Source organism: Streptomyces sp. NPDC002206, assembly GCF_053593595.1.
Genome location: NZ_JBSFCW010000013.1, coordinates 99,698 through 155,935, shown reverse-complemented (window position 1 = coordinate 155,935; position 56,238 = coordinate 99,698). Strand labels below are relative to the sequence as shown.

Sequence of the window (56,238 nt, the reverse complement as noted above, 5' to 3'; positions counted from 1 at the left end):
CGAACCCGCTGAGCTGACTGCCCTGATCGGCGCCGGAGCCCGCGACCAGGTTGGCGACGACCTTGTCGAGGTGGCTGTTGCCGCCGCCCGACACGGCCAGCTCGGCGTCGCCCAGCCGCGCGCCGGAGCCGCGGACCAAGGTGTACGAGACGGAGGCCGGCGAACTTCCGCCGAGCACCAGGGTGCGCGGCTGGTCGCGGGTACTGCTCTCCTCCGCGACGAACGCGGGCACCTGCACCGGGTCCCGGCGCTCCAGCGGACCCGCGGCGCCGCCGATCATCCAGCCGACGGCGGCAAGCACGGGGGCCAGCACCGCGGCGACGGCGATCAGCGCGGCGACGGGCTGGCGCCAGCCGAAGCTCAGCTCCGCGACGCGCACCCGTGCGCCGTCCGCACCGACGAGCGCGGCGGCGATCAGCGCGATGCCGTAGACAAGGGTGGCGGGTCCGGCCCAGCCGGAGCCGTTGGTGAGTCCGGCGAAGACCAGGGCGACGAGCGCGACGGCCCAGGCGGCGCGGACCGCGAACTGCCGCTCCCCGCGCAGCAGAGCGGCCAGCGCCGCGAGCACGATGCCGAGCAGCAGCGCGCCACCCGCGGCATTCGGGCCACCGGGGCTGATCCCGAGCAGGTCGAGTGCGGAGGCCGAGCCCGTACCGAACTCCAGACCCGCTTCCTTCAGGAACGACGAGGGGTTGCCCAGCAGCGACAGCGACCACGGCGCGAGGACGAGCAGCGGGGTGCCGATGGTGGCGAGAAAGCGGAGTCCGTACGCGGCGACGTCGTGACGGCGCAGGGCGAGGACACCGACGCCGAGGACCACGGCCAGCGGCCAGACGACGGGCGTGAAGGCCATCGCCAGGGTGAGGAGCAGGGTGTACGCCCAGGTGGCGCGCCAGCTGCCGCGGGTGTCCCCGCTGCGGCGCATCCCGTACGCGGAGACGGCGGTGCGGGCGATGAGCGGCAGCAGGATCGCCAGTACGGCGGTGCCGAGGCGGCCGGTCGCGAGGGCGCCGGTCGCGGCGGGCAGGAAGGCGTACGCGATGCTCGCCCAGGCCCGCAGCAGCCGCGATTCGAGCAGCGGGCGGGAGACGAAGTACGCGGTGAGTCCGGCGAGCGGAACCGAACAGACCAGCAGCAGAGTGAGCGCGAAGCCGGTCGAGCCGAGGAACAGCGCGGACAGGGCGGAGATCACGGCGAGGTAGGGCGGTGCGGTCTGGGTGCCGCCGGTGCCGACCGGGTGCCAGCCGTCCGCGTACCGCCCCCACAGGTCGGAGACGTCCGCGGGCGCGGGCAGCAGCGCGCCGCCCGCCAGTGCCCCGCCGCCGAGGAGGTCGCGGCAGGCGACGAGCGAGACAAGGAGCAGGACGGCGAAGAGCACCGGGCCGGGCTTGCGGCCGATCCGCTTGAGCCGTGCGAACTGCTCGATCTCCAGGAAGTCGGCGTCGTCACCGCCCGGTCCGGACTCGACGGCGCCGTGCCGTGAGCCGCCCGAGTCGGCGTCGGACCCGCTGCCGAAGTTTCCGGCGACCTGTTCGAAGGTGGCGCGGACGGTCGCCCCGGGCGGCGGGAACAGCCCGCGCAGTTCGGCCGCGTCCACCACTCCCTTGCCGCGTCTGCGCCGGGCCGCGAAGATCCGGCCGGGTCGCAGCAGGGTGCCGAGGAGTCCGGCGACCTCGTCGAGTGCCTGGCCGGGGACCTTGCCGACGAGATAGGCGAGGGTACGTACCAGGGTGCCGAGGACGAGCCTGAGCAGCACCCACGGCAGCATCTTGCCGCGGGCGTTGACGAGCATCGCGTAGACGGCACCGGCCTTGTCGACGCGGTGCGGGGAGGCGACGAAGCGGCCCGCGCAGTCGATGGGCCGGCGTTCCCTGGCGGAGGCCTCGGCATGCCGCAGGATGGCGTCGGGGGCGACGAGCACCCGGTGCCCGGCGGTGTGCGCGCGCCAGCAGAGGTCGACGTCGTCACGCATCAGCGGGAGTCTGCGGTCGAACCCGCCGAGCTCCTCCCAGAGGTCACGGCGGATCAGCATGCCGGCGGAGGAAACGGACAGCACGGTACGGACCTGGTCGTGCTGACCCTGGTCCTGTTCGCGCCGGTCGAGTCCGGTCCAACGGCGCCCGCTGTTGGCGATGGAGACGCCGACTTCGAGGAGCTGCTTGCGGTCGTACCAGCCACGGAGCTTGGGGCCGACGATCGCGGCGTGCGGGTCGGTGTCGACGACGCGGAGCAGCTCGGCGAGCGCATCGGGCTCGGGTGCGCAGTCGTCGTGGAGCAACCACAGCCACTGCACCGGTTCGCCGTGCGGCAGTTCGGGCAGGTCGTACGCGTCGTCGCGCCAGCTTCTGGTGACCGGGTCCCAGCCGCTGGGGCGCTTCAGATACGGCAGGTCGTCTGGGGTGAGTTCACCGGCCGTGCGGACCGCCTCGTCGACGGCCGTGCCGAAGCTCGTACGGCGTGCGAGGTGCAGGACGCGCTCGGCACCGAGCGCGTCGGTGACCAGCCGCGCGGAGTCGTCGGCGCTGCCGGTGTCGGCGGCGACGACGTGCTGTACGGGGCGTTCCTGCCCGAGCAGCCCGGCGAGCACGTCGGGCAGCCAGCGTGCGCCGTCATGGGAGACGAGCACGGCGGTGACGACATGCCGGGGGAACTCTGGGGCGGCGGCGGCCGCGTACGGCGCCGTCGATTGGCTGTGCACGGACATCGAGGTACGGGCCCTCCGGCCGGGTCCGGGGGGCGTCCCCCCGGGGGCTGCATCGGTGTACACGCGCGCTCCGTCGGGGCGTTGGCGCGTCTCGGACGGAGCCCCACACTAACGGTACGGATAACCGGGGTGGCGCGGAGCGGTTGAACGAGGACGGCGGCGGACCGGCCGTACGACCGGTCCGCGGACATGGCAGTGGCCCGCCGCCTGCGGGCAGGGTGCAGGCGACGGGCCATGGCGGTCGGGGCCGCGGCGTGGTGCGGAGCGGTGTGGGGAGGGTGGTCCGGAGCGTGGTCGGTGGCGCTCCGGTGGCCGGGAGGCTCCGGCGGATCCGGTCCGGCGGCCGGTTGCACTGTGGGCTTCGTGGACGTCGCGGCTCAGCGGGCTCAGCGGTCTCGTCGGCTCCGCGGGCTTGTGCGCTTCGCGTCAGACCGCGGCCTTCTTCAGCCGTCGTCGTTCCCGCTCGGATAGACCGCCCCAGATACCGAAACGTTCATCATTTGAAAGGGCGTACTCAAGGCATTCGGACCGGACTTCACAGGCAAGGCATACCTTCTTCGCCTCGCGGGTCGATCCGCCCTTCTCGGGGAAGAAGGACTCGGGATCGGTCTGGGCGCACAGTGCGCGCTCCTGCCAGCCGAGTTCCTCGTCCGCGTCCTCGACCAGCAGTTGCTGGAACAGCTCGGTCATGTGCGCCCCTCGTCTGTCTCTTGCGTCCCCGTGATGCAGCCGTTATCGAATCGGCCGAACGACACGAGTGAAATTACAAGTGCGTGGATCCGGGCCAGTCAAGCGGAGATCTGCTATTGGGCCCGGTATTCACTCTGCGGAACCAAGCCTATGCAGAAAGTGTGCAAATCACCAAAATCCTGACATATGCCACAGGCTCCGCCGCGCCCCTGTCCGCCACAGAGTGAGACGTCCAAGAGGACGGTCATGTTTCGATTCGATCACCGAAGCGATCAAGATCACAGTCGGGTCACGAGGCCACTGCGACGTTTACGGACGCGGTTGTTGCGCCACATCTCCGTTACGACGACTGCACAAACCTTTCTCCGGTCGGAGTAACCGGATGAGGTGAAACATAGCCACCAAATCGGGCATTGAGTTGACAACGAGAGCTTTGCTCGGTTCTTCTTGATGCCATGCCAGCAAACTCAGCGATGCGCACCACCCACGTCCGTGGGTTCCGCACCGCTGTCCAGGCTCGCTGTTGTTGTTCCAGCTGTCTCAGCTGTTGATGCCGTCCCCGCTGTCGAAGCCCTCGCGCTCCAGCTAGTCACGGCCACCCCCGCACCCCGGCCTCTCCGGTTCCGCTCCGCCAAGCCCCTTCTCCGGCCCGGCGGCACGCCCGGTCCCCACGGCCTCCGGTCCACGCGACACCCCCGCATCTGCGTCCGCGCTTCTGCCCCGCACTCCCTGCCGAGGAACCACCGCACCCATGAACAGCGACAGCGACCTTCAGATCGCCGGCGACATCCTCGAGGTTCAGCACCTCCTCCAGCCCGCGCGCAAGCACCCCTCCACGGTGGCCGAGTTCGTCGGACTCGCCCGCACCATCGCCGCCGACCGCGAGCAGTGGGCGTCGCTCGTCCAGTACGACGCGACCACCCGCTGGTACCACCGGCTCCGCACCGTTCCCCAAGCTCTCGGCTCCGCTCGAGCAGGGGAGACCCCACTCGGCTACGAGGTGTGGCTGCTCAGCTGGGTCCCCGGTCAGGGCAGCGGGATGCACGACCACGGGCTGTCCTCCGGCGTACTGACCGTTCTGGACGGCGAGTTGACCGAGCGCACGGAGCGCGGCAGCCGGTCGCTGGACTCCGGCGCGCAGCGTGTCTTCGCGCCCGGATACGTCCACGAAGTGGTCAACGACTCCCTCGAACCGGCCGTCAGCCTGCACATCTACTACCCGGGTCTGACCGAGATGCCGATGCACGCGGCGCAGTGCGCCCTGACGGCCGCCGACGTCGTATCCGCCTGACAGCCCACCCGTCGCCCACCACCACCCCACCAACGATCAGGCTTCGCCCGACAGCCCACCCGTCGCCCACCACCCCACCAACGATCAGGCTTCGCCTGACAGACTGTTGTGCATGCGCATTGTGGTTCTGGCCGGTGGTATCGGTGGTGCTCGTTTTCTGCGTGGCCTCAAGCAGGCCGTGCCCGACGCGGACATCACGGTGATCGGCAATACCGGTGACGACATCCATTTGTTCGGGCTGAAGGTCTGCCCCGACCTCGACACCGTGATGTACACCCTCGGCGGTGGCATCAACGAGGAGCAGGGCTGGGGGCGTACCGACGAGAGCTTCCAGGTCAAGGAGGAACTCGCGGCATACGGCGTGGGACCCGAGTGGTTCGGGCTCGGCGACCGTGACTTCGCGACACACATCGTCCGTACGCAGATGCTGGGCGCGGGCTATCCGCTCAGCGCCGTCACCGAGGCACTCTGCGCGCGCTGGAAGCCGGGAGTCCGGCTGCTGCCGATGTCCGACGACCGGGTCGAGACGCATGTCGCGATCGAGGTGGACGGTGAGAGCCGGGCGATCCACTTCCAGGAGTACTGGGTGAAGCTGCGTGCCTCCGTGGAGGCCCGTGCGATCGTGCCGGTCGGCGCGGAGCAGGCCAAGCCGGCGCCCGGTGTGCTGGAAGCCATCGCCGAGGCCGACGTCATCCTCTTCCCGCCGTCCAACCCTGTCGTGTCGGTGGGGACCATCCTCGCCGTGCCCGGGATCCGGGAGGCCATCGCCGAGGCCGGGGTGCCGGTCGTCGGCCTCTCCCCCATCGTCGGGGACGCGCCGGTGCGGGGCATGGCGGACAAGGTGCTCGCCGCGGTGGGCGTCGAGTCGACGGCCGCGGCCGTCGCCCAGCACTACGGCTCCGGGCTACTCGACGGCTGGCTCGTCGACACGGTGGACGCCGGAGCGGTCGAGGACGTGGAGGCCGCGGGGATCCGCTGCCGCGCCGTGCCGCTGATGATGACGGATGTGGACGTGACCGCCGAGATGGCGCGTCAGGCGCTGACGCTGGCCGAGGAGGTACGGGCATGAGCGGTGGCGCGGCCGCCGGCGAGGCGCCCTCGTACCGGGTGTGGGCGCTGCCCGGGATGCCGGAGGTGCGAACCGGGGACAACCTCGCGAAGCTGATCGCCGCCACCGAACCGGGGCTGGTGGACGGCGACATCCTCCTCGTCACCTCGAAGATCGTCTCCAAGGCGGAGGGCCGGATCGTCGAGTCGGCGGACCGGGAGGCGGCGATCGACGCCGAGACGGTACGGGTGGTGGCGCGCCGCGGCACGCTGCGGATCGTCGAGAACCGGCAGGGGCTCGTCATGGCCGCTGCCGGGGTCGACGCCTCGAACACCCCCGCCGGGACGGTGCTGCTGCTGCCCGAGGACCCCGACGCGTCGGCCCGGACGATCCGGGACGGGCTGCGGGACACGCTCGGCGTCGAGGTCGGGGTCGTCGTCACGGACACCTTCGGGCGGCCGTGGCGCAACGGACTGACGGATGTCGCGATCGGGGCGGCCGGGGTGCGGGTGCTGGACGATCTGCGGGGCGGGACGGACGCGCACGGCAACCCGCTGAGCGCGACCGTCGTCGCCACCGCCGATGAGCTGGCCTCGGCCGGTGATCTGGTCAAGGGCAAGGCCGAGGGGCTGCCGGTCGCGGTGGTGCGGGGGCTTTCGCATGCCGTGGACATGGGGGCCGGGGCAGAGGTGCCCGGGCGCCGTCCCGATGCCGGTGGCGTCGGGCCGGGGGCTCGGGCGCTGGTGCGGGTCGCGGCCGATGACATGTTCCGGCTCGGGACGTCCGAGGCGGTACGGGAAGCGGTGACCCTGCGGCGCACGGTGCGGGAGTTCACGGACGAGCCCGTGGACCCGGGGGCGGTACGCCGCGCCGTGGCCGCGGCGGTGACGGCTCCGGCGCCGCATCACACGACGCCGTGGCGGTTCGTACTCCTGGAGTCCGAGGAGTCGCGGACGCGGCTGCTCGACGCGATGCGGGATGCGTGGATCGCGGACCTGCGGCGTGACGGCAAGAGCGAGGAGTCGATCGCCAAGCGGGTGCGGCGGGGCGACGTGCTGCGCCGAGCGCCGTATCTGGCGGTGCCGTGCATGGTGATGGACGGATCCCACACGTACGGGGACGCGCGGCGGGATGCTGCGGAGCGCGAGATGTTCGTGGTCGCGGCGGGGGCGGGCGTCCAGAACTTCCTGGTGGCGCTGGCCGGTGAGCAGCTCGGGTCGGCGTGGGTCTCGTCGACGATGTTCTGCCGGGATGTGGTGCGTGAGGTGCTGGATCTGCCGGCGGAGTGGGATCCGTTGGGTGCGGTGGCCGTGGGTCGGGCCGCGGGGGTGCCGCGGGAGCGGGGGGTGCGGGATGTGGGGGCGTTCGTCGCGGTGCGGTGAGGGGTGATTCTTCTCCCCTGCCCGCCCCTTCCCGAGACCGTGGGCGGCCCCGTACCCCGGTTTCGCGGCCGTCGGCCGCGCTTTGTCCTCAACCGCCGGACGGGCTTGAAATTGCCGCGCTCGTCCTGAGCGGCTCGGCGGCCCGTGGCCTACAGGCGGGCGATGTCGCCCCTTGTCATGCGGGGGGCTCGGCGCGGTGGGGTGTGGCCCGAGAGCAGGATCAGACGGGTTGCCCGATGGCGTTGGCCCTCGTAGGGGGCGAGCAGGGTCAGCATTTCCTCGTCGTCGGCGTTCCTGTTCCCTGCCAGGGCGTGGCCGATGATGCCGGGGAGGTGGAGGTCTCCCACCGTGACCGCGTCGGCGGCGCCGTTGGCTCGTTGGAGCGTCTCGGCGGAGGTCCAGGGGCCGATGCCGGGGATCAGTTCGAGCCGGGCGGTGGCCTGCGGGAGAGGCATCGTCGCCGCTTCCTCCAGCCGTCGGGCCACGCGTACCGCGCGCAGGATCGTTGCCGATCGTTTGGCGTCGACGCCCGCGCGGTGCCATTCCCAGGACGGGATCAGCGACCAGGTGCGCGGGTCCGGCATCACGTGCAGGCCGTGCGTGGTGAACAAGGTGGCCGCAGGGCCGGGGGCCGGGGTGCCGTAGGTCCGGACCAGAAGGCGCCAGGCGCGATAGGCCTCGTCGGTGGTGACCTTCTGTTCCAGGATCGACGGGATCAGCGACTCCAGCACCAGACCGGTGCGCAGCAGCCGCAGTCCGGGGCGGCGGTGCTGGGCCACGGCGACCAGACGGTGGCGCGGACGGAACGCCTCCGGTTCGTCCTCGGCACCGAGCAGGGTCGGGAGCTGGTCCAGGAGCCATGAGGCGCCGGGACCCCAGGCCGTCGCCCCGATCCGGCCGCCCCGGTCGGTGAGGTGGAGCGTGCCGGGGCCGGCCGGGGTGCGGGTGGCCCGCCAGACCGAACCGTCCCGGTGGATACGGAACGTCGGATCGGCGGGGCCGCGGCGCAGCGGGGCAAGGACGAGGCGCAGGTCGAGCGGGCCGGGTGGGGTCCACTCCCGGGTCAGTGCCTCGGGTGCCTGTTGTGCCTCCAGTTGGTGCGATGTCCCCGGTGCCTGCGGCGCCTCGTCCGCTGCGGCCTGGCGCGGGACGGACCTGCTCGGGGCACTGCGGGGGGCGAATCGTCCTGCCACGGGTGAGGTCCTCGGTCGTCGGGGATACCTATAGAGCGTACGCGCCGCGGGGGCCCGTCATTCGTCCGACGAGAAGCGCACGGACGCGTCGGGCAGAGTCGCCCCGCACCAGATGCGGACGCCGTCGCGCAGTTCGTTGTCGGCGCCGACCTGTGCGCCGTCGCCGACGACCGCGCCTGTCAGCACCGTACGGCTGCCGATCCTGGCACCGGCTCCGACCAGGGAGTCCGTGATCACGGCGCCGGGTTCGACGACCGCGCCGGCCAGCACCGCGGAGCCATCGATCCGGGCGCCCGCGCCGATCAGGGCGCCTTCGCCGATGACCGTACCGCCGCTGAGTTTGGCGTCGGCTGCGACGGAGGCCGTCGGCAGGACGAGCCGGTCGCCGCACCGCCCGGGGACGGCCGGGGACGGGGCGCGGCCGAGGACCAGATCGGCGGATCCGCGTACGAACGCCTGCGGGGTGCCGAGGTCCAGCCAGTAGGTGGAGTCGACCATGCCCTGGAGATGCGCACCGGAGGCGAGCAGTCCGGGGAAGGTCTCGCGCTCCACGGAGACCGGGCGGTCGGCCGGGATGGTGTCGATGACCGACCGGCGGAAGATGTACGCCCCCGCGTTGATCTGGTCGGTGACGATCTCTTCGGGCGTCTGCGGCTTCTCCAGGAACGCGGTGACCCTGCCGGTGTCGTCCGTCGGTACGAGACCGAAGGCGCGCGGGTCCTCGACCCGGGTGAGGTGGAGCGAGACGTCCGCTCCGGACGTGGCGTGCGAGGTGACCAGCGCCCGGATGTCGAGGCCCGTGAGGATGTCGCCGTTGAAGATGAGGACGGGTTCGTCCGGTCCGGAGACGAGACGGGACGTCACATTGCGGATGGCTCCGCCGGTGCCGAGCGGTTCGCGTTCGGTGACGTACTCGATGTGGAGGCCGAGTGACGAACCGTCGCCGAAGTACGGCTCGAAGACCTCTGCCAGGTACGACGTGGCAAGGACGATGTGCTCGACCCCGGCGGCCCTCGCCCGCGCCAGCTGGTGCGTCAGGAACGGGACGCCGGCCGCCGGAACCATCGGCTTCGGAGTGTGCACCGTGAGCGGGCGCAGCCGGGTGCCTTTGCCACCGACCAGGAGAATCGCTTCTTTTGCCTCTGTCACAGCACTGTCTCTGCTTCCTGCTGGGGCCGGGCCTGGTTTCGGCTGGCCAGTGTAAGCAGACCGGTCGGATCTCCCCCGGTCGGCGGCCCGGCCGGCGGTCCGGCCCCCGTCGGAGCCGCACGGGCCGTCAGCGGCCTTGCAGGTGGGCGGAGCTGGTCCGGGCCGAGCCGAGCTTCTTGTAGAGAAGGGTTCCAGGACATTCGGTTACGAAGCCGTCCCGATGTCCGGAGATGACGTTGAGTTTAACCTTTGTCCCCTTTTTGAACCGGTTTCCGCCGCCCGACACGAGGGTGGTCCTGGAGCTCGGGTCGGCGCCGAACAGGCCGAGTTTCCAAGCGGTGAGCTTCGCGATGGCGTTCACCGCGGCGGCGGGCGGGTCGGACGTGGTGAAGGTGCCGAGCACGGCAATGCCCATGCTGTCGGTGTTGAAACCGAGAGTGTGCGCCCCCTGGACCGCCTTCGTCACGCCCCCGGCACGTCCTTCGTAGATGTTTCCGCACCTGTCGACGGCGAAGTTGTAGCCGATGTCGCGCCAGCCAGTGCTCTTGACGTGGTAGCGGTAGATACCGCGAAGGACCGACGGCGCCTGGGAGCACGTGTACTTGTTGCCCGTGGCGCTGTGGTGGATGAATGCGGCCTTGACGCTCTTCATGTACGCGAAGGCGCTCTCGCGGAGCTTCTCGTCGGCCCCCCAGCCCTTGCGGGTGATGATGGTCGGGCGGGGGCCGATATACGGTTTGCTGCCCGGCGCGACACCGGCCTCGGCCTCACTCTCCGCCTCGGTCTGCGCCTTGTTCAGTGCGGGCAGGACGGAGCCTTGGCCGGATGCCTGGAGGGAAGTCCGGACGGATCCCTGAAGGGACGCCTGGAGCGATGTGGCGAGGCGGCCGCCGCTGCCGGACGCGAGACCCGCGAACTCGGCACCCGGGGCTTCGAAGTCGCCTTCGTCGGTGCCGGCCACGGGCGACTGCTGCGGGTCCTCGCCGGGGTCGACGAGTTCGAGCCGCAGGCCTTCGGGAAGCGGTACGCGGGCGGTGGCCCGGTCATGGGCGTCGGGCGTCTCCGGGATGACCCGGACCTCGACGCCGTCGCAGTTGCCGACCCAGAGCGGGGCGGTGGAGCCACGGACGGTCCCGGAGTCGCGCTCCGCGCTCCCGGGGTCGGCGGCGTGTTCGGCATTGTGGGTCTCCAGGTCCTGCCAGTCGGACCAGTGGCCGGAGCCGATGGCGCGGGTGCGGACCTCGACGGCGCCGTGGAGTTCGACGTCGGCGTCGTCCCAGACGACGCCGACCAGTGAGAAGGGGTGGACGTCGCGTCGAGGCAGACCTTGTACGGCGTCGGCCTCGGCGGTACCGCTGGGGGCGTCGGTCGTCCGCGTGGACGCAGTGGGCAGTGGCGACAGCGGTAGGGACCGCGTCGACCCGGGCACTTCGGCGGGATCGGCGGCCTCGGTCGCTGCGGTCGTGGAGGTGCCGGAGGCGGCGCCTGCGGGCGCGGCATTCGGCAGCACAAGGGCTGCCGAACAGGTGACACCAATGGCAGATGCAATGAAGGCGCGCATACGAATGATATTGACCACAATGCGACAACGACGGCTACCGGGGTATCTCTGGACAATTGACGGGCCGTCTGCCGAACCGGTGTACCCGATACCTGTGGCATCCGGCCCCGCCCGGCACCGCCGCGTACCCTTGCGCGGATGAACGCCAGCGACCGCACCCCTGCCGACCTGCTGCGTTCCGCGCTCGCCGCGGACCCGGCCCGCCCCATGGTCACTTTCTACGACGACGCCACCGGAGAACGGGTCGAACTGTCGGTGGCCACCTTCGCCAATTGGGTGGCCAAGACCGCCAACCTGCTGCAGGGCGACCTGGCCGCGGAACCCGGCGACCGGCTCGCCCTCCTGCTGCCCGCGCACTGGCAGTCCGCGGTCTGGCTGCTCGCCTGCTCCTCGGTCGGCGTCGTCGCCGATGTGCAGGGGGACCCCGCCGCCGCCGACCTCGTCGTCACCGGTCCGGACTCGCTGGACGCCGCGCGCGCCTGCCGCGGCGAACGGATTGCTCTGGCCCTGCGCCCGCTGGGCGGCCGGTTCCCGCAGCCGCCCGAAGGTTTCGCGGACTATGCCGTGGAGGTGCCGAGCCAGGGCGACCGGTTCGCGCCGTACGCGCCGGTGGACCCGGACGCGCCCGCGCTGACCGTCGGCGGACTCGGGCTGACGGCGGCGCAACTGGTCGCGCGCGCCCGGGAGGACGCCGTGGAGCTGGGGCTGACGCCCGGATCGCGGCTGCTGACGGGGCGCACGTACGAAAACTGGGACGGGCTCAGCGCCGGGCTCTTCGCCCCGCTGGCCGCCGGCGGCTCCGTGGTCCTGTGCCGGCATCTGGGACAGCTGGACGAGGACGGACTCGCCAAGCGCATCAAGAGTGAGCGGGTCACCAACACCGCGGTGTGACAAGCCCCCTGACGGCCACTCGTCCGGCCCACAGCGGGCCGAGCCCCCGGGCCTGCGCATCAACTCCGGTACATCATCGGCGGTACAGACCACTCAGGCCCTGGGGTCTTCCGCCTTGATCGGGCCGGGCCCCGCGAGCCCGGCCCGATCAAGGCGGATCCCTGGGCACAACCAAGCGTGAGGTTCAGCCGTCTACTCCTGCGACCGGCGGCCCAGCGCGCCGCCGAACGTGAAGGATGGACGCAGACGTGACCGAAAGCGCCGGCACGCCGGCCGACCCCGACCGCTCGGCCGCGGACCAGGGCGGGCACAACGACGAGTCGCAGGACAGCGACGAGTCTCAGGGCGAGGGCAGGTCTCGGGGCGACGGCAGCTCTCAGGACGGGCCGGAAGGCGAAGGCCGTCCCGAGGAACCACTCGGCTCGGACGTCCACGCCAAGCGCAGGCACCGCTGGCTGCGTTGGGCGGCGCTCGCCACGTCGCTGTTCGTCCTGGTCGCCGCGGGCGGCGGCTGGTGGCTGTACAGAAAGCTCGACGGCAACATCAGGACCGACACGTCCGCGGCCGCCGAACTGCGGGTGTACGAAAAGGAACGTCCCGTGTCCGTCGTGCACGACGCGGAGAACATCCTGCTCATCGGTTCCGACAGCCGCACCGGCGACAACCGCAAGTACGGCCGCTCCTACGGCAGCAGCCAGCGCTCCGACACCACGATCCTGCTGCACCTCGCCGCGGACCGGAAGAGCGCCACGGCCATGTCCATCCCGCGCGACCTGATGGCGGAAATCCCCAGTTGCCACCAAGCGGACGGAAAGCCCACCAGGAAACAATTCGCCCAATTCAACTGGGCCTTCCAATTCGGTGGCACTGCCTGCACGATCCGCACGGTCGAGCGGATGACGGGCATTCGCATCGACCACCACATGGTCGTCGACTTCAATGGCTTCAAGGACATGGTCGACGCGGTGCACGGCGTCGAGATCTGCCTCAAGGAGCCGATCGACGACTCGGACGCACACCTGAAGCTCCGCGCGGGACGCCAGAAGCTCGACGGCGAGGAGGCGCTGGGGTACGTACGGGCCCGCAAGTCCATCGGCAACGGTAGCGACACCGACCGGATGGAACGCCAGCAGCGATTCCTCGGCGCACTGGTGAACAAGATGCAGAGCAACGGCGTCCTGCTCAACCCGACCCGCCTCTACCCGGTGCTGGACGCGGCCACCAAGTCGCTGACCACCGACCCGGGCCTGGACAGCCTCAAGGACCTGTACGAGCTGGTGCGCGGCATGCGTAACGTACCGACCGAAAAGGTGCAATTTCTAACAGTTCCGCGCCAGCCGTATGCTGCCGACCCGAACCGGGACGAACTTATCCAGCCAGAGGCCAACAAGCTCTTCAAGCGGCTGCGCGAGGACGCCCCTGTCGCAGTGGTCCCGGCGGATGAACTGAAACGCAAAAAGCGCGGGAATTCGGACAGCTCGGACTCCACCAGTCCGACACCCACACCCACCTATTCGGGCAGCAATGCGGCCACCGACCTGTGCAAGCGGTAAAGCAATTCCCAAGTAGGCATCGGCAATCGGAGCGTAATGAGCAGTATGACCGGTTGTAAGGGCCGTGGAATGTGTCACGCCCGTCGCTTGACAGCGAACCGGGCGGATAGTGTGACGCGATCCGGTGCTTCCGACCATCAGGTCGCGCACTGCTGGAGCGAAAGATCGAGCGCCTCTCGGGGGGTAGGCGCCTCGCGTGGCACCGACGGAGGACTCAAACAACCGTGGATGCGCAAAGCCGTGGGCGGGCGGACGAAATCGACCCCGCAGACCAGTGGGTCCTCAACCCGCAGACCGGCGATTACGAATTGCGACTGCCCCAATCCGGAGGGGATTCATACCGCACGCCGAGTGCGCCGGGTCCGCGTGGTTCCGGGCGCAGAGGCACCGCGCATGAGGGCGGCGGCGAACGCAGAAGCGCGGTTCGTGACGGTGGTGGCGAGCGCAGAAGCGGTGGACGGAACGGTGAGGGCCGGGGGCCGGTGCCCGAGCAGCGTGGTCGCCGTGCCAATGGCCCGCGCGGCCAGGAGGGTTCCGGTCCCGACTCCGCGGGCCGGCGCAAGCGCAAGCAGCCGAAGGCCCGCCGCAGGAAGGCGCTGCTCTGGACGGGCGGCGTGATGGCCTTCGTGCTGGTCGGTCTGTCGGTGGGCGGGTACGCGCTGTACCAGCACTTCAACGGCAACCTGAACTCCGTGGACATCGGCAACGCCGGCAACAAGGACGTCATCACCGCCAACGCGCCCCTCAACATATTGATCATCGGCACCGACAAGCGGACCGGTAAGGGCAACGAGGGATACGGCGACAAGGGCAGCACCGGCCACGCCGACACCAATATCCTTTTCCACGTCTCCAAGGACCGCACCAACGCGACGGCGCTGAGCATCCCCCGCGACCTGATCACCGACATCCCGGACTGCACCACCAAGCAGCCGGACGGTTCGGACAAGGTCATCGCGGGCACCCAGAACATCCGGTTCAACGTCAGCCTCGGCCAGGAAGGCCGCGACCCGGGCTGCACCATGCGTACGGTCGAGGAGATCACCGGCGTGAAGCCCGACCACTTCATGATGGTCGACTTCAACGCGGTCAAGGAACTGACCACTGCGGTCGGCGGCGTCAAGGTGTGTCTGGCCCACCCGGTCAAGGACTCCAAGTCGCACCTCGACCTGCCGGCCGGTGAGAGCAAGATCCAGGGCGAGGACGCGCTGGCGTTCGTGCGGACCCGGCACAGCTTCGGCAATCAGAGCGACCTGGACCGGATCAAGGTCCAGCAGCAGTTCATCGGCTCGATGATCCGGCAGATGAAGTCGGACGACACGCTGACCAGTCCGACGAAGATGTACAGCCTGGCGGACGCGGCGACCAAGGCGCTGACGGTCGACAAAGGCATCGGCTCGATAAAGAAGCTGACCGCGCTCGCCAAGGAGCTCGGCAAGATTGACACGAAGAACATCACGTTCGTGACGGCCCCGGTGGTGGACAACCCGGCCGAGAAGGTCCATGCGACGGTGGTGCTCAACAAGGCCAAGTCCGACCCGCTGTTCCAGATGATGCGCGAGGACACCTCGCTGACCGAGGTGAAGAAGCAGAAGAAGGCCGCCAAGAGCAAGCAGGACGCACTGCTCAAGGGAACCAAGGCCGCTGCCGCCGACGTACGCGTCGATGTCTTCAACGGCGGCAACATCTCCGGCGGCGCCCAAAAGACTGTCTCCTGGCTGCAGAACGAGCAGGGCGTACCGAAGTCCACGAACAAGGCCAACGCCCCGGAGAAGATCGCCAAGACGACGCTCGAGTACGCACCCAATCAGGCCGACCAGGCCCGTGCACTCGCCGCCATGATGGGGCTCCCCGGCTCGGCCCTGAAGAAGGGCACCACGGACGCGGAGGGGCTCCAGGCGATGGTCCTGACCCTGGGTGCGGACTTCAAGGGCGCAGGTGTGCCCGTCACCGGACCGGCAAAGGTGCCGGACGACATACCGCTGGCAAACGCCGACAAGGCAGTGTGCGCCAAGTGACACGGGGTCACTGCGCCATTCCGAGAGTCTGAGCAGCAGGGGGGACCTGGTGGGACGGAGCAGCACACCCGGGGAGGGAACGCGACCACGCGTCCGGCATGCCGGACAACTCGGCTGGGACGACGGCCTGTACGACGACGACCCGTCCGCCGGCCCTGAGGGCGGACGCGGCGACAGCGGCTCCGGGGACCGGGATCGCCCGGGCCCCGGGCGATCCGAACGCCGCCGCCAGTCACACCGGCGCGGCAAACGCCGCATACTGCGCTGGATCGCCTGGGTTCTCGTGGTGGCGATACTCGGCGCCGGCGCCGCCGGCTATCTCTGGTACGAGCACCTGAACAGCAATCTCCGCAAGGGGCATCGCAGCGCCGGGAACAGCGCCGCGAAGAAGGCCGCCCCGAACGCCGCGGGCCAGACCCCGCTGAACATTCTGCTGATCGGCTCCGACAGCCGTAATTCCAAGGAGAACCTCAAACTCGGCGGCTCGAAGGCGAGCGTCGGTGCGAAGCCGCTTGCCGATGTGCAGATGCTCCTCCACGTGTCGGCCGACCGGAAGAACGCCTCGGTGGTCAGCATTCCGCGTGATACGCGCGTCGACATCCCGAAGTGCGTGGACCCCGACACCGGCCACGAGTCCCCGGCCACCAACGCGCTCATCAACGAGTCGCTGGGCCGTGGCGGCCCCGGCTGCACACTGGACACCTGGGAGCAGCTGACCGGCGTCTACATCGACCACTGGGTGATGGTCGACTTCGCCGGGGTGGTCGCCATGGCGGACGCCGTGGGCGGCGCCGATGTGTGCGTCAAGCACAACGTCTACGACATCCCCAAGCCCAACGTTCCCGGCGGCTCCTATCTGAAGCTGACCGAGGGCACGCACAAGATCAAGGGCAAGAAGGCACTGCAGTGGCTGCGTACCCGCCACGCCTTCGAGAGCGACATCGGCCGCGCCAAGGCTCAGCACATGTACCTGAACTCGGTCATCCGCGAGCTGAAGAGCCAGAACGCGTTCACCGACACCGGGCGGCTGATGGACCTCGCCGAGACGGCGACCAAGTCGCTCCAGGTCTCGGAGGAGATCGGCTCGGTGAAGAAGCTGTTCGACCTCGGTATGCAGCTCAAGAGCGTACCGATGGACAAGATCAACATGCTGACGATGCCGCGGATCGCGGATTCGCAGGACGACAACCACGTGCTGCCGAAGCCGGTCGCCGCCGACAAGCTCTGGGCGCTGCTGCGGGACGACGAGTCGCTCGACCCGAAGGACCGCAAGACGTCCGGGAAGAAGGACAAGGGGCCGGCCGCGGCCGCACCTGCTTCGCTCGACGTGACGGTGGTCAACGGCACCGGAGCCGACGGGCAGGTGCCCACCGGCGGCCGCGCCACGGGCGTCCAGGACATCCTCCGGTCCGAGGGCTTCACCAAGGCCACCGCCTCGACCGTCCCCGGGTCGGCGCTGACCACCGCGGTGACCTATCCGAAGGACTCCGGTGCCCAGGGCAAGTCGGACGCGCTGTCGATCGCCGAGGCCCTGGGGATGCCGACCAGCGCGGTCAAGGTGTCGACGGATGTCGAGACGCTGACCCTCACGGTCGGCTCGGACTGGCGGACGGGAAAGACGTACCCCAAGCAGGCCGCTGATGACGACGACCCGCTGAAGGGGACCGAGGCGGTCAACGGATCGGAGAAGGACGCCTGCATGGACGTCTACTGGCCGTACCGCTTCTAGCCGGGGCGGGCAACGGACAGGGGCGCCGACCGTTCTCCGGGGAGAACGGTCGGCGCCCCTGTCCCTGTCCGTGCCGGATCGACGTGCCAGCGCCGGATCAGACCGTCTGTCGCCGGACCACGGGACGGCGGCCGGCCATGACCTTCTTCGCCAACGAGCGCGGGCTGGTCAGGAAACCGTAGCCCCAGGACATGTGCATGGTGGCCAGCGCCACCGGGATCTGGACCCGTGCCTTCAGCGGCAGGCCCTTGCCCGCCGGGAGGGACCCGGCGACTATGGCCGCGGCGTAACCGGCCGGGACGACGAAGGCCCACGGGGTGACGGCCGCGCCGACGACGATGCCCGCCGCGATCGCGCAGACGGCGGTCGGCGGGGCGAGGTAACGCAGGTTGATCGAGCCGGCGTGGTACCGGGCGACGACGTGGCGCCAGCGGCCGTAGTCCTTGTACTGCTTGGCGAGGGCCTTCACCGAGGGGCGCGGCCGGTACTGCACCTTCAGCTCCGGCGAGAACCAGATCAGCCCGCCCGCCTCGCGGATCCGGAAGTTCAGTTCCCAGTCCTGGGCGCGGATGAACTCCACGTTGTAGCCGTCCGCCTTCTCCAGTGCCTCGCGGCGGAAGACCCCCAGGTAGACGGTCTCGGCCGGGCCCGCCTGGCCGCCGGTGTGGAAGGCCGCGTTGCCGACGCCGATCCTCGACGTCATAGCCGCGGCGACGGCGTTCTCCCAGTCGTTCTCGCCCTCGGCGTGCATGATGCCGCCGACGTTCTGCGCGCCGGTCTCCTCCAGGAGGCGGACGGCGGTCGCGATGTAGTTCGGCGAGAGCATGCCGTGGCCGTCTACCCGCACCACGATGGGGTGCGAGGAGGCCTTTATCGCGGCGTTGAGCGCTGCCGGGGTGCGGCCGGTCGGGTTCGGCACCGTGTGCACCCGGGAGTCCTCGCGTACGAGCTCGGCGGCGATCTCGTCCGTACGGTCCGTGGACGGGCCGAGCGCGATCACGACCTCCATCTCACCGGCGTACTCCTGCTCGAGGATGTGCCGGACGGAGTTCCTGAGATGGCGTTCCTCATTGAGCACCGGCATGATCACGGACACGGCGGGGTACTGCGCGGCAGACATGTGGTCCTCGGGGGGTCCTCGGGGGCGCCGGGGGTTCGCACCCCAGGAGGCGGCGTTATTCGGCCGCCACGTTACCGCGAATGAGGGACACAGGCGCGCGCCACCGGGTCGCTTCCCGGAGTGGTGATCGTATGGGCCTACTGTGCGAACGGTCCCCCCTGCACCGCGGAGGTCCCCCCGTGCCTACACCGCACAGCTCCCCCCGTCCACCGCGCCGCCACGCCACTCCCCCGCAGCGCAGGTCGAGAAAACAGGACGAGCGGCCCCACTGGGGCATGCGGCTGGCGACCAGTCTGTCCGTGCTGGTGCTCGGGGCAGGCGGGATCGGTCATGCGGTCGTGACCGGCCTGGAGACCGGGATCGACCGGGTCGACCCGTTCAAGGACATGAAGAACCGGCCGCGGGCCGGCAACGGCATGAACCTGCTGCTCGTCGGCACCGACGGCCGCGACAAGGTCAGCCGGGAGGAGAAGCGGAAGTACCGGCTGGGCGGTGCACCCTGCCGCTGCACCGACACGATCATGCTGGTGCACCTGTCGGCGGACAGGGAACGCGCGACGATCGTCTCGCTGCCGCGCGACAGCTACACCGAGCTCCCCGGGCACCGGGACCCGACCACCGGCGTCGAGCACGCCGCCCATCCGGTGAAGCTGAACGCCGCCTATGCGGAGGGCGGGCCGAGTCTGACCGTACGGACGGTCGAGCGCATGACGGGTGTCAAGGTCGACCACTACCTGGAGGTCGACTTCACCAGTTTCATGAAGACGGTGGACACCCTCGGCGGGGTGCAGATCTGCACGGCCCGGCCGATGAAGGATTCGTACACCGGTCTCGATCTCGGCGCGGGCACCCATTGGCTGGACGGCGGGCAGGCGCTCCGGTACGTGCGCTCACGCCATATCGACGCGGCCGCCGACCTGGGCCGGATGCAGCGCCAGCAGAAGTTCCTCGCGTCGCTGATCAAGCGGGCGACCAGCAGCAGTGTGCTGATGAACCCGGTGAAGTTCCGGGACGTCGCGTCGACGATGCTCGGTTCGGTCCGGGCGGATCGGGGGTTCGGCACGGACCAGCTGCTCGACCTCGGCCAGGCGATGCGCGGTTTCACCCCGGCGTCGTCCGAGTTCGCCTCCGTACCGATCAGCGATCCCTCCTTCCCGGTCAAGGGCATCGGCTCGACGGTCAAATGGGACCCGGCGAAGTCGAAGAGGCTCTTCGAGGCGCTGCGCGAGGACAAGCCGCTGGCTCCGAAGCGGCCGAAGGCGCCGGTGGCGAAGCCGGTCGATGTCGCACCGGGTGAGATCCGGGTCCAGGTCTACAACGGGACCATGCAGGAGGGGCTCGGCAGAAAGGTCGACGACGCACTGCGCGCCACCGGCTTCGTTACGACACGGGCCCCGCTCAACACGGAGCCGCGCAGCCTGAAGCACACGCTGGTCGAGTACGACCCGCGGTGGGACCGGTCGGCGAAGTCGCTGGCGGCAGCGCTGCCGGGGGCCGAGCTGCGGGCGGTCACGGGGCAGGGCAAGACGATGAAGGTGACCGCGGGCGAGAACTTCGGCAGGGTGGAGCGGGTGCAGGCCGAGGCTGGGCACCGGGGCGAGTTCGGCACGATCACGGGCGACCAGGTGGTGTGCCCGTAGAGAACGGTGCCGCATACGAGCCACCGGGGGTCCCCGTCCCCGCCGGACCCGGGGCCTGCCGTCAGTCGATGTCGATGCCGTCCGCGATGCGCTTCTCGCGCAGTTCCTTGATCGCGCGGCGCCGGGCGAGGCGGTGCGTACGCCGGATCTGCGCCTCCTGGTAGCGCCGCTTGTCGCGCTCCGTCTCCGGGATCACGGGAGGTACGGGGCGCGGCTTGCCGTCCCCGTCAACCGCCGCGAACACCAGATAGGCGCTGCCGACCTGCTGGGCGGGGGTCGATTCGTTCCACCGCTCGGCCATGACCCGGACGCCGACCTCCATCGAGGAGCGGCCGGTCCAGTTCACCTGCGCGCGGACGTGAACAAGGTCACCGACGCGGACCGGCTCCAGGAAGACCATCTCGTCCATCGAGGCCGTCACCGCGGGACCGCCGGAGTGCCGGCCGGCCACGGCGCCCGCCGCGTCGTCGACGAGTTTCATGATCACGCCACCGTGCACGGTGCCCAGCAGGTTGGTGTCACTGCCGGTCATGATGTGGCTGAGGGTGGTCCGGGACGCCGCGGTCGGCTTGCCCGGAATATCGCCCTCCGGGCGCGGGGCCTGATCTGTCATGCCGTCCACCTTATTGCGGGGGCCCTGCGCCTTATTGCGGGGGCCCTGCGCCGCGGACATTGCATCAGCTTGGCAACAGCCCAGGCCCGATATCTCACACCCCCTGTAATACCGACAGGTCCGGCCTGCACACTGGTCCGCATGAGCGACAGGCCCGGTGGATGGACCGACGACAACCGCGACGACCGCTACGGACAGGGCAGTGACAGCGCCCAGCCCGAGGGTGCCCGTGTGATGCGGCACGTCCAGCGGCACCCCGCACCGCCGCCGCAGCGCCCGGCGCCGCCGCGGCAGTATCCGGCGCCGCCGCGGCAGCGCCGTCCGGAGCCGCCGCGGTACTCCGACGGCTATGACGACAACGCTGGGTACGACAACGGTTACGGTGCCGGTCAGGTCTACGGCGGCGGCAACGGTGGCGGCCGGGGTTACGGCGGCGATGACGGCGGTTACGTCCAGGGCAGGCCCGCGCCGGACTGGCGCCGTCGAATAAAGATAGGCGCGCTGACCCTCGTGGTCGTGGTGCTGGCCGTCTCCATCAGCACGTACTTCTGGGCCGACTCCAAGCTGAAGCGCGAGGTCGACCTCTCCAAGGTGATCGAGCGTCCCGGCGAGGGCGACGGCACCAACTATCTGGTCGTCGGATCCGACAGCCGCGCGGGCATGTCGGCCGAGGACAAGAAGAGGCTTCACACCGGCTCCGCCGGGGGCAAGCGGACCGACTCGATGATGATCCTGCACGACGGATCGAACGGCCCGACACTGATCTCCCTGCCCCGTGACTCGAACGTGGAGATCCCCTCGTACAAGGGCTCCGACTCGGGCAAGCTCTACCCGGGCCGCGGCCGCTTCACCAAGCTGAACGCCGCCTACGCGGAGGACGGCCCCGAACTGCTGGTCCGTACCGTCGAGTTCAACACCGGACTGCACATCGACCACTACGTCGAAATCGGCTTCGGCGGCTTCGCCAAGATCGTGGACGCGATCGGCGGGGTGGAACTCGACATCCCCAAGGCGTTCAAGGACAAGAACTCCGGCGCCGACTTCCAGGCCGGCAAGCAGACGCTGAACGGCGAGCAGTCGCTCGCCTTCGTGCGGACCCGGTACGCCTTCGCGGGCAGCGACCTGGACCGTACGAAGAACCAGCAGAAGTTCCTTGCGGCGCTGGCGAGCCAGACCGCGACGCCGTCCACGATCCTCAACCCGTTCAAGCTGTACCCGACGATGGGCGCCGGTCTCGACACCCTCATCGTCGACAAGGACATGTCGCTGTGGGACCTGGGCAACATGTTCTTCGCGATGAAGGGCGTCACGGGCGGTGACGGCAAGTCGATGAACATGCCGATCTCGGGCAGCACCGGGGGGAACCTGGTCTGGGACAAGGCCAAGGTCAAGCAGCTGGTGCAGCAGCTCAACAACGACGAGAAGGTAACCGTCTCCAGCAACTGACGGCAGACAGGAGCAGGGCCCGGACGGTTCGCCGTACGGGCCCTGCTGCACGCCGCGGTCGTCACCAGACGTGCGACCGCGGCCCGGCCGCCGCTACACGCTCCCCCGAGCCGGCAGCGCCACATGCGGCAGAGCCAACTCGCCGTCCTCCTTGGCGAATTCGGCGGACAGCACGTCGTACTCCCGCTTGGCCGTGGCCACTCCCTCCGGCCCCCGGCTGTTGACCAGCTGCCCGATCGCGGCGACCCCGGAGGCGGGCCGGCCCACCAGCCCTCCGCGCCTACCTGGTGATCCCGGGCGAGGACCTCGGTCCGTACGTCTCCGAGGCCGGCCGCGGACATCAGCGCACCCAGCCCTTCCCGGGTGCGCGGGAAGCGGCCGGACCGGATCCGCCGCTCATAGGCGGTCACCGCACACCTTCCACAGGTCCCTGCGGTTCGAGCTCGTCCAGGTCCTCGTACAGCGCATCCAGAATCCGGCCCGTGGGCTCGCCCTGCGGGGACAGCTCCGCCAGGCACCAGCCGGGCAGTTGTTCCTCGACCTCGGGCGGAAGATCGCCGTCCGTCGGATCGGCCAGGCTGTAGAGCAGGCCGAACGCGGTCTCCTTCGCCACCTCGCGGGCTATCTCGCCCAGTTCACCGGGTGTCAGCCCGAGCCGCACCGCCCGCTCGACGGCGTCGCCCGCGAGGCCCTCCTTCCGGTACGCCTCGACCCAGTCGGGCGCCGCCGAACTCCAGGCGTCGATGTCCTGCCAGACCTTGCGCAGGAACCGGTAGCGGGCGAGCTGCGGAAGGTTCTCCTCGACCTCCGAGTCGGCCCAGCCCGGTGCGTCGTCGGCCCCCAGCGCTTCGAACAGGCCGGTGAGCTTGTCGATGTCGGTCATGGACAGGGAAGTTACGCCATCGCGAGCCACCGCTACCGCAGCGTCCACGAACCCGCTGTGCCGGGGAAACGCGATCGGCCCCCGGCAGGAAGCCGGAGGCCGATCAATGGTCGCAACCCGTTCGGAACGGACGCCGAATTGTGAAAATCCGCCGGGTTACGGCAGGTTCCGCGCCATGACTATGCGCTGAACCTGATTCGTGCCTTCATAAATCTGCGTGATCTTGGCGTCGCGCATCATCCGCTCCACCGGGTAGTCCCGCGTGTAGCCGTAGCCGCCGAGCAGCTGGACCGCGTCCGTGGTGATCTCCATCGCGACGTCGGAGGCGAAGCACTTGGCCGCGGCGCCGAAGAACGTCAGGTCGCCGTCGAGGCGCTCGGACTTGGCGGCGGCCGAGTAGGTGAGCTGGCGTGCCGCCTCCAGCTTCATCGCCATGTCGGCGAGCATGAACTGGACGCCCTGGAAGTCGCCGATCGGCTTGCCGAACTGCTTGCGCTCCTGGACGTAACCCTTGGCGTAGTCGAGGGCACCCTGCGCGATACCGAGGGCCTGGGCCGCGATCGTGATGCGGGTGTGGTCCAGGGTCTTCATCGCCGTGGCGAAGCCGGTGCCCTCCTCGCCGATCATGCGGTCGGCGGGGATCCGGACGTTGTCGAAGTAGACCTCGCGGGTCGGGGAGCCCTTGATGCCGAGCTTCTTCTCCGGGGCGCCGAAGGAGACACCCTCGTCCGACTTCTCGACGACGAACGCCGAGATGCCCTTGGAGCGCTTGGTCGGGTCGGTGACGGCCATCACCGTGTAGTACTCGGAGACGCCCGCGTTGGTGATCCAGCGCTTCACGCCGTTGAGGACCCAGAAGTCGCCGTCGCGGACGGCCTTGGTCTTCATGCCGGCGGCGTCGGAGCCCGCGTCGGGCTCGGAGAGGCAGTACGAGAACATCGCGTCGCCCTTGGCGAGCGGGCCCAGGTACTTCTTCTTCAGCGCATCGGAGCCGGAGAGGATCACCGGGAGCGAGCCGAGCTTGTTCACGGCCGGGATCAGGGAGGAGGAGGCGCAGACGCGGGCCACCTCCTCGATCACGATCACGGTGGCGAGGGCGTCGGCACCGGCGCCGCCGTACTCCTCGGGGACGTGCACGGCCTGCAGGTCGGAGGCGACCAGGGCGTCCAGCGCCTCCTGCGGGAAGCGGGCCTCCTCGTCGACCGCCGCCGCGAACGGGGCGATCTTCGCCTCGGCGAGCGCACGGACCGTCTCGCGGAGCATGTCGTGCTCCTCGGCCGGACGGTACAGATCGAAATCGGTGGAACCCGCCAAGACTCTCACTCCCCAAGGATGCTAACTACCGTTAAGTAACCCAATTTTAGGCGCCACGCCTCGCAAAGACCTATGCGAGCTGTACGTGAGCTACGCGACAGGGGTCCGCAAGACCGGTAAAACAGGGCGTCAGGGGGCACGACTATGCTCGTTCACCGCACGTCCGTCCGCATCTCCCAGGAGCACTTCATGGCCCTCAGGATCACTGTGATCGGCACCGGCTACCTCGGCGCCACCCACGCTGCGGCCATGGCGGAGCTCGGCTTCGAAGTGCTCGGGCTCGATGTCGTGCCCGAGAAGATCGAGATGCTGAGCGCCGGCAAGGTCCCGATGTACGAGCCGGGTCTGGAGGAGCTGCTCCGCAAGCATGTCGCGGGCATCGAGGGATCCACCGGCCGGCTGCGGTTCACCACCTCGTGGGAAGAGGTGGGTGCCTTCGGCGACGTGCACTTCGTCTGCGTGAACACCCCGCAGAAGCACGGCGAGTACGCCTGCGACATGTCCTACGTGGACAGCGCCTTCGAGTCGCTGGCGGCGCAGCTGACCCGGCCCGCCCTGGTCATCGGGAAGTCGACCGTGCCGGTGGGCTCCGCGGCCCGGCTCGCGGCGCGGCTGGCCGAGCTGGCGCCCGTGGGTACGGACGCGGAGCTGGCCTGGAACCCGGAGTTCCTGCGCGAGGGCTTCGCCGTGAAGGACACCCTGCACCCCGACCGGATCGTCGTCGGTGTGGAGAGCGAGCGGGCCGAGAAGCTGCTGCGCGAGGTGTATGCGGTTCCCCTCGCGGAGGGGTCGCCCTTCGTGGTGACGGACTTCCCGACCGCCGAGCTGGTGAAGACTGCCGCGAATTCGTTCCTGGCGACCAAGATCTCGTTCATCAACGCCATGGCGGAGGTCTGCGAGGCCGCCGACGGTGATGTGAAGAAGCTCGCCGAGGCGATCGGCCACGACGAGCGGATCGGCAACAAGTTCCTGCGGGCCGGGATCGGCTTCGGTGGCGGCTGTCTGCCCAAGGACATCCGCGCGTTCATGGCGCGCGCCGGTGAGCTGGGCGCCGACCAGGCGCTGACGTTCCTCCGTGAGGTCGACTCGATCAATATGCGGCGCCGAGGCCACATGGTGGAGCTGGCCCGGGAGGCCGTGGGCGGCGACTCGTTCCTCGGCAAGCGGGTGGGCGTGCTGGGTGCGACATTCAAGCCGGACTCGGACGACGTACGCGACTCGCCGGCGCTGAACGTGGCCGGGCAGATCCACCTCCAGGGCGGCCAGGTCACCGTGTACGACCCGAAGGGCATGGACAACGCCCGGCGGCTCTTCCCGACGCTCGGGTACGCGGAGTCTGCGCTGGACGCCGTGCGCGGCGCGGATGTGGTGCTGCACCTGACGGAGTGGCGCGAGTTCCGTGAGCTGGACGCGGTGACGCTGGGCGAGGCCGCGGCGCACCGGATCATTCTGGACGGCCGTAACGCGCTGGACAGTGCCGTGTGGCGCGAGGCGGGCTGGACGTACCGGGCGATGGGCCGGCCCCGGGCCTGAGCCACTGGTTCATGGGCCGGCCGCCAAGGACCGACCGCACCTGAGCCGTTGAGGGCCCGAGCCGCCTCCCTGGAGCGCTCGGGCCGTTCTCGCGCCGCTGTCAGACCTTGGGAGCGTCGAGTTCGTCGATCGTGGCGTGGGACGGGCCGCGCCGCGTACACAGGTCACGGGCGACGTCCTCCGCGTCGCGGAGCACCCGTACCGCGTTGCGCCAGGTGAGCTTGGCGAGGTCGGCGGCGGACCAGCCGCGGCCCAGGAGCTCCGCGATCAGGTTCGGGTAGCCCGCGACGTCCTCCAGACCGGCGGGGAGGAACGCGGTGCCGTCGTAGTCGCCGCCGATACCGATGTGGTCGATCCCGGCGACCTCACGCATGTGGTCGAGGTGGTCGGCGATCGTCGCCACGGTGGCCATAGGGCGCGGGTTGGCCGCCTCGAACACGGCGTGGATCTTCATCGCCTGCGGGGTGGTGTCGAGATGGTGCAGGCCGTGGGCGCGCATGTTCTCGTCCGCGGCCCGGGTCCAGGCGACGGCCGCCGGCAGGACGAACTTCGGTACGAAGGTCGCCATGGCGATGCCGCCGTTGGCCGGGAGCTGCGCGAGGACGTCGTCGGGGATGTTGCGCGGGTGGTCGCAGACCGCCCGTGCCGAGGAGTGCGAGAACATCACCGGCGCGGTGGAGGTGGCGAGCGCGTCGCGCATCGTCGTGGCCGCCACATGCGAGAGGTCGACGAGCATGCCGGTGCGGTTCATCTCCCGTACGACCTCGTGGCCGAACGGGGAGAGTCCGCCGACGCCCGGTTCGTCGGTCGCCGAGTCCGCCCAGGCGATGTTGTCGTTGTGGGTCAGCGTCATGTAGCGGACGCCGAGGGTGTGCAGGGCGCGCAGGGTGCCCAGCGAGTTGTTGATGGAGTGGCCGCCCTCGGCGCCCATCAGGGAGGCGATGCGGCCCTCGGCGCGGGCCGCCTCCATGTCGTCGGCGGTCAGGGCACGCCGGAGGTCGGCGGGGTGGCGGTCCAGCAGCTCGGCGACCACGTCGATCTGTTCGAGGGTGGCGCTGACGGCGGCGTCACCGGCCATGTCGGACCGTACGTAGACGGACCAGAACTGGGCGCCGACGCCGCCGGCACGCAGCCGTCGGATGTCGGTGTGGAGGTGGGCGGACTGGTCGGTGGCGATGTCCCGGGCGTCCAGGTCGTAGCCGACCTGTTCACGCAGTGCCCAGGGCAAGTCGTTGTGGCCGTCGACGACGGGGTATTCGGCGAGGAGTTCCCCGGCCCGCGTGAGCCGTTCCGCGGTGTGGTCCGCGATGTTGTCGGCGCTGTGATCCATGGTCGCCCTCCCCCTCTGCCGCTACTTGCCGAAGCCGAAGGAGTCGCTGCCCTCGACCTTGTTGCGCAGCCGCTTGCCCTTCTCCGTCGCCTGGTCGTTCAGCTCCTGCTGGAACTCCCGCATCCGGGCCAGCAGCTCGCTGTCGTGGGCGGCGAGAATGCGCGCGGCGAGCAGGCCCGCGTTGCGTGCGCCGCCGACCGAGACGGTCGCGACCGGGACACCGGCCGGCATCTGCACGATGGAGAGCAGGCTGTCCATGCCGTCCAGGTACTTCAGCGGGACCGGGACGCCGATGACGGGCAGCGGGGTGACAGAGGCGAGCATGCCGGGCAGGTGGGCGGCGCCGCCGGCGCCCGCGATGATCGCCTTGAGGCCGCGGTCCGCCGCGTTCTCCCCGTACGCGATCATTTCCCGCGGCATCCGGTGGGCGGAGACGACGTCGACCTCGTAGGGGATCTCGAACTCGTCGAGTGCCTTGGCCGCTGCTTCCATGACGGGCCAGTCGGAGTCCGAGCCCATGACGATGCCGACGAGGGGCGCGGCGGAGGCGGGGGAAGTCATTCGGTGATCGTTCCTCGCAGGTAGTCGGCCGCGTGCCGGGCGCGCTCCCGCACGTCCGCCAGGTCGTCGCCGTAGGTGTTGACGTGTCCTACCTTGCGGCCGGGTTTCACGTCCTTGCCGTACATGTGGATCTTGAGCTGTGGGTCACGGGCCATGCAGTGCAGATACGCCTGGTACATGTCCGGATAGTCGCCGCCGAGGACGTTGGACATGACCGTCCAGGTGGCGCGCGGGCGCGGGTCGCCGAGCGGCAGGTCGAGGACGGCCCGGACGTGGTTGGCGAACTGCGAGGTGATCGCGCCGTCCTGGGTCCAGTGCCCGGAGTTGTGCGGGCGCATCGCGAGCTCGTTGACGAGGATGCGGCCGTCACTCGTCTCGAAGAGTTCGACGGCGAGGTGCCCGACGACGCCGAGCTCGGCGGCGATCCGGAGGGCCAGCTGCTGGGCCTCGCCGGCGAGCTTCTCGCTCAGCTCGGGGGCCGGGGCGATGACCGTGTCGCAGACCCCGTCGACCTGGATCGACTCGACGACCGGGTAGGCGACGGCCTGGCCGTGCGGCGAGCGGACGATGTTGGCCGCCAGCTCCCGTACGAAGTCGACCTTCTCCTCGGCGAGGACCGGGACACCGGCCCGGAACGGTTCGGCCGCGTCCGCCTCGGAGCGGACCACCCAGACACCCTTGCCGTCGTAGCCACCGCGGACCGTCTTCAGGATGACGGGGAAGCCGTCGACCTCGGCCGCGAACGCCGCGGCGTCGGCCGGGTCCGTCACGATGCGGTGGCGGGGACAGGGCACGCCGATCTCCGAGAGCTTGGCGCGCATCACCCCCTTGTCCTGGGCGTGCACCAGCGCATCGGGACCGGGGCGCACGGGGATGCCGTCCGCCTCCAGGGCCCGCAGGTGCTCGGTCGGGACATGCTCGTGATCGAAGGTGATCACGTCACAGCCGCGCGCGAAGGCACGCAGCGTGTCCAGGTCGCGATAGTCGCCGACGACGACTTCGCTCACCACCTGGGCCGCCGAGTCCTGAGGGGTGTCGCTGAGGAGCTTGAATCTGATGCCGAGGGGGATACCCGCCTCGTGGGTCATACGGGCGAGCTGACCGCCGCCGACCATGCCGACTACCGGGAACGTCACTCCTCCAGGGTATCCGGCGTCCCGGGGACCACCGGACGATGCCCCGGCGGGCGGTCCTGTGACGTTCCACGGCGCCGGGTCCTGCGTGCCCACAGGCATCCCACAGGGGTGCTGGTTAGCATGATTGGATTGACCGAATCCACGGACGGGGCTGAGCGATCACCATGAGCGAACGGGGCGCACTGCGAACCCGGCTGGATCGGCTGGCCCGGGAGGTCGCCAAGTTCGGCGCCGTCGGCGCGCTGGGTCTGCTGGTCAATATCGCGGTCTTCAACCTGCTGCGGCACACCACGGACCTTCAGGTGGTGCGGGCCAGTCTGCTGGCGACGTTCGTCGCCATCCTCTTCAACTACGTGGGCTTCCGCTACTGGACGTACCGGGACCGTGACAAGACCGGCCGCACCCGGGAGCTGATGCTGTTCCTGCTGTTCAGCGCGGTGGGCGCGGTGATCGAGAACGGTGTGCTGTACGCGGCGACGTACGGATTCGGCTGGAACAGCCCGGTCCAGAGCAACGTGTTCAAGATCCTGGGAATCGGGATCGCGACGCTGTTCCGGTTCTGGTCCTACCGGAGCTGGGTGTTCAAGGCGCTGCCTGCCAAAGACGGTGTAGGCGTGCTGGCGCAGGGGCGGACTCCGGTGGCGCCGGCGGAAGCGGTACAGCGTTGAGGCACCGGGGTCGCCCCGGTGGCCGCATTGTCCTCAACCTCTCCCAGAGCCTCAAGGGCATGGAGGACCCCCTCGACGGGCTCGATTTCGGCTGATGCCGTCCTGCGCATGTGCAGGACGGACCTCGCTCGAATCAGCGCACCGGGCGTTCCGGCTCCTGGCGGGGGAGGGGCACTCGGCTCAGGAACAGGGCGAAGACCGCCGGCTGCTGCTGGAGCAGTTCCAGGCGGCCGCCGTCCGCCTCGGCCAGGTCGCGGGCCACCGCCAGGCCGATCCCCGTGGAGTTGCGGCCGCTGATCGTCCGCTCGAAGATCCGGGCGCCCAGGTCGGGCGGGACCCCCGGACCCTCGTCCGTCACCTCGATGACCGCCTGGTTGCCGGTGACCCGGGTGCGCAGCGCCACCGTGCCGCCACCGTGCATCAGTGAGTTCTCGATCAGTGCGGCCAGCACCTGGGCGACCGCACCCGGGGTGCCGACGGCCCGCAGGCCCTGCTTGCCGGAGCGGACGATGGCGCGTCCCTCGCCGCGGTAGGCCGGGCGCCACTCCTCGATCTGCTGCTTGACGACCTCGTCGAGGTCGAAGACGACCGCGGAGCCGGTGCGCGGGTCGCGGGCGTTGGTCAGCAGCCGTTCCACCACGTTGGTGAGGCGCTCGACCTGGGTGAGGGCGATGTTCGCCTCTTCCTTCACCGTGTCCGGGTCGTCGGTGACGGAGATCTCCTCGATCCGCATGGAGAGCGCGGTCAGCGGGGTGCGGAGCTGGTGGGAGGCGTCGGCGGCGAGCCGGCGTTCCGCGGTCAGCATCCGCGCGATCCGCTCGGCGGAGGAATCGAGGACGTCGGCGACCCGGTCCAGTTCCGGCACCCCGTACCGCTTGTGGCGCGGTCGCGGGTCGCCGGAGCCCAGGCGTTCCGCCGTCTCGGCGAGGTCGGTGAGCGGCGAGGTCAGTTTGTTGGCCTGGCGTACCGCGAGAAGCACCGCGGAGACGATCGCGAGGAGCGCCACCGCGCCGATGACCATCAGGGTTCGGCCGACCTCGCGAGTGACGGCCGAGCTGGACTCCTCGACGGTGACCTTCTCGCCCTGCTCCCCCGACGCCGTACTGCTGATCACTCTGCCGGTGGGGCGCGTGCCCACCTCGAGGGGGGCGCGGCCGGGGATCCTGACGAGCGCGTACCGGTTGTCGTCGACCTGTTCGGCCAGCACCGAGGGGTTGATCCGCTCGGCCCCGAGGAGTCGGCTCTCGACGACACTGATCAGCCGCAGCGCCTCGGAGTCGACGCTCTCCTGGGCGCTGTTGCTGATGGTGCGGGTCTCGACGATGACGAGGGAGACGCCGAAGACGGCGATCACCACGAGCACCACGGCGAGGGTGGAGTTGATCAGTCGGCGGCGCATGACTGTTTCTGTACGTCAGCTCTTCTCGAAGCGGAAGCCGACGCCCCGGACGGTCGCGATGTAGCGGGGGTTGGCGGCATCGTCGCCGAGCTTCTTGCGGAGCCAGGAGATGTGCATGTCGAGGGTCTTCGTCGACGACCACCATGTGGTGTCCCAGACCTCGCGCATCAGCTGGTCGCGGGTGACGACCCGGCCCGCGTCGCGGACCAGGACCCGCAGCAGGTCGAACTCCTTCGCGGTGAGCTGGAGTTCCTCTTCGCCCATCCAGGCCCGGTGCGACTCGACGTCGATCCGCACGCCGTGCGTGGCGGGCTGCGGCGAGGGCTCCGTGGCGCCGCGCCGGAGCAGCGCCCGGACCCGGGCGAGCAGCTCGGCCAGGCGGAACGGCTTGGTGACGTAGTCGTCGGCTCCGGCGTCCAGGCCGACGACGGTGTCCACCTCGTCGGCGCGGGCGGTGAGCACCAGGATCGGCACGGTGTGGCCGTCGGCGCGGAGCCTTCGGGCCACTTCGAGGCCGTCCATCCCGGGCAGGCCCAGGTCGAGCACGACCAGGTCGATGCCGCCCTGGAGGCCGGCGTCGAGAGCGGTCGGGCCGTCTTCGCGGACTTCGACCTCGTAACCCTCCCGACGCAGGGCACGAGCCAGCGGCTCCGAGATGGATGCGTCGTCCTCGGCGAGCAGTACACGGGTCATGGGGTGATGGTAGTCCGCCTGGGACGGCTGTCGTGAGGTGATCGACAAGGCCTGCGGGTTCGCGGCCTGAACCGAGGTACACCTTCGAATATGCGACCCTGGTTGCATTCATCCCTGTGATCCATCTCTCAAGTCCTTCCATATCCGGCACTGTGCTGTCGTATGGTGGCTCGACGCCTGTTGCACTACTCAAGGACCTTTGGGCAGCTTTAAGCGCCGAAGGTCTCTTTTGTATGCGGGCTGGTATTCGCCAGCCTTTGGTTCAGTGAATGACCTGTGGCCGGGCCCGGAGCTCAGAAGTACTCCGGGCGTGGATCCCGATGCGGTCCGTCCCCCGACTCCGACATCGACTCCGTACCCAGGTGCGGGGTCCGGAGCGAATCCCCTCTCAGGCGTGAGGGGTGGGCGCAGCCTCATCGGTGCCGGCCTCCCCCCACCGGGCGCTCAACGCTCACAAGGCGTCGCGTCCCGAGCAAGCAAGGATCGACCATGGCGTCCAGCCTGACGAAGGACTCAGCCAGCGCGTCTGGCTCCGAGAAGACCTTCTTCGGCCACCCCCGCGGCCTGGCCACTCTCTTCATGACCGAGATGTGGGAGCGCTTCAGCTACTACGGCATGAGGGCCCTGCTCCCCCTCTACCTGATCGCCCCCAACGGGCTTCACATGAACCCGGCCACGGCCACGGCGATCTACTCGGTCTACGTGTCGCTGGTGTACCTGCTCGCGATGCCCGGTGGCTGGTTCGGTGACCGCGTCTGGGGTCCCCGCAAGACCGTCGCCGTCGCCGGTGTGGTCATCATGATCGGCCACCTGGCGCTGGCGCTGCCGACGCAGGGCACGTTCTTCGCGGGTCTCGGCCTGGTGGCCATAGGCTCCGGTCTACTGAAGTCCAACATCTCGACGATGGTCGGCCAGCTCTACGACGGCCCGGACGACCCGCGCCGTGACGGTGGCTTCACGATCTTCTACATGGGCATCAACGTCGGTGCCTTCGCCGCGCCGCTGGTCATCGGCACCGTCGGTGAGAGCGTGAACTGGCACCTGGGCTTCGCGCTCGCCGCGGCCGGCATGGCGCTGGGCCTCGTCCAGTTCCTGCTGGGCACCCGCCACCTGAACGAGCGCAGCCTCGTCGTCCCGAAGCCGCTGTCCGCCGCCGAGCGCACGAGCACGCTGCGCAAGGGCATGATCTGGATGGCCGTCGCCGCTGTCTTCTACATCATCACGGTCGTCACCGGCGTCTACACGCTCAACTGGATCCTCGTCCCGATCACCGTCGCGGGTCTGATCATTCCGATCGTGGTCCTGGCGCGCATCAAGCGCGACAAGGAGCTCAGCGCCGCCGAGCAGTCGAAGATGTCCGGCTACATCTGGTTCTTCGTCGCCGCCGCCATCTTCTGGATGATCTACGACCAGGGTGGTTCGACGCTCGCGATCTTCGCCGACTCCTCGGCCGACAACACCGTCCTCGGCTGGGAGTTCCCGGTCTCCTGGTACCAGTCGGTCAACCCGGTCCTGATCATGGCGCTGGCCCCGGTCTTCGCCGCCTTCTGGCTGGCGCTGAACCGCCGTGGCAAGGAGCCCAGCACCATCGTGAAGTTCAGCTCCGGTCTGGTGCTGGTCGGTGCGTCGTTCTTCCTCTTCCTGGCACCGCTGATGATCGCCACGGACGGACACAAGGCCGCCGCGATGTGGCTGGTCGCGATCTACTTCGTCCAGACGGTCGCCGAGCTGACGCTGTCCCCGGTGGGTCTGTCCGTCACCACGAAGATGGCTCCGGCCAAGTACGCCAGCCAGATGATGGGTGTCTGGTTCCTGGCCGTCACCGCCGGTGACTGCACCACGGGTCTGCTCTCCATCGCGGGTGTCGACCTCAACGGCACCAGCATTGTCGCTCTGCAGGCCGCCCTCGCGGTGGCTGCGGGTGCCGCGATCTTCATGTACCGCGGCAAGGTCAAGAAGCTCATGGGCGACGTGCACTGACGCACCGATCGCTGATGCGTTGATGCGCTGACCGCTCGTACGAAGGGCCGTCGCACCGGTTGACCGGTGCGACGGCCCTTCGCATTGCCCTGGTACGGAGCTCAGCTCACCGGGTGCCGCGCAGCCGGCGCCAGGGGGTGAACGTGAACACGGCGCCGCCCAGCAGGATCGCCGTACCGGCGACCAGGCCGAGCGCGCGCAGGGTGCCGTTGTCCTCGGCGCCGGTGGCGGCCAGCCCGCCGCCGGAGTCCGTACCGCCGCCGCTCGTGGCGCCGCCCGTGTCCGAGCCGCCGGCGGCCCCGCCGGGCTGGGACGAGGTGTCCAGCTCCAGGGAGACCGCGACATCGGCGGGCGGGGTGCAGGTCGTCGTCGTGCCGAGCGCCATCACGGTCAGTACGCCCGGGCTGAGGGTGGACTTGCCACTTGCGCCCGGCTTGTACGTACCCGTGAGATCGGGGATCTCGATCGGATCGCCGGACTTGATCGGCTCCTTGTTGGTGGGGCCCTCGACATGAACCGTGCCCTTGTCGGCTCCGCCGAGCTTGACCTCCATGGAAGGCTTCACCGAATCGGCCGGGATGTCGGCGGGACTGTCCATGACCGACTTGCTGAACTTCACCGTGAGGTCGAAGCTGCCGCCGTTCTTCTTCGCGTTGATCTTCACCGGGGAGGTGGCGTTCTTGTCACCGATCGGCGTCTTGCAGGCGTACGCGACGGACACCTCCTTGCCCTCGAAGTCGGTCTGACCGCCGCCGCCGCCGCTCGACCCGGCGGTGGTGCCGCCGGAGTCAGTGCCTCCGGTGTCCGTACCGCCGGCCGTCGTGCCCGCCGTGGTCCCGCCGTCGGCCGTCGTGCCGCCCGCGGTGGTGGAACCGGTGGTGGTGCCGGAGATCGTGCCACCCGCTGTCGTGCCGGTGGTCGTACCGCCCGCTGTTGTGCCGCCGCCCTCCGTGACCTTGATCGTCGCGCCCGGCTGCACGGTCTCCTTCGGGGAGCACTTGGTGTCGGTGGAGATCGGCTTGGAGACGTTGATGTTGTACGCGTCCGGCGTCAGCGTGATCTCACCGGCCTTCTCCAGCTTCAGCGTGCCCTTCATGTCGGGCAGCACCATGGGGCTGTTCTTGGGGATCGGCGGGTTCTGCCGGGGCCCTTCCATCGGCAGGTCGCCGCCGGCCGCGCCGCCCACCTTGATCGTGCCGGTCGGCTTGACCGTGTCCTTCTCCAGGTCGAGGACGTCGGGGTTGCTGGAAGCGGCCGCGACCGTCTTCCACACCACCTCGACGGTGTCCCCGACCTTCGCCTCGGCGGGCGCGGTCAGCTGCACCTCGGTGGTGCCCTGCACGGGCGGCAGCCCGGAGATGGACGGCGGAATGCACTCCGTCTTGTACGAGACGTCGGCGGCCTGGGCCGGGCTCGCGGCCAGCAGGATCCCCGCGCCGCCGAGCATCAGCGCGACTCCGGCCGCGCTCATCCTCCGTTGGGTGCTCACGAATGTCCCTTCGTCGTGGGTCTGTTCTCTGACGGTGCGGATTCCGGTGCGAACCACGGCAGCGCGGCCGTGGTGGCCGCGCCCGCAGCGGACCCGGTGCGCCCGGCCCGGTCCTCTGTCCTGGGGTTCACAGGGGTGGTGCCCGGTGCCCGGCGCAGCTTCGCGGTCACGTCGGTGAGCTGTGGGTGGCGGTGACGTCCGGCCCGGACCGAGGCATGCGGGGTGCGGGGCCGGACCTTGTCGACGATCGCCATGCCGATCCGGAACACGGCGGCCGGTACGACCACGCAGAGCAGGATCCAGAAGAGGGTGACGCCCCACGGTCGGCCCACCCCCCACGGCTGTTCGGCCAGCACCTTCGTCCCGTACCGCAGGGAGATCTGGTAGTCGCCGTGCGCGCCCGCCGTCAGTTCGACCGGGAGTTTGATCTGCGCCTTGCGGCCGGGCGCAATGGTGCCGCGCCACTGTTGTTCCTCCCACTGCGGGGCGAAGACGCCGTGCGCCGTACCGACCTGGAAGACCGGGTCCTTGACGGGTGCCGTGCCGAGGTTGCCGACGGTGAGGACGAGCCTCCGTGCGGGCGGGGCGCCGAACCAGGTGAGGATCCCGCTGTCGCCCTCCAGCCGGGTCATGGCGAGCACGGCGAGCTTCCCGCCGCCGGTCTGCTTCGGCAGCGGAGCGACCGGGTGGCCCGCGACGACGAACACGGCATCGGCGGTGGCCTGCTCCCCGGTGACCGTCGCAACATGCACCACGCACGGGCACGGCTCGGGCGGCTCGGCGACGGGCATCTTCTTGCTGAAAGCACCCTTGGCATCGGTGGTGACGGCGCGTCCGTCGGCGTTGGAGCAGGAGTTGGTGCCACCGATGACGCCCCTGCCGGGTGCGGACTGCCCGCAGATCAGCATCATCAGCAAGGTGTCGGGCCGCCAGCCGCTGCCTTTGACAGTGATCTCACCGCCCTTGCCGGCCTGCTGTTTCGAGAGGGTGACCGCTGGCTGTCCGTCCGCCGCGCGGGCACCCGGTGCGGGCAGGAGCAGCAGGGCGGGCACCAGGGCCACGAGCAGCACGGTGACCCATCGGTGGCTGCCGCGCCGGAGGTATGCCGGTCCGGTCCGTCGCCCCACGTGTCCGGTCAGTCGTCTCACCTGTCCGCTCCCGCCTTCACCAAGTGCCTTTCGTCCGACGTGGGTCGAGATACCGGGCCGGCGCCGTCCGGCGGCCGGCGCTGTCCGCGCCGCAGCCGGTACGCGTACGCGCCCGCCGCGGCCAGGAACAGCAGTACGCCGCCGGTCACCGGCGCCCAGGGGACGAGGACCACCGAGCCCGTCGCCTCGCTGTGCGCGCCGCCCACGGCAGTGACCCGCAGCCGGACGGTGACGGAGTCGAGGGCGGGGACGTCCCGCCACGGCTCGGTGAGCTTCACCCGCTGTCCGGGCAGCAGCTCCACCGGCAGGGTCCGGGCCTCACGCCGCAGCAGCGTGCCGAACACCCCGTCCGCGCCGACGGCAAGGCGCGGGGCGAGGGCCGCATTGCCACGGTTGACGAGGGTGTAGTGAATGGTCCGGCCGGACACGGTGACGTCCTCGACGGTCAGCGCGGCCAGGGTCGGCCCGCCGACCCGCAGATGCACGCGTACCCCGACCGAACGGCCGGCGCTCTCGGCGACGATCGCGCCGGGGTGGCCGCCCGGTGGCGCACTCGTCGGCACGGTGACGGAGAACGGCACTTCGGCACGGGTACGAGCGGGCACGGTCACCTGGTCCGCCGCGAGCCGCAGCCAGGCGCCGGTCCCGGTCGAGCCCTTCGCGCCGCGTACCGCGAATTCACCGTCCTCGGCGTTGTACGCGTCGGCTCCGCGCAGCCGCACGGTGACCGGGGTGCGGCCCGGGTTGGTGACGGCAAGCCGGTCCTGCAGCACGGTGCCGGGCACGCCCTCCAGGTAGAAGTACGGTCTGCCGCCGTCGTCGCCGGTCCGGGTCCCGAGGCCGCTCGCGGCGGGCCGGGCCGTCCAGTCCGTGGCACTGTCCGCCCGGTCGGCGGCCGCCGCCGGGGTCATGGCGAAGGCGCACAGCAGGACGGCGAGAACGGCTCGGGCGGCGTGACCGGTCAACGGCGGCATGGGCGGGGCTCCCTGGTGCGTACAGAGCTGGTGCGTACCGGGCTGGCGTATACGTACGGTGCGCGGACGGGGACTGTGGCTGTAACGGCCATGGGGTGTTGCGGTGGCGCGGTTCGTGGCTCAGCCCGTGGCCCGCTGCCCGCGCCGGGTCAGCCACAGCACTCCGGCCGCACCGGTCAGCAGCACCGTGCCGCCGAGCGTCCCGAGCGCCATCGCGGAATCCAGCGGACCGGTCTTCGGCAGCTGACCGCCGTTGTCCGGCGTGTTCTGCGCGCCACCCGCCGCCGTCACATCGAGCTCCAGCGACGGCTTGGGGCTGTTGCCCGGGGTGCAGGTCGTGGTCGTACCGAGAGCCTTGATGGTGAGCACCCCCGCGGTGAAGCTGACCTTGCCGCTCTTCTTCGGGGTGTACGCACCCGTCAAGTCACTGATTTTGATAGGGGTGTTGGCCGGGATCGCCGCGGCGTTCGCCGGGCCCGAGACCTGCACCTGGCCCGATTCGGCGCCGTCCAGCCGGATCACCGCGCTGGGCTTCATGGCGCCCTTGCCCAGTTCGACGGGGCTGGACGAGACGCCCTTCTGGAAGGACATCGTGAGCGTGTAGCCGTTGCCGCTCTTCACGCCCTTGATGTCGATGGGCGATACGGCACTCTTGTCCCCGATCGGGGTCTTGCACTGGTAGTCGACGTCCACGACCGTGGCGTGTGCGGCGGGCGCGGCCAGCATCACCACCGAGCCGGCCAGCGCGGACGCCAGGGCGAGAGCTGTTCGCTTCGGGTACGACACCTCGAGTTCCCCTCATGCCGGTGGTCGCCGCACGCCGCATCACATCGACGCAAGTTACTGACGACACATCAGATTGGGCGCTCAAGGTACGCCTGAGGCCTTGTGGAGGGAAGACAAAGAGCGCGCCGATCCGGCGCGCTCTTCGGGGATGCAAAGTCAGGGGTACGGAGTCGGGGCGGGCCCGTGACTACGCAGGGGCGGCCAGCTCCGCCCAGACGGTCTTGCCGGGTTCACCCGGCACCCGCAGAACCCCCCAGTCCAGACAGAGCCGCTGGACGATGAACATGCCGTGCCCGCCGGGCCGGCCGGCACGGTGCGGGGTGCGGGGTGCGGGCTGCCCCGCTCCGCCGTCGAGAACCTCCACCCGCAGCACCTTCGAGGTGCAGCCGATGCGCAGCTCCTCGGGTCCCTCCGCGTGCAGGCAGGCGTTGGTGACCAGCTCGGAGACGACCAGCAGGACGTCTTCGGCAGCCGCGCGGCGGTCGGCGCTCGACGCGGGGAGCCAGCCCCAGTCGCGGAGGGCCTGGCGGGCGAAATCGCGGGCCGTCGGCACGATGCCGCTGGCCTGCCGCAACGGCAGCGTGCGCCACTGTCGCTCGACCGGCTCGGCGGAGGGTGCGCCGACGCCGTCGCCCGCGCCCTCCGGCTCGCGGCCGAGGTCGCCCGGCTGATGCTGCCGGGTGGTGCTCATCAGCGCTTCACCTCACCGATTCACCATGTCGCCATCGAACAGATACAGATACAGATACAGATTCGGGAACCGGCACAGGTTCGGTACAGGTACCGACCTGCTACAGAGTGTGCAGGATGCCCCGGGCTCGCGGGGTCTCTCCTGCCCGGTCGAATCGTGACAACACCCACTTCGCCTACGCGGATCGCGTGACCCGGGCAACACTCGCGCCGCCCGACGCCATGAACCGAGCCACGATCAGGTGTCCAGAGCCTCTTCAAGGGAGTCGTGGACGGTGAAGACCGCCTCGGCCCCAGTGATCTCGAAGACCCTCGCCACCACCGGCAGCATTCCGGCCAAATGGACCCCTCCCCCGGCCGCCTCCGCCTTGAGGCGGGCACCGAGCAGCACGTTGAGCCCGGTGGAATCACAGAATTCGAGTCGCGAACAGTCGACCACGAGGCGCGCCCGCCCTTGCTCGACCGCGCTCTCCAAGGGTTCGCGGAGCAGGTCGGCGGTGTGGTGATCCAGCTCACCCACCGGCGTCACCACCTCACTGCACCCCTCGGTCCGGACCTCGACCTGAAGTCGACCCCGGTTCGCACTGCCGACCGTCTGGCGGTCCATGCCCGTCCCTCTTCGCCGTTCGTCATTGCCAACGTCACTGCCTGCGTCACCGCTCACGCGTCACCGACTGTCACGGTGTATGCGGTTGCGTGTGCAGCCGTCGCTGGCTTTCGTAAAACAGTACGCGTTCCGTACGCCACGTGGTAGCCGAGGAACCCAACAAACCGGACATTTGGCATCAATTGGCAGTTGTAACTCATCGTCCGGACCGGGTAAGGGTAGGAGGACACCCGAAACACGACCGGCTTTGGAGGCGCCGCTTCACCGCAGGAACACGTAAGGGCATCGGCAGCCATATGCCGAGAACGATGGAGGAGACCATGTCGCCCCGGCTCGACGGACCGCGTACCCACAACGCAACGTCAGCATGTCCTCAGGGACTGACCGAATCAGACTCCCCTGCAGCGGTTGCCGTACCCAGCCCGCGCAGCAGCAACACCAGCAGTACCCGCCACACCAGCACGATCAGCAGCATCGACGACGGTCTCGAAGACTTTCCCGAGATCCCGCCGTACTCCGAAGTGGGTCCGCTGGACGCCAGAGCCCTTTCGAAGACGCTCTTCGCGCGGCTCGAATCCGTCGAAGAGGGCACCCACGAGCATGCGTACGTACGCAACACGCTCGTCGAACTCAACCTGGCCCTGGTCAAGTTCGCCGCCTCCCGGTTCCGCTCCCGCAGCGAACCGATGGAGGACATCGTCCAGGTCGGCACCATCGGCCTGATCAAGGCGATCGACCGGTTCGAGCTCAGCCGGGGCGTCGAGTTCCCCACCTTCGCGATGCCCACCATCATCGGCGAGATCAAGCGTTTCTTCCGCGACACCAGTTGGTCCGTGCGCGTCCCGCGACGACTGCAGGAGTTGCGGATCGACCTGGCCAAGGCGGGCGACGAGCTCGCCCAGCACCTGGACCGGGCACCCACCGTGGGCGAACTCGCCGACCGCCTCGGGCTCAGCGACGACGAGGTCGTCGAGGGCATGGCCGCGAGCAACGCGTACACCGCGAGCTCACTCGACGCCAAGCCCATGGAGGACGACACCGAGGGTGCGCTGGCCGACCGGATCGGCTACGAGGACCACGGCCTCGCAGGCGTTGAGTACGTCGAGTCCCTGAAGCCGCTGATCGCCTCGCTGCCCGGCCGCGACCGGAAGATCCTCTCGCTCCGCTTCGTCGCCAATATGACGCAGGCGGAGATCGGTGAGGAGCTCGGTATCTCCCAGATGCATGTCTCGCGGCTGCTCTCCCGGACGCTGGTCAAGCTCAGGAAGGGCCTGACGCTGGAGGAGTGATTCCCCGGCACGTTCCGCGCCGTTGCGCGACCTCACCATGCGGAAGGACCTGACCCGGCAACGGGCAGGTCCTTCCGCATGACTGGCGTGGTGTCGACGCGTTGTCGACGCGGTCAGAGCATGCGTTCGCCGCGCTGCCAGACCGCCTGGACCAGCGGAACACCCGGCCGGTAGGCGAGGTGGACATGGCTGGGGGCGTCGAGGAGGACCAGGTCGGCGCGGGCGCCGGGGGCGATGCGACCGATGTCCGTGCGGCGCAGGGCCGCGGCGCCGCCCGCGGTGGCGGACCAGAGAGCCTCGTCCGGGGTCATGCCCATGTCGCGTACGGCGAGGGCGATACAGAAGGGCATGGAGGAGGTGAACGACGAGCCCGGGTTGCAGTCCGTGGAGAGCGCGACGGTGGCTCCCGCGTCGAGGATGCGGCGGGCGTCGGGCCAGTCGGCGCGGGTGGAGAACTCGGCGCCGGGGAGGAGCGTGGCAACGGTGTTGCCCTGGGCGAGGGCGTCGACGTCCGCGTCGGTCAGGTGGGTGCAGTGGTCGGCGGACGCGGCGTCGAGCTCGACGGCGAGCTGGACACCGGGGCCGTAGCTGAGCTGGTTGGCGTGGACGCGGGGGTGGAGCCCCTTGGCCATGCCGGCGGTCAGGATCGCGCGGGCCTGGTCGCCGTCGAACGCGCCCTTCTCGCAGAAGACGTCGACCCAACGGGCGTACGGGGCACAGGCGTCGAGCATCGGTCCGGTCACCAGGTCGACGTACCCGGCAGGATCGTCGGCGTAGTCGGGGGACACGACGTGGGCGCCGAGATAGGTGACCTCGTCGGTATGGCGGGCTGCGACACGCAGGGCGCGGGCCTCGTCCTCGACGGTGAGCCCGTAGCCCGACTTGGTCTCGAACGTGGTGGTGCCCTGGCGGAGTGCCTCCGTCAGATAGCGGACGACGTTGGCGGAGAGCTCGTCGTCGGTGGCGGCGCGGGTGGCGGCGACCGTGGTCCTGATGCCGCCCGCGGTGTAAGGGCGGCCGGACATCCGGGCGTTGAACTCCTGGGTGCGGTCGCCCGCGAAGAGGAGATGCGAGTGGGAGTCGACGAATCCCGGGATCACCGCGCGGCCGCTCGCGTCGACGGCGTTGTCAGTGGCGGGTGCTTTGCTTGACTCACCGGTCCAGACGACGCGGTCGCCCTCGATGACGACGGCCGCGTCCAGGATCAGGCCCAGGGGGGAATTGTCACCGAGGGAGGGGTCGTTGGTGACCAGACTGGCGATGTTGGTGATGGCGGTCGTCGTCATCGGGGGGCTGCTCTCCTTGCGAGGGTCCGGCGTCAGCCGTGCAGGACGGCAATGGCCGAGGCGAGTGCTGCGGGTACGTCCTCGACGAGTGCGTGCTGCCCGTCGCGGACGATGTGCCGGCCTGCCACGACCGTATGCCGCACATCAGCGGCGGAGGCGGCGAATACGGCTGCTTCGGCTGCCAGTCGGGGCGCCGGTCCCGCTGTTCTGACGGAGTCGAGGGCGACGGTGGTGAAGTCGGCGAAGGCGCCCGGTTCGAGGGTGCCCGCGTCGGGACGGCCGAGTGCGGCGTGTCCGTCGGCGGTGGCGGCCCGCAGCAGTGCGGCCGCGGTCCAGTGGCCGCGGGCCTGGGTGCGCAGGCGCTCGTTGAGCTCCATCGCGCGGGCCTCTTCGAAGAGGTCGATCACGGCGTGGCTGTCGCTGCCCAGGGAGAGCGGCGAGCCCGCGCGCTGGAGCGCTACCGCGGGGCCGATGCCGTCGGCCAGGTCGCGTTCGGTGGTGGGACACATGCAGGTGCCGGTGGCCGAGGAGCCGAGCAGCTTGATGTCCTCGCCGCTGAGGTGGGTGTTGTGGATGCCGGTGGTGCGCGGGCCGAGGACCCCGTGGTCGGCGAGGAGCCGGGTGGGGGAACAGCCGTGGGCGGCCTGGCAGGCCTCGTTCTCCGCAACCTGTTCGGAGAGGTGGACATGGAGGGGGGCCCGCCGTCCCTCGGCCCATGCGGCCACGGTGGCGAGCTGCCCGGCGGGCACGGCGCGTACGGAGTGGACGGCCGCGCCGATCAGGGCGTGATCGGTGTCCTTGAGAAGGGAGGCGCGTTCGGCCCAGGCCTCGGCTGTGGTGTCGGAGAAGCGCAGCTGGTGCTGGTTGGGCTGCTGGTACTGCCCGGCCCGCTGCCCGAACCCGGCGGCGAGATAGGCGGTGTCCAGCAGTGTGATCCGGATACCGGCCGCGTCGGCGGCGGCGATCAGGGCCTCGCCCATCGCGTTCGGGTTGTTGTACGGGACTCCGCCCGGCGCGTGGTGCAGATAGTGGAACTCACCGACGGCGGTGATGCCGGCCAGCGCCATCTCGGCGTACACGGCGCGGGCGAGGTCGTAATACGTCTCGGGGGTGAGCCGGGACGAGACCTGGTACATGAGCTCGCGCCAGGTCCAGAAGGTGCCGGAGCCGACCTGGACGGTGGAGCGCAGGGCGCGGTGGAAGGCGTGCGAGTGTGCGTTGGCGAGACCGGGAAGAGTGAGCCCACGCAGCACGGTGGCGCCCGGCGGCGGGGCGTCGACGCCGGTACGCACCCCGGCGATCCGCCCGTCGGCGACGTCCAGGGTGACGCCCGGCTCGACATGGGTGCCGAGCCAGGCGTGGGACAGCCAGAACGTCGCGGTGTCGTGCTTTCCCGTCGGTGTCGTTGTCAGCTGCACGCGAGACCTTCCAGTACATCGGCGAGTGCGATCACCCCGGCCACGCAGTCGTCCTCGGCGGCGTGTTCGGCAGGCGAGTGCGAGATCCCGGTGGGGTTCCGTACGAACAGCATGGCGGTAGGGACCGAAGAGGACAAAATACCCGCATCGTGCCCGGCGCCGGTGCCGAGGACGGGTACGGCGCGGTCCGCGTCGTACCCGCCCCTGCCCGTCAGAATCTTGCCGAGTTCGTCGCGCAGGGCGTGCTGGAACTCCACGACGGGCGTGAAGGACTCCCGTACGACATCGAGATCGATGCCCGCGCGCTCGGCGTGTTCCCGGGCGGCCCGCTCGATGCCGGTGACGACGGCGTCGAGGGTGTCCTGGTCGGCGGCTCGCGAGTCGAGCCAGCCCCGGACGAGGGAGGGGATGGCGTTGACCCCGTTCGGCTCGACGGCGATCTTGCCGAAGGTGGCGAGGGCGCCGGTGAGCTGCGCCTCGCGACGGGCGGCCAGCACGGTCTCGGCGTAGGTGAGCATCGGATCACGCCGGTCCACGAGCCGGGTGGTGCCCGCGTGGTTGGCCTCGCCCCGGAAATCGAACCGCCAGCGGCCGTGCGGCCAGATGGCGGAGGCGATACCGACCGGGTCGCCGGTGAGGTCGAGGGAGCGCCCCTGTTCGACGTGGAGCTCGACGAAGGCACCGATACGGGCCAGCCGTTCGGGGTCCGGGCCGATGGCCTCGGGGTCGTAGCCGGCGGCCTCCATGGCCTGCGGCAGTGTGGTGCCGTCGCCGTCGCGGAGCTGGTGCGCCTTCTCGACGGTCAGCTGCCCGGCGGCGAGCCGGGACCCGACACACGCGAGCCCGAACCGGGCCCCCTCCTCGTCGCCGAAGTTGGTGATGGCGAACGGACGGGAGAACTCCGCTCCCCTGCGGCGGAGTTCATCCAACGCAGCGAAGGAGGAGACCACACCGAGCGGCCCGTCGAAGGCGCCGCCGTCGGGCACGGAGTCGAGGTGCGACCCGGTGACGACGGCGTCGTCACCGAGCGGATCCCCGAGCCAGGCCCACTGGTTCCCGTTCCGGTCGACCTCGTACACGAGTCCGCGGGCTTCGGCCTGCGTCCGGAACCAGACACGGCAGTCACCGTCGGCGGCGGTCCAGGCGTAGCGGCGGTAGCCGCCGCTCCCGGCGTGCCGCCCGATGGGAGCGAGCTCCTTCCACATGCTCTGGAAGGAGACTTGCGGGCCTTCGTTCCGCGGGGCGGGGGAGGTGTCTCCCCCGCCTTCAGAGCCACGGCGGAGGGTGGGCGCAGGTGAACCCGCGCCCGACAGCGAACCCCCCACCGAGCCGGTCGCGCCGGGCACCGTCACTGCCCGCCCTCGGTCATCGGCACCCGCACGCCCTTGTCCGCGGCGACGGACTCCGCGATGTCGTACCCGGCATCGACATGCCGGATGACGCCCATGCCCGGGTCGTTCGTCAGCACCCGGCGGATCTTCTCGCCCGCCAGCTTCGTGCCGTCGGCCACGGTCACCTGGCCCGCGTGGATGGAGCGCCCCATCCCGACGCCGCCGCCGTGGTGGATGGAGACCCAGGAGGCGCCGGACGCCACGTTGACCATGGCGTTCAGCAGCGGCCAGTCCGCAATCGCGTCGGACCCGTCGAGCATCGCCTCGGTCTCGCGGTACGGGGACGCCACCGACCCGCAGTCCAGGTGGTCGCGGCCGATCGCCAGCGGCGCGGCCAGCTCACCGCTGGCCACCATGTCGTTGAACCGCTCGCCGGCACGGTCGCGCTCGCCGTAGCCGAGCCAGCAGATCCGGGCGGGCAGCCCCTGGAAGTGGACGCGTTCGCCGGCCATCTTGATCCACCGGTGCAGCGACTCGTTCTCGGGGAAGAGTTCGAGCATCGCCTTGTCGGTCTTGTGGATGTCCGACGCCTCACCGGACAGCGCGGCCCAGCGGAACGGGCCCTTGCCCTCGCAGAACAGCGGCCGGATGTACGCGGGGACGAACCCGGGGAAGTCGAATGCCCGGTCGTAGCCCGCCAGCCGGGCCTCGCCGCGGATCGAGTTGCCGTAGTCGAAGACCTCGGCCCCGGCGTCCATGAAGCCGACCATCGCCTCGACGTGCTTGGCCATCGCCTCGCGGGCCCGCTGCGTGAAGTCGGCGGGCTTCTCGGCGGCGTACGAGGCCATGTCGTCGAAGTCGACGCCGATCGGGAGGTACGCGAGCGGGTCGTGCGCGCTGGTCTGGTCGGTGACGATGTCGATCGGGGCACCCTCGGCGAGCATGCGGGGCAGCAGCTCCGCCGCGTTGCCGAGCAGCCCGATGGAGAGCGGCTTGCGCGCGTCGCGCGCCTCGACCGCGAGCTGGAGCGCGTGCTCCAGGGAGTCGGCGCGCACATCCAGGTAGCGGTGCTCGATGCGACGCTCGATGGCGCGCGGGTCGCAGTCGATACAGATCGCGACGCCGTCGTTCATGGTGACCGCGAGCGGCTGGGCGCCGCCCATGCCGCCGAGTCCGGCGGTCAGGGTGATCGTCCCGGCCAGCGTCCCGTTGAACTTCTTCGCGGCGACGGCGGCGAACGTCTCGTACGTGCCCTGCAGGATGCCCTGCGTGCCGATGTAGATCCACGACCCGGCGGTCATCTGGCCGTACATGGTGAGTCCGAGCGCCTCCAGGCGGCGGAACTCCTCCCAGTTCGCCCAGTCGCCGACCAGGTTGGAGTTGGCGATCAGAACGCGCGGCGCCCACTCGTGGGTCTGCATGACGCCGACCGGCCGCCCGGACTGGACGAGCATCGTCTCGTCCTGCTTGAGCGTCTGCAGCGTGCGCACCATCGCGTCGAACGAGCGCCAGTCGCGGGCCGCCTTGCCCGTGCCGCCGTAGACGACGAGCTTGTCGGGGTGCTCGGCCACCTCGGGGTCGAGGTTGTTCTGCAGCATGCGGAGGGCGGCTTCCTGCTGCCATCCCAGGGCGCTCAGTTCCGTACCGCGCGGTGCCCGTACGGGGCGGGGTCCTGACATGGCAATGCCTCCTCGCGTCTGTGATGCTTCTATTCACATCCTGTCGCTCTGAATACTTGTAGTCAACAGGCCACGCCCGAAAGACCTGCCCGGAAGCCGGGGAGCGGCACCGAAGACGGACAGAACATGACAGGGGCGCCAACGGGTCCGACCGATTCCGACCGTCTTTCGCATGTACCAATGGAAAATGCCAGAACCCCGACCCCGGGCGAGCACGTTGCGTAGCCTCAGCGTCACAGCCGCGTGTCCGGTCGGGGGAGGGAGTCCGCGTGCCCGGGATCGACGAGTGCCTGCTCGAAGTCATGAGGCTGCCCGGTGCCCGCGGCGCCGCGGTGGTCGACTGGACAAGCGGTCTCGCCCTGGGCACCATCGGCGAATCGCCCAACGGCGATCACGAGGCGACCGCGGCCGAGACGGCCGAGGTGGCACGCATGGCGGCGGAGCAGCCCGCGTTCGCCCTCTCCGTCCCGGAACCCTCAACAGGCCCGGGCGAGAACGCCGTTACAGGGACGGGCGCGGCGCCTCCGGTGGAGGACGTCATCGTCACCACCCGCGCCGGCTACCACATCCTCCGATTCGTCGACACGGCCTTCGACAGCAGCGTCTTCCTGCATCTGTGGCTCGACCGCTCCGACGGCAACCTGGCGCTCGCCCGGATCCGGCTGGGCGAGATGGCGGAGCGGCTGGTCCTGGCATGAGAACCACCGTGCCCGAGAGAACACCCCCCGACAGAACCCCCTCCGAGCGAACCCCCTCCGAGCGAACCTCACCCGAGAGAACCTCCCCCGTGAGAGCAGCCTCCGCCCTCTCCCCCATGCTCCAGCGCCTCGCCGCCGAGCGCGCCACCGGCGCCCTGATGCGCGACCGCGGCACGCTCTACCTTGCCGACGGCCAGGTCGTGCACGCCGAGAGTCCCGCGACACCCGGCATCGACATCCTGCTCACCGCGAGCGGCACCCTGCACCGCGACGGCTGGTGGGACGCTGTCAGCCAGGCGGGCGCCGGGCAGCGGGTCGGCCGCTACCTGGTGGACAGCGGCCGGATACCCGGCGGCGCACTGGAGCTCTGCCACTTAGGGGCGTTGTACGACGCCGCCTTCTTCGCCCTCGCCCCCACCCGGACCCCGGCCCGGTTCCGTTACGGGGTCTCGCACTGGATCGGTCCCGTGCACCCCGTCCCCGTCGATGCCGTGCAGCGCGAGACGCTCCGGCGCCGGGAGCTGCTGGACCGGATCTGGCCCGACGCGATGACCGACACCGCCCCGCTCGTCCGGGCGCTCCATCCCGTCGACGCCCCCGTCCCGTCGCGCCGGCGCCGCGTACTCGATCTGGTGGACGGAGTACGTACGGCATCCGACATCGCACAGCACCTGGGCCGCTCGGCGTTCCACATCCTCGTCGACCTGCGACGGCTCACGGCCGCCGGACTGGTCGAAGCGGTCAGGCAGACGGCGGCCCCGTCCGCCTCCGCGCCCGGCCGGATCACGCTTCCCGAGGTCACGGCCGACCCCGACGTCGCCCTGCTGCGCCGGCTCAGAGACGCATTGGAGGCCCTGTGATACGCGCGCTCAGACAGCGTGCCGGGAGGAGACAACTGATGGTTCCCGAGGCCGAAGTCCAGGACGTCCTGGCCGAACTCCAGCGGCTACGCGCCCGGGTTCCGCTCCTCGCGGGCGCGCTGGCGGCCAGCACCGACGGACTCGTCCTGGCCCAGGACACCCCCGGAGTGGAGGCGGAGGGCGTCGCCGCACTCACCGCGGCCTCGCTCGGCGTCGCGCTCAGGATGGCGGAGGCGACCGGCCGGGGCGGCTTCCGCGAACTGCTCGTACGAGGCGAGACCGGCTACATCGCCACGTACGCGGCGGGCTCCTCCGCCGTTCTCACGCTCCTGGCCGAGGACCGGATCAACGTCGGCCGGCTCCACCTTGAAGGCCGCCGGGCGAGCACCCGGATCGGCGAACTGGTAGACGCCGCACTGCAACGCACCGCACAGCCCGTGCCCGCGTCGCACGCCCCGCGCCCACGCACCCCGCCCCCCGGCGGCCCCCTCCCGCACCGCACGTAATACCAGTCACATCCGCACCAGGAACGCCAGATAACGGAGCCGGTCACCCCGGCCGGCAAGGAAAGGAAACGAGCACTCATGGCCAACACCGAAGCGTCACTCAAGGAAGCGATGACCTCCATCGAGGGCACCCTCGGTGTCGCACTCGTCGACTACACCAGCGGCATGGCGCTGGGCACCCTCGGCGGCGGCAAGGACTTCAACCTGGACGTCGCGGCTGCAGGCAACACCGATGTCGTACGTGCCAAACTCCGCACGATGGAACACCTCGGCATCAAGGACGAGATCGAGGACATCCTGATCACCCTCGGCGGCCAGTACCACCTGATCCGGCTGCTCAAGGCGCGCGGCACCAACGGTCTCTTCCTCTACCTGGTGCTGGACTCCGCCCGCTCCAACCTGGCGATGGCCCGTCACCAGCTGAAGCGGATCGAGGCCGAACTGGAGGTCTGACCTCCGCAGCACACCCTCAGCGACGCCGCGCCCCACCGGGCGCGGCGTCGCCCGCCACCGGCCCGGTCGTCCGGTACGCCGCGACCTGCTTGCCCGCCGGCCGCCCCTTCTCGACCCAGTCGGTCCGCACCCAGTACAGGACGTCGTCCTTGCGCTCCCGCTGTCCGATCCGGACCGCCTTGAGCCAGAGCCCGGCCCCGGCACCCGCGAGCACCAGCCCACCGGCGCCGGGCAGCAGGAACCCACTGGCGATCGCTACGAGGAATCCGCCCAGCAGCCACCACCGGTGCCCGCGCCGCCAGTTGCGTACGGTCACGGCCCGGTCCTGGAGGAAGTCGGTCCGCCCGGCACGGGTGGCGGCCCGGGCCAGATCCGCGTACCTGCCTCCGCGTACGAGCGCCACCACCACTGCGGTGACCAGGAAGAGCGCAGCTCCGGCGAGCAGTCCGATCCGCCGGCCGGTGAGCCCCGGGACGAGCGCGCCGACAGCGGCGGCAAGCAGCCCCGGCCACCACAGCGGTACGGCTCCGGCCCGTACGATCACGGCCACCCTTGCCAACGACTGCGCTCCGCGCCCCACGTCCGTACCCCTCTCGACAGCCATCGGTGCTGTTTCTGTGGGCGCAGATTAGTGGCCGTGTCTGAGCAATTTCTGAAAATCCGCAGTGATTCCTGGACTCCCGGCCGAGCATCCGTCAGGACCGGGCTTCCGCCATGCCGTCCCCGCCCAGCAGGACCACTCCCCTCCCCGGCAGCGGCCCCGGCCCCGCGCTCACTCGGCGAACAGACCGCGCGCCGCTGCCCGCGCGTCGAACTCCTCCAGCCGCGCCTGCGCGTCGGGCAGGTCGTCGCACATCGCCTCCAGCAGCACCCGCCCCAGCAGCATCGGCGCACAGGCCGTGTCGAAGGCGAGCCCGGTGCCGACGGCCGCCGGAATCAGCAGATCACTGTGTTTGGCCACCGGGGTGAACGCCGAGTCGGCCACCGACACCACGGTCAGCCCTTGTTCCTGGGCGTACGCGAGCGCGTCCACGACCTCCTTCGGGTGGCGCGGCAGCGCGAAGCAGACCAGCGCGCTCGCCCCTGCCCGCCGCGCCGCGTCGATGCGGTCGCGCAGCATGCTGCCGCCCTCGTCGAGCACCCGCACATCCGGGTGGACCTTGGCTGCGAAGTAGCCGAAGCCACGCGCCTGCGAGGAGGCGGCGCGCAGCCCGAGCACGGGCAGCGGCCGTGACGCGGCGAGCAGCCGTCCCGCCCGCTCGACGGGAGTGGGGTCGGCGAGCAGCTCGGCGAGGTGCTGCAGGTTCTCGATCTCGGCGTGGACGGCCTGCTGGTATTCGTTGTACGTGTCGTCGACGGCGCCCGCGGCTTCACCGGATCCGGGCGCGACCTCCCGCAGGTGCTTGCGCAGCGCCGGATACCCGTCGAACCCGAGCGCGACGGCGAAGCGGGTGACGGACGGCTGGCTGACTCCGGCCAGCTCGGCCAGCTCCACGCTGGACAGGAACGGCACATCGGCGGCCCGCCGGACCATGGAGTGCGCGATGCGCCGCTGGGTGGGCGTGAGCCGGTGCCCCTCGAAGAGCTGCTGCAACCGCGCGGCCGGGCTGCTCATGCTGTCCCCCTTGTACTGGCGAGTCCGGTGTCCCGGCTCGTTCCGGTGAGTCCGGTGTTCCACAGATCCGTGCAGCGGTCGAGCAGTTCCCCTGCCGCCGCCTTCACATCATCGGTGAGCGGCCGGTCCGCGAGCTCGGCGTCGAGCAACGAATCGGCCAGCGCGAACGCCCGCCCGACCGGCAGCTCAGGATCGGGCCGCAGGTCGCGCAGGCGCAACGCCCGTACAGCGGAAACGAGTTCGCAGGCGACGACCTGCCGGTAGGCACTGCAGGCGCGCAGTGTCTGACGGGCGGCCAGCGAGGCGAAGCTGGCCTGCTCCTCGACGCCGCGGGAGAGCACGGCATGCCCGAGCGAGGCGGGCGCGGAGAACGCCCGCAGATCTCCGAGGGCGGCCCCGGCCGCGTACTCCAGGATCATCACGCCCGAGGCGGCGGGCTCGCCGTCCGCGAGGAACGGCCGCAGCCGGGTGAAGGACGGCTCGTTGAGAGCCGAGAGCCGGGAGGTGGAGAGCCGGGCGACCTGAGTGACCGCAAGCCTGAAGTGGTCGAGAGCCAGGGCGAGTTGGGCCATGTAGAAGCCGCCGTGATGGTAGGCGGCGGGGCTGTCGTTGAGACCGGCGTCCGGGCAGATCAGCGGGTTCTCGGCGGCGGCGTTGATCTCGACGGCGAGGACACGTTCGAGTGCGTCGGCGGCGTCCTGCGCGGGGCCGTGGATCTGCGGCAGGCAGCGGAAGCCGTACGGGTCCTGGATCCGGCCGAGCGGCGGTCCCGGACGGTCGGGGGCGCCGAGCAGCTGCCGCATCCGCGCCGCGACCTGGTACGAGCCGGGGTGCGGGCGGGCGGCGTGGACCGGTTCGGCGTACGCCTCGTACGAACCGTCGACCGCGAGCAGCGAGAGCGCGGCGACCGCTTCGGTGGCGGTGACGAGCCGGCGCAGCTCGTCGAGCGCGAGAGCGGCCTGGCCGAGGGTGAGGGCATTGCTGCTGATCAGGGCAAGGGCGTCGTTGTTGTCGAGCGACTGGGGCTCGGGCGCGGCGCCGGGCCCCTGCCAGGGGTGCTCCCCGGCGAGCGCGAGGCCGACCTGGGCGAGGGCGGCGATGTCCCCGGTACCGACCGAACCGAACTCGTTGACCACCGGGTGCGCCCCGGCCTCCAGCGCCTCGCAGAGACCGACGACGACGCCGGGCCGCAGTCCGGCGCCGCCCGCAAGCAGCTGATTGGCGCGCACGGCGAGCATGGCACGGACCTCGCGGGCGGGCAGCGGGTCACCGATGGCCCCGGCGTGGCTGCGCAGCAGGCGCAGCCCGTGATCGGCGGCGGCCTCGGTGGGGACACCCTCGTTGCGATTGGCGCCGACCCCGGTGGAGCGCCCGTAGACTCGCCCGGTCGCGGCGAGCTCCCGGGCCGCAAACCAGGACCGGTCGACACGCTTCATCGCCTCGGCACCGGGCACGGGCCGGGCGGTACCACGGGCGATCCGGACGACGTCGGCGACGGGAAGGGTCTGGCCGTCGAGCTCGACGACGGAGACGGCATGGTCCGCGGCCCACCCACCGAAGGGCGAGGAGTCCATCATGTGGGACGACATCATGCGCGAACCCTCCTCATTCAGACACTGCATCTCGCCGCTCGGGCTTCCGTAACCAGTGTTTTACCCCGAGGCATTGACAACCTATTCAGTCAACGAGAACTCTGCATGACTATATGCAGCCGGGGCAAGGGACGACCGATGATCAAATTCGACGCAGTGAACAAGCGTTTCCCGAACGGCACGACAGCAGTTCATGAGCTCAGCCTGACCATGCCGGAGGGCGGCATCACCGTCCTGGTCGGCTCGTCCGGCTGCGGCAAGACCACCACTCTCCGGATGATCAACCGTATGGTCGATCCGAGCTCCGGCACGATCACGCTCGGCGGCCGGAACATCCTCGAAGCGGACGCCGCCGAGCTCCGCCGGGGCATCGGATACGTCATCCAGCAGGCCGGGCTCTTTCCGCACCGCACGATCCTCGACAACATCGCCACGGTCCCGCTGCTGCTGGGCCACGGACGCAAGCGCGCCCGGGCCCGGGCGGCCGAGCTGCTGGAGACGGTCGGACTTCCGGCAGATGCCGCCAAGCGCTACCCGCACCAGCTCTCCGGCGGCCAGCAGCAGCGCGTCGGTGTCGCGCGTGCGCTCGCCGCCGATCCTCCCGTGCTGCTGATGGACGAGCCGTTCGGCGCGGTCGACCCCGTCGTCCGGACCCAGCTCCAGGACGAGCTGCTCCGCCTCCAGCAGGAGCTGAACAAGACCATCGTCTTCGTCACCCATGACATCGACGAGGCGGTACGGCTCGGCGACCGGATCGCCGTCTTCCGTACCGGCGGCCATCTGGTGCAGTGCGCACCGCCCGCCGAACTGCTCGCGCGCCCGGCCGACGACTTCGTCGCCGACTTCCTCGGCGCCGAGCGCGGCCTGAAGCTGCTCTCGTTGAGCACGCTCGCGGATCTCCCCCGACAGCCGGCGACGACGGTACGGGCCGACGAACCCGCCCCCGCCGGGCGCGCCGACTGGCAGCTGGTCGTCTCCGCCAAGGGCGAACCCCTCGGCTGGCTGGACCCGGCAGCCGCTCCGTCGGGCCCGGCGGGCGACGCCCCGCTGCTCCCCGTACGGCCGCTGCGCGACACCGACTCGCTGCTCTCCGCGCTGAACGAGTCGGTCGCCTCCCCGGCCGGCCTGATAGCCCGGGTCGACGAGGCAGGCGTACTGACCGGGGTCACCGCGCGCGAGTCCGTCCATGCGCGGGCGGGGGACGCCCACACCGCAGCGGTCGCGGCCCCCCGGCCCATGACGGCTCCGGCCGGAAAGGGCAGCGCATGACCATCGACTGGTCGTGGATCTCCGACCACGCGAGCGACCTCGCCACCCTCACCGTCTCCCACCTCCAGGCCGCCCTGACCTCCGTGCTCCTCGGCCTGCTGATCTCGCTCCCGCTGGCCGTCCTGGCCCACCGGGTGCGCCCCCTGCGCGGCTTCCTCCTGGGCCTGTCGAACATCCTCTTCACGATCCCGTCCATCGCGGTCTTCGTCCTTCTCCTGCCGGTGTCCGGCCTCACCCGCACCACCACGGTGATCGGCCTGACCGTCTACACACTGGTCGTGCTCCTCCGCAACACGGTCGAGGGTCTGGACTCCGTCCCGGCGCGCACCAGGGAGGCCGCCAAAGCCATGGGCACCCGCCCGTTGCGCATCCTGCTCACCGTCGAACTCCCCCTCGCCCTCCCCGTAATCATGGCGGGCGTACGGATCGCCACGGTCATGTCGATCTCGCTGGTCAGCGTGGCCACGTACATCGGTGACGGCGGCCTCGGCCAGCTCTTCACCGACGGGTTCCAGCGCAACTTCCCGACCCCGGTGGTCGCCGGCATCGCCCTGACCCTGCTGCTCGCGCTGGTCGCGGACGCGGCGCTGGTGGCCGTGCAATACGTGCTCACCCCCTGGAAGCGGAAGCAGAGGGCCTGACCGATGTACGAACTCTTCGCGAACCTCGGCACCTGGCTGACCGGCGCCGAACAGTGGCAGGGCCCGGACGGCATCGCGCACCGCCTTGCCGAGCACCTCCAGTACTCACTCCTCGCCACCTTGATCGCGACGGCGATCGCGCTCCCGATCGGCCTGCTCATCGGCCACACGGGGCGCGGCGCGTTCCTCGCCATCAACCTCTCGTCGTTCGGCCGGGCGCTCCCCACGGTCGGCCTGGTGGTGCTGGTCTTCCTGGCCAGCGGCCTGTCGATGACCCCGGTGTACGTGGCGCTGGTCGCCCTCGCCGTCCCGTCGATCGTGACCAACACCTACGCCGGGATGACCGCCGTCGACCCGGAGGTGAAGGACGCCGCCCGCGGCCAGGGCATGCGTGGGCACCAGATCCTGTGGCAGGTGGAACTTCCCCTCGCCCTCCCCCTGATCATGACCGGCCTGCGCCTCGCCCTGATCCAGGTCGTCGCCACCGCCACGGTCGCCGCGTACGTCAGCTTCGGCGGCCTCGGCCGGTACGTCTTCGACGGCCTGGCCCAGCGCGACCTCGTCCAGGTACTGGGCGGCGCGGTCCTGGTGGCGGTCGTGGCCGTCGCCCTGGACCTGGCCCTGTCCGGGCTGCAGCGCATCCTCTTCCGTCACCGCACCGCCTGAGGAGACCACCCATGACCCACCAGCCCCACAGCACCACTCGCCGCTCCCTGCTGGGCGGCCTCCTCGCCGCGGCCGCCGTCCCCGCACTCGCGGCCTGCAGCAGCGGCATCACCTCGCTCGACGGCCAGGGCGGAGGCAGCAGCAGCGGCGCCGGCTCCAGCGCCGGTGGCATCACCATCGGCACGGCCAACTTCACCGAGAACCAGGTGCTCGGCTACCTGTACGCCGAAGCCCTGCAGGCCGCCGGAGTGAAGACGAAGGTCCGCGCCAACCTGGGCACCCGCGAGATCCTCATCCCCGCCCTCGAGGGCGGGGACATCGACCTCCTCCCCGAGTACCAGGGCGCCCTCCTGCACTACCTCGACCCGAAGGCGAAGGCCACCGAGGAGGGCGAGATGCAGAACGCCCTGGCCATCGCCCTCCCCAAGGGCCTCCAGATCCTCCCGTACGGCATGGCCGAGGACTCGGACGCCTTCGTGGTCACCCCGAGGACCGCCAGGAAATACGGCCTGTCCTCCCTCGCCGACCTGGCGAAGCAGAACGGAAAGCTCATCATCGGCGCGGCCCCCGAGGTGAAGAAGCGGACGGTCGGGGCGGTCGGCCTCAAGGACGTGTACGGAGTCGAGTTCAAGGAGTTCAAGTCGCTGGACTCCTCCGGACCGCTGGTCAAGGGGGCCCTGAAGAAGGGCGACGTCGACGTCGCCAACCTCTTCACCACCGACACGGACATCGCCGCCGAGGGCTGGGTGGTCCTCACCGACCCCAAGAACCTGATCCCCGGCCAGCACGTGGTCCCCCTGATCGCGGACCGCGCGGCGGACTCCACGGTCCGCAAGGCACTGGCCCGCCTGGGCGCCACGCTCACGACGAAGGACCTCACGGAGCTGAACCGTCTGGTGGACAAGGACAAGAAGGACCCGGAGGACGTGGCGCACGACTGGGCCGCGGCGCACGGCCTGATACAGAAGTAAGCGAAAAGGAGCACCCTCATGGCCGACTCTCTCGTCGAGCGCCGCTCGATCGACGTCGTACCGGACGACGAACGGCACGGCAAAGCGTTCTCCCAGTTCACCCTCTGGCTCGGCGCGAACCTCCAGATCACCGCAGTGGTCAGCGGCGCGCTCGCGGTCATCTTCGGCGGCGGCGCCTTCTGGTCCCTGATCGGCCTGCTGGTGGGCAATCTGCTCGGCGGAGCGGTGATGTCGCTGCACTCGGCGCAGGGCCCCCGGCTGGGCCTGCCCCAGATGATCTCCAGCCGGGCACAGTTCGGGGTGCGGGGCGCGGTCGTGCCGCTGCTCCTCGTCGTCGTGATGTACGTCGGCTTCTTCGCCAGCGGCAGCGTGCTGGCCGGCCAGGCGGTCGGCGAGCTCACCCATCTCGGGCAGACCCCCGGCATCCTCGTCTTCGCCGTGATCACCGCGCTGATGGCAGCGATCGGCTACCGGGTCGTCCACGTCCTCGGCCGGGTCGCCAGCGTGGTCTGCGCACTGGCCTTCGTCTATCTCGGCATCCGGCTGCTGGACCGGATCGATCTCGGCGCCGCCCTCGCCGACCGCGCCTTCGACCTGCCGATGTTCCTGCTCGCGGTGTCGATCGCGGCGTCCTGGCAGCTGGCGTTCGGGCCCTACGTCGCGGACTACTCGCGCTACCTGCCGCGCCGGACGAGCGCCCGCGCCACCTTCTGGTGGACGCTGGCCGGCACGACGCTCGGCTCCC

50 protein-coding genes (2 of these 50 only partly in view) are annotated in these 56,238 nt (G+C 70.1%); 22 read left to right on the top strand and 28 right to left on the bottom strand.

The window, feature by feature from the left end:
* Together ACWCP8_RS24010 and ACWCP8_RS24005 are read right to left on the bottom strand one after the other, a co-directional pair.
* Positions 1-2,704, bottom strand: partial view of a glycosyltransferase gene (locus ACWCP8_RS24010; protein WP_451118006.1) — the 5' portion only. It extends 1,142 nt beyond the left edge of the window; 2,704 of the gene's 3,846 nt are visible here — the first part of the coding sequence; the start codon lies at positions 2,702-2,704; the stop codon falls past the left edge of the window.
* Between the two features lie 426 nt (positions 2,705-3,130).
* Positions 3,131-3,394 carry a WhiB family transcriptional regulator gene (locus ACWCP8_RS24005; RefSeq protein WP_030927001.1) on the bottom strand — a complete coding sequence of 88 codons (264 nt, stop codon included), beginning with the start codon at positions 3,392-3,394 and terminating at the stop codon, positions 3,131-3,133.
* Between the two features lie 751 nt (positions 3,395-4,145).
* Here ACWCP8_RS24005 and ACWCP8_RS24000 point away from each other — a divergent pair.
* From ACWCP8_RS24000 to ACWCP8_RS23990, 3 genes are all read left to right on the top strand, one after another.
* On the top strand, positions 4,146-4,685 hold the full coding sequence (locus ACWCP8_RS24000) for a cysteine dioxygenase (RefSeq protein WP_451118004.1): 540 nt from the start codon (positions 4,146-4,148) through the stop codon (positions 4,683-4,685).
* Between the two features lie 112 nt (positions 4,686-4,797).
* Positions 4,798-5,754, top strand: a complete 957-nt coding sequence (cofD, locus tag ACWCP8_RS23995) for a 2-phospho-L-lactate transferase (protein ID WP_451118002.1) — start codon at positions 4,798-4,800, stop codon at positions 5,752-5,754.
* Positions 5,751-7,115, top strand: a complete 1,365-nt coding sequence (locus ACWCP8_RS23990) for a coenzyme F420-0:L-glutamate ligase (protein WP_451118000.1) — start codon at positions 5,751-5,753, stop codon at positions 7,113-7,115. The genes cofD and ACWCP8_RS23990 overlap by 4 nt, the downstream gene beginning before the upstream one ends.
* Positions 7,116-7,264: 149 nt before the next feature.
* Here the strand turns inward: ACWCP8_RS23990 and ACWCP8_RS23985 are convergent, their stop codons facing one another.
* From ACWCP8_RS23985 to ACWCP8_RS23975, 3 genes are all read right to left on the bottom strand, one after another.
* A complete protein-coding gene (locus ACWCP8_RS23985; RefSeq protein WP_352271065.1) occupies positions 7,265-8,308 on the bottom strand; it encodes a DNA-3-methyladenine glycosylase family protein in 1,044 nt (347 codons plus the stop codon).
* 57 nt (positions 8,309-8,365) lie between these two features.
* A complete protein-coding gene (locus ACWCP8_RS23980) occupies positions 8,366-9,457 on the bottom strand; it encodes a mannose-1-phosphate guanylyltransferase (protein WP_352271063.1) in 1,092 nt (363 codons plus the stop codon).
* Between the two features lie 127 nt (positions 9,458-9,584).
* A complete protein-coding gene (locus ACWCP8_RS23975) occupies positions 9,585-11,018 on the bottom strand; it encodes a peptidoglycan recognition protein family protein (protein WP_451117997.1) in 1,434 nt (477 codons plus the stop codon).
* Between the two features lie 138 nt (positions 11,019-11,156).
* Between ACWCP8_RS23975 and ACWCP8_RS23970 the strand changes: the two genes are divergently transcribed.
* The 4 genes from ACWCP8_RS23970 (at position 11,157) to ACWCP8_RS23955 (ending at position 17,209) form a co-directional block, all read left to right on the top strand.
* Positions 11,157-11,909 carry a TIGR03089 family protein gene (locus tag ACWCP8_RS23970; RefSeq protein ID WP_352271059.1) on the top strand — a complete coding sequence of 251 codons (753 nt, stop codon included), beginning with the start codon at positions 11,157-11,159 and terminating at the stop codon, positions 11,907-11,909.
* Positions 11,910-12,145: 236 nt separating this feature from the next.
* Positions 12,146-13,462, top strand: coding sequence for an LCP family glycopolymer transferase (locus tag ACWCP8_RS23965; protein ID WP_451117995.1), 1,317 nt, complete (start codon positions 12,146-12,148; stop codon positions 13,460-13,462).
* 224 nt (positions 13,463-13,686) lie between these two features.
* On the top strand, positions 13,687-15,480 hold the full coding sequence (locus ACWCP8_RS23960) for an LCP family protein (protein ID WP_451117993.1): 1,794 nt from the start codon (positions 13,687-13,689) through the stop codon (positions 15,478-15,480).
* Positions 15,481-15,529: 49 nt separating this feature from the next.
* Positions 15,530-17,209, top strand: a complete 1,680-nt coding sequence (locus tag ACWCP8_RS23955; RefSeq protein ID WP_451117991.1) for an LCP family protein — start codon at positions 15,530-15,532, stop codon at positions 17,207-17,209.
* Between the two features lie 97 nt (positions 17,210-17,306).
* On the opposite strand, the gene ACWCP8_RS23950 is transcribed toward ACWCP8_RS23955, so the two are convergent.
* Positions 17,307-18,329 (bottom strand): glycosyltransferase family 2 protein, encoded by a 1,023-nt coding sequence (locus ACWCP8_RS23950; RefSeq protein WP_352265624.1) that lies wholly within the window; start codon positions 18,327-18,329, stop codon positions 17,307-17,309.
* Between the two features lie 131 nt (positions 18,330-18,460).
* Between ACWCP8_RS23950 and ACWCP8_RS23945 the strand changes: the two genes are divergently transcribed.
* Positions 18,461-19,969, top strand: a complete 1,509-nt coding sequence (locus tag ACWCP8_RS23945; protein ID WP_451117989.1) for an LCP family protein — start codon at positions 18,461-18,463, stop codon at positions 19,967-19,969.
* Between the two features lie 61 nt (positions 19,970-20,030).
* Here ACWCP8_RS23945 and ACWCP8_RS23940 read toward each other — a convergent pair whose 3' ends face one another.
* A complete protein-coding gene (locus ACWCP8_RS23940) occupies positions 20,031-20,582 on the bottom strand; it encodes an acyl-CoA thioesterase (protein WP_030926974.1) in 552 nt (183 codons plus the stop codon).
* A gap of 141 nt (positions 20,583-20,723) precedes the next feature.
* Here ACWCP8_RS23940 and ACWCP8_RS23935 point away from each other — a divergent pair, with 141 nt between their 5' ends.
* On the top strand, positions 20,724-22,028 hold the full coding sequence (locus ACWCP8_RS23935) for an LCP family protein (protein ID WP_451117987.1): 1,305 nt from the start codon (positions 20,724-20,726) through the stop codon (positions 22,026-22,028).
* Positions 22,029-22,121: 93 nt separating this feature from the next.
* On the opposite strand, the gene ACWCP8_RS23930 is transcribed toward ACWCP8_RS23935, so the two are convergent.
* The 3 genes from ACWCP8_RS23930 to ACWCP8_RS23920 form a co-directional block, all read right to left on the bottom strand.
* Positions 22,122-22,295, bottom strand: a complete 174-nt coding sequence (locus ACWCP8_RS23930; protein WP_451117985.1) for a hypothetical protein — start codon at positions 22,293-22,295, stop codon at positions 22,122-22,124.
* A gap of 139 nt (positions 22,296-22,434) precedes the next feature.
* On the bottom strand, positions 22,435-22,911 hold the full coding sequence (locus tag ACWCP8_RS23925; RefSeq protein ID WP_352265619.1) for a hypothetical protein: 477 nt from the start codon (positions 22,909-22,911) through the stop codon (positions 22,435-22,437).
* A gap of 156 nt (positions 22,912-23,067) precedes the next feature.
* A complete protein-coding gene (locus tag ACWCP8_RS23920) occupies positions 23,068-24,225 on the bottom strand; it encodes an acyl-CoA dehydrogenase (RefSeq protein WP_352265618.1) in 1,158 nt (385 codons plus the stop codon).
* Between the two features lie 189 nt (positions 24,226-24,414).
* Here ACWCP8_RS23920 and ACWCP8_RS23915 point away from each other — a divergent pair, with 189 nt between their 5' ends.
* Positions 24,415-25,758 (top strand): UDP-glucose dehydrogenase family protein, encoded by a 1,344-nt coding sequence (locus tag ACWCP8_RS23915; RefSeq protein WP_352265617.1) that lies wholly within the window; start codon positions 24,415-24,417, stop codon positions 25,756-25,758.
* 100 nt (positions 25,759-25,858) lie between these two features.
* On the opposite strand, the gene ACWCP8_RS23910 is transcribed toward ACWCP8_RS23915, so the two are convergent.
* Genes ACWCP8_RS23910 through ACWCP8_RS23900 form a run of 3 tightly spaced genes read right to left on the bottom strand, consistent with a single transcriptional unit; the run spans position 25,859 to position 28,785 of the window.
* On the bottom strand, positions 25,859-27,088 hold the full coding sequence (locus ACWCP8_RS23910; protein WP_451117982.1) for a dipeptidase: 1,230 nt from the start codon (positions 27,086-27,088) through the stop codon (positions 25,859-25,861).
* A gap of 21 nt (positions 27,089-27,109) precedes the next feature.
* Positions 27,110-27,649, bottom strand: coding sequence for a 5-(carboxyamino)imidazole ribonucleotide mutase (purE, locus tag ACWCP8_RS23905; RefSeq protein ID WP_326604068.1), 540 nt, complete (start codon positions 27,647-27,649; stop codon positions 27,110-27,112).
* Positions 27,646-28,785 (bottom strand): 5-(carboxyamino)imidazole ribonucleotide synthase, encoded by a 1,140-nt coding sequence (locus ACWCP8_RS23900; RefSeq protein ID WP_352265613.1) that lies wholly within the window; start codon positions 28,783-28,785, stop codon positions 27,646-27,648. Before ACWCP8_RS23900 ends, purE begins: the two co-directional genes overlap by 4 nt.
* Before the next feature lie 164 nt (positions 28,786-28,949).
* Here ACWCP8_RS23900 and ACWCP8_RS23895 point away from each other — a divergent pair, with 164 nt between their 5' ends.
* Positions 28,950-29,453 (top strand): GtrA family protein, encoded by a 504-nt coding sequence (locus tag ACWCP8_RS23895; RefSeq protein WP_451117979.1) that lies wholly within the window; start codon positions 28,950-28,952, stop codon positions 29,451-29,453.
* A 133-nt stretch (positions 29,454-29,586) separates the two neighbouring features.
* Here ACWCP8_RS23895 and ACWCP8_RS23890 read toward each other — a convergent pair whose 3' ends face one another.
* Both ACWCP8_RS23890 and ACWCP8_RS23885 read right to left on the bottom strand, forming a co-directional pair.
* The gene (locus ACWCP8_RS23890; RefSeq protein WP_352265609.1) at positions 29,587-30,852 is read right to left on the bottom strand and encodes an ATP-binding protein; all 1,266 of its coding nucleotides are present in this window, start codon (positions 30,850-30,852) and stop codon (positions 29,587-29,589) included.
* A gap of 15 nt (positions 30,853-30,867) precedes the next feature.
* On the bottom strand, positions 30,868-31,545 hold the full coding sequence (locus ACWCP8_RS23885; RefSeq protein WP_352265607.1) for a response regulator transcription factor: 678 nt from the start codon (positions 31,543-31,545) through the stop codon (positions 30,868-30,870).
* A 489-nt stretch (positions 31,546-32,034) separates the two neighbouring features.
* Between ACWCP8_RS23885 and ACWCP8_RS23880 the strand changes: the two genes are divergently transcribed.
* Positions 32,035-33,525 carry an oligopeptide:H+ symporter gene (locus ACWCP8_RS23880; protein ID WP_352265605.1) on the top strand — a complete coding sequence of 497 codons (1,491 nt, stop codon included), beginning with the start codon at positions 32,035-32,037 and terminating at the stop codon, positions 33,523-33,525.
* A gap of 106 nt (positions 33,526-33,631) precedes the next feature.
* Here the strand turns inward: ACWCP8_RS23880 and ACWCP8_RS23875 are convergent, their stop codons facing one another.
* The 6 genes from ACWCP8_RS23875 to ACWCP8_RS23850 all read right to left on the bottom strand — a co-directional run bounded on the left by ACWCP8_RS23875 (position 33,632) and on the right by ACWCP8_RS23850 (position 39,219).
* Positions 33,632-34,996 (bottom strand): hypothetical protein, encoded by a 1,365-nt coding sequence (locus ACWCP8_RS23875; RefSeq protein ID WP_451118027.1) that lies wholly within the window; start codon positions 34,994-34,996, stop codon positions 33,632-33,634.
* 14 nt (positions 34,997-35,010) lie between these two features.
* Entirely contained in the window at positions 35,011-36,141 is a 1,131-nt protein-coding gene (locus ACWCP8_RS23870; RefSeq protein ID WP_451118025.1) for a hypothetical protein, read from the bottom strand.
* Positions 36,142-36,158: 17 nt separating this feature from the next.
* Positions 36,159-37,136, bottom strand: coding sequence for a COG1470 family protein (locus tag ACWCP8_RS23865; protein ID WP_451117976.1), 978 nt, complete (start codon positions 37,134-37,136; stop codon positions 36,159-36,161).
* 120 nt (positions 37,137-37,256) lie between these two features.
* Entirely contained in the window at positions 37,257-37,922 is a 666-nt protein-coding gene (locus ACWCP8_RS23860) for a peptidase (RefSeq protein WP_451117974.1), read from the bottom strand.
* Positions 37,923-38,109: 187 nt separating this feature from the next.
* Positions 38,110-38,613 carry an ATP-binding protein gene (locus tag ACWCP8_RS23855; RefSeq protein WP_352265599.1) on the bottom strand — a complete coding sequence of 168 codons (504 nt, stop codon included), beginning with the start codon at positions 38,611-38,613 and terminating at the stop codon, positions 38,110-38,112.
* Positions 38,614-38,850: 237 nt separating this feature from the next.
* Positions 38,851-39,219, bottom strand: coding sequence for an STAS domain-containing protein (locus tag ACWCP8_RS23850; RefSeq protein ID WP_352265598.1), 369 nt, complete (start codon positions 39,217-39,219; stop codon positions 38,851-38,853).
* A gap of 320 nt (positions 39,220-39,539) precedes the next feature.
* Between ACWCP8_RS23850 and ACWCP8_RS23845 the strand changes: the two genes are divergently transcribed.
* On the top strand, positions 39,540-40,508 hold the full coding sequence (locus ACWCP8_RS23845) for an RNA polymerase sigma factor SigF (RefSeq protein WP_451118023.1): 969 nt from the start codon (positions 39,540-39,542) through the stop codon (positions 40,506-40,508).
* A 113-nt stretch (positions 40,509-40,621) separates the two neighbouring features.
* Here the strand turns inward: ACWCP8_RS23845 and hutI are convergent, their stop codons facing one another.
* The 4 genes from hutI to hutU all read right to left on the bottom strand — a co-directional run bounded on the left by hutI (position 40,622) and on the right by hutU (position 46,222).
* Positions 40,622-41,794, bottom strand: a complete 1,173-nt coding sequence (gene hutI / locus ACWCP8_RS23840) for an imidazolonepropionase (protein ID WP_352265596.1) — start codon at positions 41,792-41,794, stop codon at positions 40,622-40,624.
* A gap of 32 nt (positions 41,795-41,826) precedes the next feature.
* Entirely contained in the window at positions 41,827-43,212 is a 1,386-nt protein-coding gene (locus ACWCP8_RS23835; protein ID WP_451117971.1) for a formimidoylglutamate deiminase, read from the bottom strand.
* Entirely contained in the window at positions 43,203-44,417 is a 1,215-nt protein-coding gene (locus ACWCP8_RS23830; RefSeq protein WP_451117969.1) for an allantoate amidohydrolase, read from the bottom strand. Before ACWCP8_RS23830 ends, ACWCP8_RS23835 begins: the two co-directional genes overlap by 10 nt.
* Positions 44,418-44,560: 143 nt before the next feature.
* Positions 44,561-46,222 carry a urocanate hydratase gene (hutU, locus tag ACWCP8_RS23825; RefSeq protein ID WP_352265590.1) on the bottom strand — a complete coding sequence of 554 codons (1,662 nt, stop codon included), beginning with the start codon at positions 46,220-46,222 and terminating at the stop codon, positions 44,561-44,563.
* 269 nt (positions 46,223-46,491) lie between these two features.
* Between hutU and ACWCP8_RS23820 the strand changes: the two genes are divergently transcribed.
* The 4 genes from ACWCP8_RS23820 (at position 46,492) to ACWCP8_RS23805 (ending at position 48,739) form a co-directional block, all read left to right on the top strand.
* Complete coding sequence (locus ACWCP8_RS23820; RefSeq protein ID WP_382837160.1) at positions 46,492-46,920, top strand: hypothetical protein; 429 nt, start codon at positions 46,492-46,494, stop codon at positions 46,918-46,920.
* Positions 46,921-47,036: 116 nt separating this feature from the next.
* Positions 47,037-47,780, top strand: coding sequence for a helix-turn-helix domain-containing protein (locus ACWCP8_RS23815; protein ID WP_352265651.1), 744 nt, complete (start codon positions 47,037-47,039; stop codon positions 47,778-47,780).
* A 38-nt stretch (positions 47,781-47,818) separates the two neighbouring features.
* Positions 47,819-48,286, top strand: a complete 468-nt coding sequence (locus tag ACWCP8_RS23810) for a roadblock/LC7 domain-containing protein (RefSeq protein WP_352265588.1) — start codon at positions 47,819-47,821, stop codon at positions 48,284-48,286.
* 78 nt (positions 48,287-48,364) lie between these two features.
* Positions 48,365-48,739 carry a hypothetical protein gene (locus tag ACWCP8_RS23805; RefSeq protein ID WP_352265586.1) on the top strand — a complete coding sequence of 125 codons (375 nt, stop codon included), beginning with the start codon at positions 48,365-48,367 and terminating at the stop codon, positions 48,737-48,739.
* A gap of 16 nt (positions 48,740-48,755) precedes the next feature.
* On the opposite strand, the gene ACWCP8_RS23800 is transcribed toward ACWCP8_RS23805, so the two are convergent.
* From ACWCP8_RS23800 to ACWCP8_RS23790, 3 genes are all read right to left on the bottom strand, one after another.
* Positions 48,756-49,343 carry a hypothetical protein gene (locus ACWCP8_RS23800; protein WP_355996255.1) on the bottom strand — a complete coding sequence of 196 codons (588 nt, stop codon included), beginning with the start codon at positions 49,341-49,343 and terminating at the stop codon, positions 48,756-48,758.
* A 168-nt stretch (positions 49,344-49,511) separates the two neighbouring features.
* Positions 49,512-50,354, bottom strand: a complete 843-nt coding sequence (locus tag ACWCP8_RS23795) for a MurR/RpiR family transcriptional regulator (protein ID WP_352265583.1) — start codon at positions 50,352-50,354, stop codon at positions 49,512-49,514.
* Positions 50,351-51,943 carry an aromatic amino acid ammonia-lyase gene (locus tag ACWCP8_RS23790; protein WP_451118021.1) on the bottom strand — a complete coding sequence of 531 codons (1,593 nt, stop codon included), beginning with the start codon at positions 51,941-51,943 and terminating at the stop codon, positions 50,351-50,353. The genes ACWCP8_RS23795 and ACWCP8_RS23790 overlap by 4 nt, the downstream gene beginning before the upstream one ends.
* A gap of 141 nt (positions 51,944-52,084) precedes the next feature.
* Between ACWCP8_RS23790 and ACWCP8_RS23785 the strand changes: the two genes are divergently transcribed.
* The 5 genes in view from ACWCP8_RS23785 to ACWCP8_RS23765 are tightly spaced (at most 18 nt apart) and all read left to right on the top strand, a layout consistent with a single transcriptional unit that may run on beyond the window.
* Positions 52,085-53,215: an ABC transporter ATP-binding protein gene (locus ACWCP8_RS23785; RefSeq protein WP_352265582.1), complete on the top strand. Its 1,131-nt coding sequence runs from the start codon at positions 52,085-52,087 to the stop codon at positions 53,213-53,215.
* Positions 53,212-53,856: an ABC transporter permease gene (locus ACWCP8_RS23780; RefSeq protein ID WP_352265580.1), complete on the top strand. Its 645-nt coding sequence runs from the start codon at positions 53,212-53,214 to the stop codon at positions 53,854-53,856. Before ACWCP8_RS23785 ends, ACWCP8_RS23780 begins: the two co-directional genes overlap by 4 nt.
* A 3-nt stretch (positions 53,857-53,859) precedes the next feature.
* Positions 53,860-54,522 carry an ABC transporter permease gene (locus tag ACWCP8_RS23775; protein ID WP_326629745.1) on the top strand — a complete coding sequence of 221 codons (663 nt, stop codon included), beginning with the start codon at positions 53,860-53,862 and terminating at the stop codon, positions 54,520-54,522.
* 11 nt (positions 54,523-54,533) lie between these two features.
* A complete protein-coding gene (locus ACWCP8_RS23770) occupies positions 54,534-55,493 on the top strand; it encodes an ABC transporter substrate-binding protein (RefSeq protein ID WP_352265576.1) in 960 nt (319 codons plus the stop codon).
* A gap of 18 nt (positions 55,494-55,511) precedes the next feature.
* Positions 55,512-56,238, top strand: partial view of a purine-cytosine permease family protein gene (locus tag ACWCP8_RS23765; protein WP_451117964.1) — the 5' portion only. It continues 680 nt past the right edge of the window; only the first 727 of its 1,407 coding nucleotides appear in the window; it begins with the start codon at positions 55,512-55,514; the stop codon falls past the right edge of the window.

What these genes read in the sequence shown, in the direction of transcription:
- ACWCP8_RS24005 (WP_030927001.1), bottom strand. Translation starts at nt 3,394, where the DNA reads ATGACCGAGCTGTTCCAGCAACTGCTGGTCGAGGACGCGGACGAGGAA.
- ACWCP8_RS24000 (WP_451118004.1), top strand. Translation starts at nt 4,146, where the DNA reads ATGAACAGCGACAGCGACCTTCAGATCGCCGGCGACATCCTCGAGGTT.
- cofD (WP_451118002.1), top strand. Translation starts at nt 4,798, where the DNA reads ATGCGCATTGTGGTTCTGGCCGGTGGTATCGGTGGTGCTCGTTTTCTG.
- ACWCP8_RS23990 (WP_451118000.1), top strand. Translation starts at nt 5,751, where the DNA reads ATGAGCGGTGGCGCGGCCGCCGGCGAGGCGCCCTCGTACCGGGTGTGG.
- ACWCP8_RS23975 (WP_451117997.1), bottom strand. Translation starts at nt 11,018, where the DNA reads ATGCGCGCCTTCATTGCATCTGCCATTGGTGTCACCTGTTCGGCAGCC.
- ACWCP8_RS23970 (WP_352271059.1), top strand. Translation starts at nt 11,157, where the DNA reads ATGAACGCCAGCGACCGCACCCCTGCCGACCTGCTGCGTTCCGCGCTC.
- ACWCP8_RS23965 (WP_451117995.1), top strand. Translation starts at nt 12,146, where the DNA reads ATGGACGCAGACGTGACCGAAAGCGCCGGCACGCCGGCCGACCCCGAC.
- ACWCP8_RS23950 (WP_352265624.1), bottom strand. Translation starts at nt 18,329, where the DNA reads ATGTCTGCCGCGCAGTACCCCGCCGTGTCCGTGATCATGCCGGTGCTC.
- ACWCP8_RS23945 (WP_451117989.1), top strand. Translation starts at nt 18,461, where the DNA reads ATGGGCCTACTGTGCGAACGGTCCCCCCTGCACCGCGGAGGTCCCCCC.
- ACWCP8_RS23940 (WP_030926974.1), bottom strand. Translation starts at nt 20,582, where the DNA reads ATGACAGATCAGGCCCCGCGCCCGGAGGGCGATATTCCGGGCAAGCCG.
- ACWCP8_RS23935 (WP_451117987.1), top strand. Translation starts at nt 20,724, where the DNA reads ATGAGCGACAGGCCCGGTGGATGGACCGACGACAACCGCGACGACCGC.
- ACWCP8_RS23925 (WP_352265619.1), bottom strand. Translation starts at nt 22,911, where the DNA reads ATGACCGACATCGACAAGCTCACCGGCCTGTTCGAAGCGCTGGGGGCC.
- ACWCP8_RS23915 (WP_352265617.1), top strand. Translation starts at nt 24,415, where the DNA reads ATGGCCCTCAGGATCACTGTGATCGGCACCGGCTACCTCGGCGCCACC.
- ACWCP8_RS23910 (WP_451117982.1), bottom strand. Translation starts at nt 27,088, where the DNA reads ATGGATCACAGCGCCGACAACATCGCGGACCACACCGCGGAACGGCTC.
- purE (WP_326604068.1), bottom strand. Translation starts at nt 27,649, where the DNA reads ATGACTTCCCCCGCCTCCGCCGCGCCCCTCGTCGGCATCGTCATGGGC.
- ACWCP8_RS23895 (WP_451117979.1), top strand. Translation starts at nt 28,950, where the DNA reads ATGAGCGAACGGGGCGCACTGCGAACCCGGCTGGATCGGCTGGCCCGG.
- ACWCP8_RS23890 (WP_352265609.1), bottom strand. Translation starts at nt 30,852, where the DNA reads ATGCGCCGCCGACTGATCAACTCCACCCTCGCCGTGGTGCTCGTGGTG.
- ACWCP8_RS23885 (WP_352265607.1), bottom strand. Translation starts at nt 31,545, where the DNA reads ATGACCCGTGTACTGCTCGCCGAGGACGACGCATCCATCTCGGAGCCG.
- ACWCP8_RS23880 (WP_352265605.1), top strand. Translation starts at nt 32,035, where the DNA reads ATGGCGTCCAGCCTGACGAAGGACTCAGCCAGCGCGTCTGGCTCCGAG.
- ACWCP8_RS23875 (WP_451118027.1), bottom strand. Translation starts at nt 34,996, where the DNA reads ATGAGCGCGGCCGGAGTCGCGCTGATGCTCGGCGGCGCGGGGATCCTG.
- ACWCP8_RS23865 (WP_451117976.1), bottom strand. Translation starts at nt 37,136, where the DNA reads ATGCCGCCGTTGACCGGTCACGCCGCCCGAGCCGTTCTCGCCGTCCTG.
- ACWCP8_RS23855 (WP_352265599.1), bottom strand. Translation starts at nt 38,613, where the DNA reads ATGAGCACCACCCGGCAGCATCAGCCGGGCGACCTCGGCCGCGAGCCG.
- ACWCP8_RS23850 (WP_352265598.1), bottom strand. Translation starts at nt 39,219, where the DNA reads ATGGACCGCCAGACGGTCGGCAGTGCGAACCGGGGTCGACTTCAGGTC.
- ACWCP8_RS23845 (WP_451118023.1), top strand. Translation starts at nt 39,540, where the DNA reads ATGTCGCCCCGGCTCGACGGACCGCGTACCCACAACGCAACGTCAGCA.
- hutI (WP_352265596.1), bottom strand. Translation starts at nt 41,794, where the DNA reads ATGACGACGACCGCCATCACCAACATCGCCAGTCTGGTCACCAACGAC.
- ACWCP8_RS23830 (WP_451117969.1), bottom strand. Translation starts at nt 44,417, where the DNA reads ATGTGGAAGGAGCTCGCTCCCATCGGGCGGCACGCCGGGAGCGGCGGC.
- hutU (WP_352265590.1), bottom strand. Translation starts at nt 46,222, where the DNA reads ATGTCAGGACCCCGCCCCGTACGGGCACCGCGCGGTACGGAACTGAGC.
- ACWCP8_RS23815 (WP_352265651.1), top strand. Translation starts at nt 47,037, where the DNA reads ATGCTCCAGCGCCTCGCCGCCGAGCGCGCCACCGGCGCCCTGATGCGC.
- ACWCP8_RS23810 (WP_352265588.1), top strand. Translation starts at nt 47,819, where the DNA reads ATGGTTCCCGAGGCCGAAGTCCAGGACGTCCTGGCCGAACTCCAGCGG.
- ACWCP8_RS23805 (WP_352265586.1), top strand. Translation starts at nt 48,365, where the DNA reads ATGGCCAACACCGAAGCGTCACTCAAGGAAGCGATGACCTCCATCGAG.
- ACWCP8_RS23800 (WP_355996255.1), bottom strand. Translation starts at nt 49,343, where the DNA reads ATGGCTGTCGAGAGGGGTACGGACGTGGGGCGCGGAGCGCAGTCGTTG.
- ACWCP8_RS23795 (WP_352265583.1), bottom strand. Translation starts at nt 50,354, where the DNA reads ATGAGCAGCCCGGCCGCGCGGTTGCAGCAGCTCTTCGAGGGGCACCGG.
- ACWCP8_RS23790 (WP_451118021.1), bottom strand. Translation starts at nt 51,943, where the DNA reads ATGTCGTCCCACATGATGGACTCCTCGCCCTTCGGTGGGTGGGCCGCG.
- ACWCP8_RS23785 (WP_352265582.1), top strand. Translation starts at nt 52,085, where the DNA reads ATGATCAAATTCGACGCAGTGAACAAGCGTTTCCCGAACGGCACGACA.
- ACWCP8_RS23780 (WP_352265580.1), top strand. Translation starts at nt 53,212, where the DNA reads ATGACCATCGACTGGTCGTGGATCTCCGACCACGCGAGCGACCTCGCC.
- ACWCP8_RS23775 (WP_326629745.1), top strand. Translation starts at nt 53,860, where the DNA reads ATGTACGAACTCTTCGCGAACCTCGGCACCTGGCTGACCGGCGCCGAA.
- ACWCP8_RS23770 (WP_352265576.1), top strand. Translation starts at nt 54,534, where the DNA reads ATGACCCACCAGCCCCACAGCACCACTCGCCGCTCCCTGCTGGGCGGC.